General features: G+C 69.6%; 53 protein-coding genes and 3 tRNA genes (2 of these 56 only partly in view). 17 read left to right on the plus strand and 39 right to left on the minus strand.

Going from position 1 to position 56,874, the window contains the following annotated elements:
* The 7 genes from R0146_RS15840 to R0146_RS15870 all read right to left on the minus strand — a co-directional run.
* On the minus strand, positions 1-1,006 hold the 5' portion of the coding sequence (locus tag R0146_RS15840; RefSeq protein ID WP_317690761.1) for a M20/M25/M40 family metallo-hydrolase. 164 nt of this gene lie to the left of the window's left edge; only the first 1,006 of its 1,170 coding nucleotides appear in the window; the start codon lies at positions 1,004-1,006; the stop codon falls past the left edge of the window.
* Complete coding sequence (locus R0146_RS15845) at positions 1,003-1,557, minus strand: TenA family protein (protein ID WP_317690762.1); 555 nt, start codon at positions 1,555-1,557, stop codon at positions 1,003-1,005. The genes R0146_RS15840 and R0146_RS15845 overlap by 4 nt, the downstream gene beginning before the upstream one ends.
* A 95-nt stretch (positions 1,558-1,652) precedes the next feature.
* Complete coding sequence (locus R0146_RS15850) at positions 1,653-2,402, minus strand: glutamine amidotransferase (protein WP_317690763.1); 750 nt, start codon at positions 2,400-2,402, stop codon at positions 1,653-1,655.
* A 10-nt stretch (positions 2,403-2,412) separates the two neighbouring features.
* The gene (locus tag R0146_RS15855) at positions 2,413-3,465 is read right to left on the minus strand and encodes a phosphotriesterase family protein (protein ID WP_317690764.1); all 1,053 of its coding nucleotides are present in this window, start codon (positions 3,463-3,465) and stop codon (positions 2,413-2,415) included.
* Positions 3,462-4,472: an ABC transporter permease gene (locus tag R0146_RS15860; RefSeq protein ID WP_317690765.1), complete on the minus strand. Its 1,011-nt coding sequence runs from the start codon at positions 4,470-4,472 to the stop codon at positions 3,462-3,464. The genes R0146_RS15855 and R0146_RS15860 overlap by 4 nt, the downstream gene beginning before the upstream one ends.
* Positions 4,469-5,212 carry an ATP-binding cassette domain-containing protein gene (locus R0146_RS15865; protein WP_317690766.1) on the minus strand — a complete coding sequence of 248 codons (744 nt, stop codon included), beginning with the start codon at positions 5,210-5,212 and terminating at the stop codon, positions 4,469-4,471. The genes R0146_RS15860 and R0146_RS15865 overlap by 4 nt, the downstream gene beginning before the upstream one ends.
* Positions 5,213-5,214: 2 nt before the next feature.
* Positions 5,215-6,120: a substrate-binding domain-containing protein gene (locus R0146_RS15870; RefSeq protein WP_317690768.1), complete on the minus strand. Its 906-nt coding sequence runs from the start codon at positions 6,118-6,120 to the stop codon at positions 5,215-5,217.
* 348 nt (positions 6,121-6,468) lie between these two features.
* Between R0146_RS15870 and R0146_RS15875 the strand changes: the two genes are divergently transcribed.
* Positions 6,469-7,488 carry a LacI family DNA-binding transcriptional regulator gene (locus R0146_RS15875; protein ID WP_411567213.1) on the plus strand — a complete coding sequence of 340 codons (1,020 nt, stop codon included), beginning with the start codon at positions 6,469-6,471 and terminating at the stop codon, positions 7,486-7,488.
* Positions 7,485-8,447 (plus strand): ribokinase, encoded by a 963-nt coding sequence (locus R0146_RS15880; RefSeq protein WP_317690769.1) that lies wholly within the window; start codon positions 7,485-7,487, stop codon positions 8,445-8,447. The genes R0146_RS15875 and R0146_RS15880 overlap by 4 nt, the downstream gene beginning before the upstream one ends.
* A 509-nt stretch (positions 8,448-8,956) precedes the next feature.
* Here the strand turns inward: R0146_RS15880 and R0146_RS15885 are convergent.
* The 6 genes from R0146_RS15885 to R0146_RS15910 form a co-directional block, all read right to left on the minus strand.
* The gene (locus R0146_RS15885) at positions 8,957-10,621 is read right to left on the minus strand and encodes a serine hydrolase (protein WP_317690770.1); all 1,665 of its coding nucleotides are present in this window, start codon (positions 10,619-10,621) and stop codon (positions 8,957-8,959) included.
* A gap of 103 nt (positions 10,622-10,724) precedes the next feature.
* Complete coding sequence (locus tag R0146_RS15890) at positions 10,725-13,421, minus strand: hypothetical protein (protein ID WP_317690771.1); 2,697 nt, start codon at positions 13,419-13,421, stop codon at positions 10,725-10,727.
* 138 nt (positions 13,422-13,559) lie between these two features.
* Complete coding sequence (locus R0146_RS15895; protein ID WP_317690772.1) at positions 13,560-14,210, minus strand: response regulator; 651 nt, start codon at positions 14,208-14,210, stop codon at positions 13,560-13,562.
* The gene (locus tag R0146_RS15900; RefSeq protein ID WP_317690774.1) at positions 14,201-15,949 is read right to left on the minus strand and encodes a sensor histidine kinase; all 1,749 of its coding nucleotides are present in this window, start codon (positions 15,947-15,949) and stop codon (positions 14,201-14,203) included. The genes R0146_RS15895 and R0146_RS15900 overlap by 10 nt, the downstream gene beginning before the upstream one ends.
* Before the next feature lie 82 nt (positions 15,950-16,031).
* The gene (locus R0146_RS15905; protein ID WP_317690775.1) at positions 16,032-17,162 is read right to left on the minus strand and encodes a serine hydrolase domain-containing protein; all 1,131 of its coding nucleotides are present in this window, start codon (positions 17,160-17,162) and stop codon (positions 16,032-16,034) included.
* 366 nt (positions 17,163-17,528) lie between these two features.
* Positions 17,529-17,604, minus strand: a tRNA-Lys gene (locus R0146_RS15910).
* Between the two features lie 395 nt (positions 17,605-17,999).
* Here R0146_RS15910 and R0146_RS15915 point away from each other — a divergent pair.
* From R0146_RS15915 to R0146_RS15930, 4 genes are all read left to right on the plus strand, one after another.
* Complete coding sequence (locus tag R0146_RS15915) at positions 18,000-18,314, plus strand: hypothetical protein (protein WP_317690776.1); 315 nt, start codon at positions 18,000-18,002, stop codon at positions 18,312-18,314.
* 153 nt (positions 18,315-18,467) lie between these two features.
* On the plus strand, positions 18,468-19,244 hold the full coding sequence (locus tag R0146_RS15920) for a DsbA family protein (RefSeq protein WP_317690777.1): 777 nt from the start codon (positions 18,468-18,470) through the stop codon (positions 19,242-19,244).
* Positions 19,237-19,878 (plus strand): vitamin K epoxide reductase family protein, encoded by a 642-nt coding sequence (locus R0146_RS15925; RefSeq protein WP_317690779.1) that lies wholly within the window; start codon positions 19,237-19,239, stop codon positions 19,876-19,878. Before R0146_RS15920 ends, R0146_RS15925 begins: the two co-directional genes overlap by 8 nt.
* 59 nt (positions 19,879-19,937) lie before the next feature.
* The gene (locus tag R0146_RS15930; protein WP_317690780.1) at positions 19,938-20,141 is read left to right on the plus strand and encodes a hypothetical protein; all 204 of its coding nucleotides are present in this window, start codon (positions 19,938-19,940) and stop codon (positions 20,139-20,141) included.
* Here the strand turns inward: R0146_RS15930 and R0146_RS15935 are convergent.
* The 4 genes from R0146_RS15935 to R0146_RS15950 all read right to left on the minus strand — a co-directional run bounded on the left by R0146_RS15935 (position 20,120) and on the right by R0146_RS15950 (position 21,897).
* Positions 20,120-20,195: transfer RNA gene (locus tag R0146_RS15935), tRNA-Lys, on the minus strand. The genes R0146_RS15930 and R0146_RS15935 overlap by 22 nt on opposite strands.
* Before the next feature lie 69 nt (positions 20,196-20,264).
* Positions 20,265-20,609 (minus strand): GroES family chaperonin, encoded by a 345-nt coding sequence (locus R0146_RS15940; RefSeq protein WP_317692440.1) that lies wholly within the window; start codon positions 20,607-20,609, stop codon positions 20,265-20,267.
* A gap of 28 nt (positions 20,610-20,637) precedes the next feature.
* Positions 20,638-21,030: a DUF3618 domain-containing protein gene (locus R0146_RS15945; protein WP_317690781.1), complete on the minus strand. Its 393-nt coding sequence runs from the start codon at positions 21,028-21,030 to the stop codon at positions 20,638-20,640.
* A 225-nt stretch (positions 21,031-21,255) separates the two neighbouring features.
* The gene (locus tag R0146_RS15950; protein ID WP_317690782.1) at positions 21,256-21,897 is read right to left on the minus strand and encodes a TetR/AcrR family transcriptional regulator; all 642 of its coding nucleotides are present in this window, start codon (positions 21,895-21,897) and stop codon (positions 21,256-21,258) included.
* Positions 21,898-22,050: 153 nt separating this feature from the next.
* On the opposite strand from R0146_RS15950, the gene R0146_RS15955 reads away from it, so the two are divergent.
* From R0146_RS15955 to R0146_RS15965, 3 genes are read left to right on the plus strand one after another with little or no spacing between them, the layout of a single operon-like run.
* Positions 22,051-23,604, plus strand: coding sequence for an FAD-dependent monooxygenase (locus R0146_RS15955; protein ID WP_317690783.1), 1,554 nt, complete (start codon positions 22,051-22,053; stop codon positions 23,602-23,604).
* Between the two features lie 29 nt (positions 23,605-23,633).
* The gene (locus tag R0146_RS15960; RefSeq protein ID WP_317690784.1) at positions 23,634-24,575 is read left to right on the plus strand and encodes a VOC family protein; all 942 of its coding nucleotides are present in this window, start codon (positions 23,634-23,636) and stop codon (positions 24,573-24,575) included.
* On the plus strand, positions 24,575-25,417 hold the full coding sequence (locus tag R0146_RS15965) for an alpha/beta fold hydrolase (protein WP_317690785.1): 843 nt from the start codon (positions 24,575-24,577) through the stop codon (positions 25,415-25,417). The genes R0146_RS15960 and R0146_RS15965 overlap by 1 nt, the downstream gene beginning before the upstream one ends.
* A gap of 161 nt (positions 25,418-25,578) precedes the next feature.
* Here R0146_RS15965 and R0146_RS15970 read toward each other — a convergent pair whose 3' ends face one another.
* Positions 25,579-26,853 (minus strand): MFS transporter, encoded by a 1,275-nt coding sequence (locus tag R0146_RS15970; protein WP_317690787.1) that lies wholly within the window; start codon positions 26,851-26,853, stop codon positions 25,579-25,581.
* A 150-nt stretch (positions 26,854-27,003) separates the two neighbouring features.
* Here R0146_RS15970 and R0146_RS15975 point away from each other — a divergent pair, with 150 nt between their 5' ends.
* The gene (locus tag R0146_RS15975) at positions 27,004-27,486 is read left to right on the plus strand and encodes a peroxiredoxin (RefSeq protein ID WP_317690788.1); all 483 of its coding nucleotides are present in this window, start codon (positions 27,004-27,006) and stop codon (positions 27,484-27,486) included.
* A gap of 287 nt (positions 27,487-27,773) precedes the next feature.
* A tRNA-Leu gene (locus R0146_RS15980) sits at positions 27,774-27,855 on the plus strand.
* 559 nt (positions 27,856-28,414) lie between these two features.
* On the opposite strand, the gene aqpZ is transcribed toward R0146_RS15980, so the two are convergent.
* From aqpZ to R0146_RS16000, 4 genes are all read right to left on the minus strand, one after another.
* Positions 28,415-29,167 (minus strand): aquaporin Z, encoded by a 753-nt coding sequence (gene aqpZ / locus R0146_RS15985; RefSeq protein WP_317690789.1) that lies wholly within the window; start codon positions 29,165-29,167, stop codon positions 28,415-28,417.
* A 135-nt stretch (positions 29,168-29,302) separates the two neighbouring features.
* Complete coding sequence (locus tag R0146_RS15990) at positions 29,303-30,085, minus strand: PIG-L deacetylase family protein (RefSeq protein ID WP_317690790.1); 783 nt, start codon at positions 30,083-30,085, stop codon at positions 29,303-29,305.
* Positions 30,086-30,120: 35 nt separating this feature from the next.
* Positions 30,121-31,296, minus strand: coding sequence for an EamA family transporter (locus tag R0146_RS15995; protein ID WP_317690791.1), 1,176 nt, complete (start codon positions 31,294-31,296; stop codon positions 30,121-30,123).
* A gap of 209 nt (positions 31,297-31,505) precedes the next feature.
* On the minus strand, positions 31,506-33,059 hold the full coding sequence (locus R0146_RS16000; RefSeq protein ID WP_317690792.1) for a molybdopterin-dependent oxidoreductase: 1,554 nt from the start codon (positions 33,057-33,059) through the stop codon (positions 31,506-31,508).
* A 71-nt stretch (positions 33,060-33,130) separates the two neighbouring features.
* On the opposite strand from R0146_RS16000, the gene R0146_RS16005 reads away from it, so the two are divergent.
* Positions 33,131-34,132, plus strand: a complete 1,002-nt coding sequence (locus R0146_RS16005) for a patatin-like phospholipase family protein (RefSeq protein ID WP_317690793.1) — start codon at positions 33,131-33,133, stop codon at positions 34,130-34,132.
* 176 nt (positions 34,133-34,308) lie between these two features.
* Here the strand turns inward: R0146_RS16005 and R0146_RS16010 are convergent, their stop codons facing one another.
* Both R0146_RS16010 and R0146_RS16015 read right to left on the minus strand, forming a co-directional pair.
* The gene (locus tag R0146_RS16010) at positions 34,309-34,545 is read right to left on the minus strand and encodes a HypC/HybG/HupF family hydrogenase formation chaperone (RefSeq protein WP_317690794.1); all 237 of its coding nucleotides are present in this window, start codon (positions 34,543-34,545) and stop codon (positions 34,309-34,311) included.
* A gap of 7 nt (positions 34,546-34,552) precedes the next feature.
* Positions 34,553-36,040 carry a nickel-dependent hydrogenase large subunit gene (locus R0146_RS16015; protein WP_317690795.1) on the minus strand — a complete coding sequence of 496 codons (1,488 nt, stop codon included), beginning with the start codon at positions 36,038-36,040 and terminating at the stop codon, positions 34,553-34,555.
* A gap of 38 nt (positions 36,041-36,078) precedes the next feature.
* Here R0146_RS16015 and R0146_RS16020 point away from each other — a divergent pair, with 38 nt between their 5' ends.
* Positions 36,079-36,447, plus strand: coding sequence for a hydrogenase maturation nickel metallochaperone HypA/HybF (locus R0146_RS16020; protein ID WP_317690796.1), 369 nt, complete (start codon positions 36,079-36,081; stop codon positions 36,445-36,447).
* Positions 36,448-36,502: 55 nt separating this feature from the next.
* On the opposite strand, the gene R0146_RS16025 is transcribed toward R0146_RS16020, so the two are convergent.
* The 6 genes from R0146_RS16025 to R0146_RS16050 all read right to left on the minus strand — a co-directional run bounded on the left by R0146_RS16025 (position 36,503) and on the right by R0146_RS16050 (position 42,987).
* Positions 36,503-37,252, minus strand: coding sequence for a hydrogenase maturation protease (locus tag R0146_RS16025; protein WP_317690797.1), 750 nt, complete (start codon positions 37,250-37,252; stop codon positions 36,503-36,505).
* The gene (gene cybH / locus R0146_RS16030) at positions 37,249-38,481 is read right to left on the minus strand and encodes a Ni/Fe-hydrogenase, b-type cytochrome subunit (protein ID WP_317690798.1); all 1,233 of its coding nucleotides are present in this window, start codon (positions 38,479-38,481) and stop codon (positions 37,249-37,251) included. The genes R0146_RS16025 and cybH overlap by 4 nt, the downstream gene beginning before the upstream one ends.
* A complete protein-coding gene (locus tag R0146_RS16035; RefSeq protein ID WP_317690799.1) occupies positions 38,478-40,217 on the minus strand; it encodes a nickel-dependent hydrogenase large subunit in 1,740 nt (579 codons plus the stop codon). Before R0146_RS16035 ends, cybH begins: the two co-directional genes overlap by 4 nt.
* A 2-nt stretch (positions 40,218-40,219) precedes the next feature.
* The gene (locus R0146_RS16040) at positions 40,220-41,542 is read right to left on the minus strand and encodes a hydrogenase small subunit (RefSeq protein ID WP_317690800.1); all 1,323 of its coding nucleotides are present in this window, start codon (positions 41,540-41,542) and stop codon (positions 40,220-40,222) included.
* 127 nt (positions 41,543-41,669) lie between these two features.
* The gene (gene hypB / locus R0146_RS16045) at positions 41,670-42,590 is read right to left on the minus strand and encodes a hydrogenase nickel incorporation protein HypB (protein ID WP_317690801.1); all 921 of its coding nucleotides are present in this window, start codon (positions 42,588-42,590) and stop codon (positions 41,670-41,672) included.
* Positions 42,568-42,987 (minus strand): hydrogenase maturation nickel metallochaperone HypA/HybF, encoded by a 420-nt coding sequence (locus tag R0146_RS16050; protein WP_317690802.1) that lies wholly within the window; start codon positions 42,985-42,987, stop codon positions 42,568-42,570. The genes hypB and R0146_RS16050 overlap by 23 nt, the downstream gene beginning before the upstream one ends.
* 122 nt (positions 42,988-43,109) lie before the next feature.
* Here R0146_RS16050 and hypF point away from each other — a divergent pair, with 122 nt between their 5' ends.
* Positions 43,110-45,710 (plus strand): carbamoyltransferase HypF, encoded by a 2,601-nt coding sequence (hypF, locus tag R0146_RS16055; protein WP_317690803.1) that lies wholly within the window; start codon positions 43,110-43,112, stop codon positions 45,708-45,710.
* Positions 45,711-46,276: 566 nt separating this feature from the next.
* Here the strand turns inward: hypF and hypE are convergent.
* Entirely contained in the window at positions 46,277-47,389 is a 1,113-nt protein-coding gene (gene hypE / locus R0146_RS16060; RefSeq protein ID WP_317690804.1) for a hydrogenase expression/formation protein HypE, read from the minus strand.
* 111 nt (positions 47,390-47,500) lie between these two features.
* Here hypE and R0146_RS16065 point away from each other — a divergent pair, with 111 nt between their 5' ends.
* Positions 47,501-47,773 (plus strand): HypC/HybG/HupF family hydrogenase formation chaperone, encoded by a 273-nt coding sequence (locus R0146_RS16065; RefSeq protein WP_317690805.1) that lies wholly within the window; start codon positions 47,501-47,503, stop codon positions 47,771-47,773.
* Entirely contained in the window at positions 47,773-48,921 is a 1,149-nt protein-coding gene (hypD, locus tag R0146_RS16070; protein WP_317690806.1) for a hydrogenase formation protein HypD, read from the plus strand. The genes R0146_RS16065 and hypD overlap by 1 nt, the downstream gene beginning before the upstream one ends.
* 768 nt (positions 48,922-49,689) lie before the next feature.
* Here the strand turns inward: hypD and R0146_RS16075 are convergent.
* The 8 genes from R0146_RS16075 to clpS all read right to left on the minus strand — a co-directional run bounded on the left by R0146_RS16075 (position 49,690) and on the right by clpS (position 55,727).
* Positions 49,690-50,172, minus strand: coding sequence for a dihydrofolate reductase (locus tag R0146_RS16075; RefSeq protein ID WP_317690807.1), 483 nt, complete (start codon positions 50,170-50,172; stop codon positions 49,690-49,692).
* Positions 50,173-50,198: 26 nt separating this feature from the next.
* Positions 50,199-51,017, minus strand: coding sequence for a thymidylate synthase (locus tag R0146_RS16080; RefSeq protein ID WP_317690808.1), 819 nt, complete (start codon positions 51,015-51,017; stop codon positions 50,199-50,201).
* A gap of 19 nt (positions 51,018-51,036) precedes the next feature.
* Positions 51,037-51,732, minus strand: a complete 696-nt coding sequence (gene rdgB / locus R0146_RS16085; RefSeq protein ID WP_317690809.1) for an RdgB/HAM1 family non-canonical purine NTP pyrophosphatase — start codon at positions 51,730-51,732, stop codon at positions 51,037-51,039.
* Entirely contained in the window at positions 51,729-52,490 is a 762-nt protein-coding gene (gene rph / locus R0146_RS16090) for a ribonuclease PH (RefSeq protein ID WP_317690810.1), read from the minus strand. Before rph ends, rdgB begins: the two co-directional genes overlap by 4 nt.
* A gap of 317 nt (positions 52,491-52,807) precedes the next feature.
* Positions 52,808-53,740, minus strand: a complete 933-nt coding sequence (locus tag R0146_RS16095; protein ID WP_317692441.1) for an MBL fold metallo-hydrolase — start codon at positions 53,738-53,740, stop codon at positions 52,808-52,810.
* Positions 53,741-53,754: 14 nt separating this feature from the next.
* Positions 53,755-54,561: a glutamate racemase gene (gene murI, locus R0146_RS16100; RefSeq protein WP_317690811.1), complete on the minus strand. Its 807-nt coding sequence runs from the start codon at positions 54,559-54,561 to the stop codon at positions 53,755-53,757.
* A 151-nt stretch (positions 54,562-54,712) separates the two neighbouring features.
* The gene (locus tag R0146_RS16105) at positions 54,713-55,369 is read right to left on the minus strand and encodes a DUF2017 domain-containing protein (protein ID WP_411567161.1); all 657 of its coding nucleotides are present in this window, start codon (positions 55,367-55,369) and stop codon (positions 54,713-54,715) included.
* A gap of 46 nt (positions 55,370-55,415) precedes the next feature.
* Positions 55,416-55,727, minus strand: coding sequence for an ATP-dependent Clp protease adapter ClpS (gene clpS, locus R0146_RS16110; RefSeq protein WP_317690813.1), 312 nt, complete (start codon positions 55,725-55,727; stop codon positions 55,416-55,418).
* Between the two features lie 212 nt (positions 55,728-55,939).
* Here clpS and R0146_RS16115 point away from each other — a divergent pair, with 212 nt between their 5' ends.
* On the plus strand, positions 55,940-56,874 hold the 5' portion of the coding sequence (locus tag R0146_RS16115; RefSeq protein WP_317690814.1) for a hypothetical protein. 523 nt of this gene lie beyond the right edge of the window; the window shows 935 of its 1,458 coding nt (coding positions 1-935); it begins with the start codon at positions 55,940-55,942; the stop codon falls past the right edge of the window.

The raw sequence follows: 56,874 nt of genomic DNA on the forward strand, positions 1-56,874 counted from the left end.
CCCCTGCACGGTAGAACGAGGCGTCATCGGTGCCAGTAGTCGGTGGGAAGCGGTTGACGGTCTCAAGAGCTCTCCCGGTGTCACTTGCGTACTGTCCAACGGCGCAATGCAGCGCATGCCCGAACTCCTCCGGTGACGCGAAGGTCTCAAGGAAGGAGCCGCGACCGAGACCGTCAACGTTGAGGACGTAGTCGAGTTCGGCGAGCTCGCTATCGGTGGATGAGTCGACATAGTGCCGCGAGCCGCCAAGGTGCCACTCCTCGGCCGTGAACCACACCATCCTGACCGATCGACTCGGCGGCTTCGCCGCCCACTGCTCGGCGAGCCGGAGCAGCGCGACGGTGCCGCTGCCGTTGTCGTAGGCACCGACTGTGTTGTAGAAGGTGTCGTAGTGAGCGCAGACCAGGACCGTTCCTTCTCCGGTCCCCGGGATGTCGACAATGAGGTTGTCGGCGATCGCTGGGTCGCCGACGGGGCCGGAGTCGCCCTGCAGCATGACGGTCACGTCCTTGCCACTCGTCACCCATTCCCTCAGTTGCATGCCGTCGAGGCGGCCGACCACAAGGTGCGGCAGCGTGAGGTCCGATCCGTGGGGCAGTGGCTGCGGGGCGGCTGGGCCGATATCACGGGCGTGCACGTAGGCGAGGGATGCGCCATTCTCGTCCTCGACGATGAAGCGCTGCCAGGTGATCGAGTCACCCCAGATCCCCTGCGGACCGAGCGGCCGGAGGTGACCGGTGACGACACCGTCGGAGGAGCCGCTCCACAGCATCGGCCAGACGGGCATCTCACGATCGATCGGCGCAGTGACGCGGAGGGTGTTCGCGGAGCCCGGTTCCCACGCCGGTAGCGTCACCGCTTGTCGGCGAACATGGAGGCCTGCCGTCGACAGACGCGACTCGATCCAATCGGCGGCGTCGTGAATGCCGCGATCACCGTGAAACCGAGGCCCGAAGCGCGTGAGATCGACAAGGTCCTGGAGAGCCGCGCTGGTGCTGCCGTTCATGATGGGGTTCCTTCCGACGTCGTTGAATCGTGGAATCGGTCCTCGGCTGCCAGCATTCGGTTGAACCAGAAGTCCAGCTGTGTATCGTCGAGGACACCGGGATCGGTGGAGTCGAGGAGCGTGTGCAGAGCGCCGACGCTCCGCATGAACTCGGGCGTCGTGTGGAGATGGATCCACTCCGATGCAAGTCCGGGGACGTGCCCTCCGGCTTCCTGGACGGCGGCTCGGCACCAGTCGAGATAGAGCGTCTCTGCCGCCGCGAGACAGGTGATCACGGCCGGATAGCCGGTGCTGACGGCCTCGTGGACGACCACGTCGAGCGCATCGTGTCCGACCGGCAGTGCGACGGTCGGACCAACAACCCTCGCTATGAAGTAGTCGCTCTGCTCGCCCACGAGACCCTGGAGGGCCTGCGCATGCTCGACGACCACATCCCAGGTGGGCGCCTGCCACACGCAGTAGCCGAGGATCCGCGCCGCGGTCCGTACGAAGCGCTGCTCGACGGCGAGGTAGGTGTTGAACTGCGTCGCCGTGATGGTGCCGTTCGCCATGCGGCGCAGCAGCGGGCGGCGTCCTGCGCGATCCAGAGCTTCGCGATTCCGTCTGATCAGAGCAGCTGCACGCCCCGATCCAGGTGCACCAGCCGTCATCGTACGGTGAGCCAGTCGACCAAGCCGGTGAAGAGGCAGGCGTAGCCGGGCCACGCCTCACAGAAGGAAAGAGGCGCCCAGTGCGGCGAGCAGTCGCTGGTGAACACCGCGGTGCGCCCCCGCCCGGCCTCGCCCACGACGACCAGGGGGTCGGCATCGAGGGTGGCGAGGATACGTGTTCCGTCCTTTGCACGGACGCGGTTGTAGCCGAGGAGTGCCGGCCACTCGGTGCCAGCTCCGCCCAGTGCGGGGTGGCCCGGGTCGAGGACGTCGGCCACGACCCCTGCCGGTCGCTCGACCCGATCGTCGGTGGGAAGAAGTTCGACGGGCAGGACACGCGGCAGCACGGTCTCGGCATAAGCGCCACGTGCCTGGAATCCGGAGAAGGACAGATAGCCGCCGATCATGAGGAGGGCACCGCCGCTCTCCACCCAGGAGGCGAGGTTCTCGATGCGGTCTCCGCCCGGCTGTGCGCCTTCGAACACCGACGGGGCGAGCTGGAGCGAGTTCGCGCCGATGTCGGAGAGTATGACGAGGTCGTAGTGGGCGAGCGCCGCCTGTGTCTCCGGGAAATCAGTGGGCACGCGGTGCGCCGGCATATGGATAACGTCGTGGCCACCGGACTCGAGGGCTGCCTTGAGTTGTCCGACTCCTTCCGCATAGGAGTGGACGGTGAACTCGTCGACACCCTTGGCATGGGTGGTCGTGGTGATCCAGCTCTCGCCGGCGATAAGGATTCGCGACATGTCGTTGCTTTCAGACGGTGGTGAGGGCCGCGTGCTCGAAAAGTGCACGGACGTTGGCGGTGTTGAAGTTGCGGACGACGGTCTCGTCGAACCCGTCATCCATGAGTCGTTCGAGGAACGCACCTGGGACGTAGGACAGTCCGTTCCCACCGTTCTTGCGGAGCATCCCCTTCAGGAACAGGTCGTGGCTGACGAGGATCCGATCGCCATGGCCCGCCCGCACGAGCGCCCGAATTGCCTCCACGGTCTGCGCGACAGACGGTGAGTCTCCTTCGCCGGGCAAGGTGAAGCGGTACGGCATGCCGACCATGTCGAATTCGACCACGACGCCACGGTCCGCAAGGCTTCGCTGGTAGTCCGGGTCCTGGCCGGATGGGTCCATGTGGCAGAGCACGACCGCTTCCGCCCTGACTGCTTCCTCGTTGAGCACGATGTCCAGGACGCGCGTGCCGTGCCGAACGAAGCCGGGCAGGTGCACGTACAAGGGCAAGCCCGTCTCTCTCTGCAGCCGGCACGCGGCACGCAGCGAGCGCTCCTCGCGATCGGTGAACGCAGGGGAGATGCCGATCTCGCCGATGACGCCGGATGACGGCTCGGTCCGGTCGGGCCCCTGCGAGTAGTCCGCCAGAAGGTATTCGGTGAGCGCGTCGATCGAATCGCTCGATGTCATCGACGGGTGAAAGCGCTCGAGGTACCAGCCACCTCCGGCGATGATCTGGACCCCGGATGCTGCACTCAGGGCCGAGAGGCCTCGCCGGTCGCGCCCCTGGCCCTCGGAAGTCACTTCGATCACGGTGACGCCGCCGAGCGATGCGTACGCGGTCAGTTCCGCGAGGGCGTCCTCCGGATCGTCGAGAACGCAGTTGTCGCGTGACGCGAAGGGACGGTCGCGCAGGATCCAGGCGATGTCGGCTGTGACAGGCCGGTCGAATAGTTCTGGATGTCGAGGGTCCGGCTCGATTCCGCCGGCCTCGATGCTGTTGAGTAGGTGCTCGTGCGGCAGCGTGAACCCGAGTGCATCGCTCGAGATCTCGCCGGCCACCGTACGGACCATGACCGTCATGATGCGATCCTCCTGCGCAGGAAGTCCGTCAGCGATCCGCCGCGGAGGTTGATCCAGATCACGATGACGAGCAGACTCCCCGTGACGATCGGCACGATGAAGGGGCTGAGCCCGAGCAGGGTAAGACCGTTGGTGATGACTCCGGTCAGGATCGCGCCGACCGCCGTCCCGAAGATGCTTCCCTTCCCGCCGAGGAGGTTCGTGCCTCCGATGACGACTGCGGTCACCACGGACAGCGCGAGGTCGGTGGCGGTGTTCGCATCCCCGGATCCGAGCCGGCCAGCGGTGATGATGCCCGCCAAGCCCGCGGCAAGCCCTGACAGTGTCAGAGTGCCCATCTTGATGAAGTTGGTGTTCACGCCCGCCCGGCGCACCGACTCCTCGTTCGATCCCACGCCGGTGGTGTACTGCCCAAAACGGGTTCGCGTGAGTCCGAGCAGACCGAGCACCACGACGGCCAGGGAGATCCACGCAGGGTAGCCAACGCCGAGGAGGTCACCCTGTCCGACTTGGGCAAAGATGAGGTTCGACGGAATTGCGATGCTGTAACCGAGAGTGATGAGCAGCGCGATGCCTCGCACGATCGACATCGTCGCCAGGGTGACGATGAAGGAGGGCATCTTCTGATAGCTGGAGAACCACCCATTGACAAGGCCGCAAAGAGCTCCAACGGCTAGACAGATCAGTATGACAAGCACCGACTGCATGCCTGTTCTCAGAAGTGTGGCTCCGGTCACGGCGACGAGTGCAAGGATCGAGCCGACCGAAAGATCGATCATCCCGGTGGTGATGACGAACGTCATCGCCACCCCGATGATCACTGTCGGTGAAACCTGAACGGCAACGTTCTCGAGATTGTGTACGGTGAGGAAGGTCGGCGCGCTGACCGAGAAAGCGATGAACACCAGCAGCGTGACCACGAGCATGACGATGGTCGACTTGTTCAGTCGCTGGGCCAGTGGACGCTGTGCGGTGGTGGGTTTCGATGCGATGGCAGCGGCACTCATGCTGCCTCCTTGTTGTCTCGAGTGATCATGGCAACGAGCGATTCGATATTGAGGGTGTCGATCGGGGCGTCGTCGACGGTTCGCCCCTCGTACATGACGGTGACGCGGTCGCAGACTCTGAACAGGTCCTGCAGTCGGTGGGTGATGAGGATGACGCCGACGCCGCGGGCCGCCACTTCCTTGATCAGACGAAGCACCGACTCGACCTCGGCCACGGCAAGGGCAGCGGTGGGCTCATCGAGGATCAGCACCTCGGGATCGAAGGAGACGGCTCGAGCGATCGCCACCGATTGACGCTGACCGCCGGAAAGCTCGGAGATGAGCTGGTGTGTCGACGTGACCCGCACGCCGAACTCGCGAAGGACGTTGGTCGCCTCTTCATGCATGTGGCCCAAGCGCATGAACGGGCCGGTGTGCGGTTCGCGCCCCAGAAAGAGGTTCGCCGCCACATTGAGGCTGTCGCACAGGGCGAGGTCTTGGTAGACGATCCCGATCTTCTCGGCTTGTGCATCGCTGGGGTTCGAGAACCGCACAGGCCTCCCTTTGATGCGGATTGTTCCTGCGTCGTGCTGCACGCTGCCGGCGAGGATCTTCATCATGGTGGACTTGCCGGCTCCGTTGTCGCCGACCAGCCCGAGGACTTCACCCGGGTCGAGCGTCAGGTCGACGCCGCGGAGGACGTCGACAGCGCCGTACGACTTGGTGATGCCGCGAGCTTCGACAAGAGGCGTCTTACTCATGTCTAGCCCTTCAGGTAGTACTGGTAGTCGGACAGGTTCGACTTGTCCACGATGGTGACCGGAACACTGATAGTCGCGGGCACCTTCTCGCCACCGCACTTGAGATTGATCGCCGCGCTCGCCGCCGCGTAGCCGAATCCGTAGGTGTTCTGTTGAAGGACTGCCTTCACGAAGCCCTCCTGGAGGCCGGCTGCGGAGGTCGAGTCGAGGTCCCAGCCGACGATCGACAAAGTGCCAGTGGCGCCCTGCGATCGGGCGGCCGCGATCGCACCGTGCAGCGCGGGCGAGCCGGTGGCGTACACGTACTTCAGGCCAGGATTCCCGGTGAGAAGGTTTTCTGCGGCCGCCTGCGCCTTCTCGTTGATGTTCTGACCGTCGACGACTGTCCCGATGGTCATCCCCCCTTGCTTGACGGCATCCTGGAACCCGTTCTGACGCTGGATCTGGATGGCGCTGTTGAGCGCGGTGACGACAGCGACCGTCCCCTTCCCGTTCGTCTCCTTCAAGAGGGCCTGTGCCAGTTCCTTTCCACCCTCTTCGTTCGGGGTGCCGACCTGAGTGTCGATCGCTGAGGGATCGGCGACGGTGCCGTCGGCGGCGACCACGGCGATCCCTGCCTTCTTCGCGGCCTTCAGTGCAGGGATGAGTGCCTGCGAGTCGTACGGGTCGACGATGATCGCATCCACACCCGAAGCTGTCAGATTCTCAACTGCGGACACTTGGGTTGCCGCGTCATCGTGTCCGCTGACGATCTGCACTTCGGCCCCGGCGTCTTTGGCGAGGGTTGTGATGCCGTCGTTCAACTGCGTGAAGAAGGCGGTCTGCTCGTCGATGTCGACGACGCCGATCTTGAACGCACCGCCGCTCTTCGACGGGCATGCCCGAGGCACATTGGTGGGGGCAGGCACCGTGGCAGCGGCACCCGCACTACTGGACGGGGAGGGCGAAGTGGTCCTGGCATCGCAGGCGCTGACGAGAGTTGCTGCAGCCAGCCCGAGAGCGGTTGCTGCGACGACCCGGCGTGTGTGCTTCATGGCGTTCCTCCGGTCTGAAGTGGGCGTTCTGGCAATCGATTGCTGACCACTATCGCAGAACGCGCGCAGGTTCTGGAAGGGTCTGAATATGACGAACATGTAAGAGGTGCGTGTCGGTTGGCAATCGGTTGCCGATGAGTCCAGCGCTGCGTACGATGAACGCGTGGGACGAGACGCGTCGCCCACCGAGGAGGACGAGTGGCACTGGTAACACTTGCTGATGTGGCGTTGCGGGCTGGCGTCTCCGAGTCGACCGCGTCTCGCGTGATGTCGGCTTCACGACCAGTGGGACGCGAGACCGCGGCCCGGGTGCGGCGAGCCGCCAACGAACTTGGCTACACGGGCAACAGCATCGCTCGAGCGTTACGCAAGAGTCGCACCGACACTGTGGGCATGGTCGTTCCGAGCATCCTGAATCCGTTCTTCACCGGGCTCGTGGACAGCATGGAGCGCGCCCTGCACGCCGAGGGGAAGCAGTTGTTTCTCTGCGACTCGCGACAGGATCCCGAGATCGAGGCCGAACAGTTGCAGTCCCTGCTCCAGCGTCAGGTCGATGGCATCGTGATCAGCGCCTGTGATCAGACCAGAAGCCTTCCCGCACTGCGAGCCGCAGCCGACTTGACCCCACTCGTACAACTGGACAGGAGGGTCGATTTTCCGGGGGCTGACTGGATCGGCGTTGACGACGACGAAGCCATGCGCCTGGTCTTGGAGTTCCTGCATAGGTCAGGTGTCAGGTCGGCTGCTTTCGTCAGCAGCGCGATGACCAATTCCTCGACGAGCGAGCGTCTTGCCGGGTTTCGGCGGCATACCGAGCGCCTGGGCATGGAAGTGCGAGAGGGCTGGATCGTCCTCAGGGACTACTCGATTGAGAGTGGAGAGCTCGCCGGACAGTCGCTGCTCGACGGCAGAGGCCCGCGTCCACAATCCGTCGTCTGCGCCGACGACCTCATCGCGATCGGCGTCCTGCGTGCATGTCGCCGGCTGGGCGTCCGCGTCCCCGACCAACTCCAGGTGACAGGCTTCGACGACATCACCTTCGCTGACTACGTCGTCCCGTCGCTGACAAGTGTGGCGCAACCGACGGACAGGATGGCGAGCGAGGCACTCCATCTGCTGCAGGTGGCGTCGTCGCGACAGCCCGAAGACGCCGGCACCCGCATCTCGCTCGCGCCGCGGCTCGTGCTGCGCGAGACCACCGCGGCTGCGGCGCGACGGGACCACGGAGAGGAGCGACGATGAGCAGTGCCGATCAGGAGGGCCGAACGGGAGTCGTCATCGTCGGATCACTCAACGCGGACATCACCGTGTCAACGAGCCGGTTGCCACGCCCGGGCGAGACTGTCCGCGGAAGCAATGCAGCAATCCTGCCCGGTGGAAAGGGGGCGAACCAAGCGGTGGCGGCGGCACGCCTGGGCGCCCGGGTCTCGCTGATCGGTGCGGTCGGTGACGACAGCAATGGGGCGATGCTCATCGCCGCGGCTCGCGACGCCGGGGTCGCGACGGATCGCATCCGGACGGTCGCAGGAGTCGCCACCGGGCTCGCCTTTGTCACCGTCGACGACCGCGGCGAGAACACGATCGTGATCTCGCCCGGCGCCAACGCAAAGATTGATCGGTCGGACGTGCAAGCCAACATCGGCGCGCTCCGAAGCGGCACCGTCCTCGGCCTCTCCTTGGAGGTTGACATCGATGTCGTGACAGAGGCTGCCCGAATCGCCCACACCGCAGGGACGACCGTGCTCACCAATCTCTCCCCGTTCGCGGATGAGGTCGGGTCACTACTGGAAGTCACCGATGTATTGCTCGTCAACGAACACGAGGCGGCGCAACTCGTCGGGAAGCCGGACATCACGGACCAGAGCGTCGCTGCGGCACTGCTGGCACGGGGGATCTCACGGGCGATCGTCACGCTTGGTAGCGACGGTTGCATGGTGATCGATGGAGCCACTCCCGTCGCGCACGTCCCGGCAGTGCCGGTCCGGGTCGTTGATACGACGGGCTGCGGGGATGCCTTCATGGGCGCGGTGTGTGCCCAGCTCAGTGACGGGGCCTCCCTGCTCGACGCAGCACGCTTCGGCGCGAGCGTCGCGGGATATGCGGCCCAGGCACGCGGGGCGCAGCCTTCCTACCCGAATCGACGCGACCTCGAGAACGAGGCGCTCCGGCGTCGCGCTGAATGCGGGTCTGTCAAGGTGTAACTGGGCTGTTGTTTGGGGTCCGTCAGCGGCGGCCCCGTAGACACCGTAATTGTCAGCGTGCACCCGCCGGATCTGGACCAGCAGGTACTCATCAGGGCTGCGCTCGGCATCTGGGCCGCGGCCTGGGCGCTGGAGCGTCTCGTACGGCAGGCCGTGGTTCTGCCCCGCCCCCCATCGGCGAGGCAGAACGCCGGACCCCCACCCGTACGTTGCGCCGAGGACAGCGCGGCCGCAGCGCAGGCCGCGCACACGTCCTCAGCGAGGAACCCGCATGTGTCACAGTGGTTCCGCTCACACGTTAAGGGCCCGGCCCGGCGATCGGGAAGGGACCTAGGTCGCCAATCCCCTCCCTGCCGGAGCACCGCACAGGCGACCGGGAGGCCACGAGGCGCCAACGACGGCGTGCCGGGCACGCCCACTACGCGAACCACCGGCTCCGGCAGCGCCGCGGCTGCTCACGCAGTGCCGGTGGCTCACGCAGTGCCGGCGGCTCACGCAGTGCCGGCGGCTCACGCAGTGCCGCCTGCGCCCCGGATGAACGTCCCCAGACCCGTCCGGTCATAGAAGTCCAGCCTGACGCTCGCCGCCGGCCCGTTCCCGTCCACGGCGAAGATCGCCCCCGCGAGCCCGTTGGCGTTCTCGCCGACCGAGCGGAACGAAAAGGTGTCCCCGGTGTAATGGGTCAGCCGAAGGGTGGTGGGTGCCCCGGCGGGCCCCAGCCGTGCCACGAGTGCTCCGCCGTCCTCGGCGACCGTCAGCGGGCCGTAGTAGGAGTTGGTGTAGCTGCCGACGTACGCACTGTTCGCCCGAGCCGGAGCGACCTGGGCCGGCGGCCGGGAGTAGTCGACTGCGGGCTTCTCGGACTCCGCCATCCCGGCGTAGAGCCCGGCGAAGAATCCGAGCCAATCGACCGTGACGTTCCCGTTCTGGGCGATGTCGAAGAAGCCGCTGCTGATCGCATCGGGGATGCCCTCGGGGTGTCCGTTCGTCAGGACCACGATGCCCAGGTGTTCGCCGGGCAACAGGGCGACCGAGGTCGCTGCACCGAGGTAGAACGCCCCCGCGTGGCTGAGCTGGAGGTGGGCCTTGTCGTCGTAGGAGACGTTCCAGCCCATGCCGTAGAAGTGGGTCCGGCCGCCCGGCGCCGCCGGCTGGCCGGTGACGTTCTGCGGGACATGGGTCGCCTGGAGGGCCGCGGCGTCCACGATCGGCGTGCCGGCGTACGTACCGCCGCCGAGCTGTAGCCGGATCCACGCGGCCAGGTCACGTACGGTCGAGCTGGCCCCGCCGGCCGGTGCCTCGGCATCGGCGTCGCGGGTGTAGCGGGCCACCCAGGTGCGGTCGTCGGCCCGGACGTGCAGGCGCGCTTTGTCGGCAGCGGCCTCGTAGGCGGAATGGCGGTAACTGGTCGACGTCATGCCCAACGGGGTGAACAGGACCCGGTCGGCCAGGTCCTCCCAGGACGTCCCCATCGCCACGGCGCCGGCCACACCGGCCTCGGTGTAGCCGAAGTTGCTGTAGTTGTAGCTGGACCGGAAGGTGTCCAGCGGCTCCTGGTCCAGGTGGCCGAGGATGTAGTCGCGGTCGTAACCGAGATCCTCCAGGAGGTCGCCGGAGCCGGTGTGCAGTCCGCTGCGGTGCGACAACAGGTCGGCGAAGGTGGCGTGGGCGGTCACGAACGGGTCGTGGAGGGCGAACGCCGGGTTGTGCTCGACCACCGGGTCGGTCCAGGCGATCTTCCCCTGCCCCGCCACCGCGGCCAGCACGGTGGAGGCCAGCGGCTTGGAGACCGAGGCGAGCTGGAACACGGTGTCCGGGCCGACCTGCTCCGGCTTGCCCGCCTCCCGTACGCCGAAGCCCTTCAGATAGACGACCTTGTCCTGGTGGACGACGGCCGCGGCGATCCCGGGCACGCCGGTGCGGGTCATGGCGTCCAGGATGAGCCCGTCCAACCGGGCGAGCGCGTGGCTGACGTGCGTGCTGTCCAGGAGCGGTGGGACCTGCTGCGCGGGGGCCGCCAGCAGGGACGGCGAGCCGCCGGGTGCCCCGTCGCCGCCGCAGGCGGACAGCGTCGGCAGGGCGGCCAGCCCGAGCGCACCGGTGCCCAGTGCCTTCAGCACCGAGCGCCGCCCCGGGGCGTTCCGACGTGGGGTGTTGTCGAGATCCTGGACCATCTGACACCTTCTCTGAGAACGGCGACCTGACCGAGGAGCTGCTCGATCGCCAGGGATGCTGGGAGCGGGCCGCACCCGGGGAGGAGCCCCGGGTGCGGTCCGGTCAGTTGTGGTAATAGCCGGTGTACCAATGGCAGCCGTGCAGCGGATTGTGCGGCAACGTCGGGAGGTACTTGTCGGCCCGGATGCCCAGACCGCCCGCCGAGGGGGTGAGATCGGACGTCGAAACGGGGTCGAACATCCGGTGGTAGATGCTCGCAGGCACCGGCTGGGGATAGTTCGTCTTCCCCCACGGGGAGCTGTATTTGATCTTCCCCATCACATAGATCTGGTATTCGGGTCGGGCCATCCACGGGTTGTATTCCGGCGCCAGCCCGCCGTCGTTCTGCTGGAGCCGTGCCACCGTCTCCTCGGGCCACGGGCCTCCGTTGACCGTGAAGATGCCGGCATTGGTGAAGTTCGGTCCGCAGTTGATGTCGCCACCGCCCGAGTAGCCGTAGTACGTGAGGTCGGTGATGGTGCTGATGTCGAGTTGGTAGACACCGAATTCGAGCGGGGCGAGCCCGGTCCAGGACACCCGTTCGGCGGAGCGGAGCGCCGCGGAGTAGGTCGGCGTACCGTACGACGGGTCGTCCGTCGCGTGGCACCAGGCCCAGGTCCCCTGGGGAGCGGCCGGGTCGTCGGCGGTCGTGCAGTTCCAGCTGGTCACGGCCTGGAACTTCGCATAGTCCGCGAGGATCATGTCGGCCTCGCGAGAATAGCCTGCCCGCGTCTCGTCCATCGCCGCCTGGATCTGCTCACCCAATTGGTTGGCCTTGATCGAGATCTGTTCGTACGTGGGGACGTTCGTGTCCTTGCCGTACTGCCCCATCGCGCTGGCTGCCGAGATCGCCCGCGATGCTCCGGCGACCGTTGCGGCGACCATCTTCGTGCTCGAATCCGCCAGCTTCGTCGCATTTCCGAAGCCCATCAGCGATCCGAGGACGCCGACGAACTGATCACCGAACTTCATCCAACTCCACTGGACGTTCGAGTTCTTGTCCACGGCAATCTGGCCGGCCACCCGGTTCGCCGTCGTCTGTGCCTCGGCGGCAGCCCGGGCGTACGGCTTCCCCAAGGCCGCGGCCCTGGCTCTGATCAGTGCGACCTTGGAGAACTCGTCGATCAGTTCCGTCTTGGTCCGGTCGAAGTCGTCCTTCGTGTACGCCGAGGTCGGCTGATAGTCGAACCTGGCCAGGGTGTTGGCGTCACTCGTCCAGTTCTCGTCGACGGATCGCCAGTACGCCTGCCGGATGTCCGGGTCACTCAGTTGGAGTCTCCGCGCGATGTCGGTCATCGCGACCGTGTTGACCTGCGGCCAGGGCTGGGAGGACTGGGGGCCGTACGCCACGTCGCGAAGTCCGTCGACGGGCAGCGGGATCGGCGAGCTGACCGAGGGGCGGAACAGCGACTCGGTGTCGAGCGACATCTCCGTCGACAGGCGAGAGTCGGTCCCGATGTTCTCGGCTCCGGTTCCCTCGCGCGGAGCGGTCGAGGTGCCCGGTCCGACCCAGCCGACGAGGTTGTAGTCGGCACTCGGCGTGGCCGCTGCCCGGTTGAACTGGTCACGGGTGCCACCGATCGCCGCGATCTGCTGGGCGAGGGCGGACATCGTGTCGTAGTGCACGGCGGGCGCGACGGTGATGTTGTGGGCCGAGTCGCCGGGATTGCGGATGGACGACACGACCACGACGTCGCCCGGGTCGGTCGTGCTCAGGCCGGCGAGGTACGTCGTCATCGACACCACGTTGGCGGCCGCGTCGGGGCCGTTGGTGGCGAAGACGGTGTCGTTCTTCTTGCTCAGGGTGAGTTTGTCGTAGACCGCCACGAGGTAGCCGGCACCGCCGTTGAGGGACCGGACGACGTCGTTGGCTGGGTCACCGACCCGGATCCGGAGCGCGCAGTTGGTCGCTGGCTGGTCACAACCGAAGCTGGACCGCGTGTCGATGGTGACGAACTGGTTGGACAGGTAGGTGTAGTTGCCCCACCGGTTCAGCACCATCGGGGCCTGGATCCTCCCACCCTCGTACGTGTCGCTCCACTTGGACTGGACGTTCTTCTGCACCGGCTGGTCACCCGACCCGGTGACGCTGACGATCATCGAGAAGTCGCCCTGGGCGAGGCTGCCGGTCGGGAACCGGGCGGCGTCCGGGTAGGTGTATCCCAGCGGCCCGAGGGTGCCCTGCAACCCCTCACCGGCCACCCAACCGGCGGCCGGATGGTTGGTGACGATCACCCGGTAGTTCAGGTCCGCGCTCCCGTCGACCAGCACCTGGAAATCCTTCGGGAGATCGGCCGCCGTCGCCGTGGAGTACGTACGGCTCAGCTTGACGGTGAGGTCCTGGGTGTTGAGGACCAGCAGCTGCCACTCGGCCTTGGCACCGTGTCCGTCGGTGTACGACGTGCCGGACAGGAAGGGCGCCGGATGAAACGCCGTGCCGACCCGGACGCCGGGACGCCCCGCACCGTCCACCGCCATCGTGTCGAGGGCGACACTCGGGCCCGTCCGGCCCTGGGCCGCGGTGAGGGTCGTGCGCGGCGGCGTGACCGTCCCCAGCGGGACGGTCGGACCGTTGTTCCCACCGTTGTCATTGTTCCCGTGGTTGTTCTTGCCGTTGTTCACCGCGGCGTTGTTCTTGGCCGTGGCCGGCATCCCGTCCTTGGGCGCGGCTGCAGCGGACGTACCGATCATCGCCTGCCCGCCCAGCGCAAGAACGACCATGACGGCGGCCAACGACCGCCGCACTCCTCTGCTCCGCATGGAGACCCCTCCCGTTCGTGTCACGGGCCAGCCGGCGCATGGTGGCCCGCGCAGCACGCTACGGAGGCGACCGCGGACGGGGAATGGACCTGGGTCGCCAGTCTCCTCATGGTGCGGGTCTTCGCTCGACGCGAGGCGTCAGCTCCCGCTGAGGTAGCGCATCACCGCAAGCACTCGTCGGTGCGAATCGGAGTCGACCGGCAGATTCAGCGCGTCGTAGATCCGCGACGTGTGCTGGACAACGGCCTTCTCGGTGAGGAACAGCTCGGCGGCGATCCGGGCGTTGCTGCGCCCTTCCGCCATCAGCGCGAGCACCTGTTGCTGCCGCGGGGTCAGCGAGCGTACGGCCCGGTCAGAAAGCCTGGCGCGCGCGACCATCACGGCGACGACGTCCGGATCGAGCGCCGTTCCGCCGGCCACCACCTGACGGAGATCACCGAGGAACGTGTCCACGTCCGCGATCCGCTGCTTGAGCAGATAGCCCACCTTGCCGTGGGGCGAAGCGAGCAACTCGTTCGCATAGCGGCGCTGGACGTGCTGGGACAGCACCACCACGGCGATCTCGGCGTGCTTCCTGCGGATCCGCAGCGCCGCCTGCAGCCCCTCGTCGGTGTGGGTCGGCGGCATCCGGATGTCGGTGATGACCAGGTCCGGACGGCACCGGTCGACAGCCTCCTCCAGCGTGGTGGCGTCGGGTGTCACAGCGACGACCTGCAGTCCGCCCTCTTCCAGCAGCAGGTGCAGTCCGCGGCGGAGCAGCGTCTCGTCCTCGGCAATGATCACCCGCACGGCAATGCCACCTCGATCCGTGTTCCCTGTCCCGGCTCGCTGGCGATGGTCAACCGTCCGCCGAGGACGTCGATCCGGTCCGTCATGCCTCGCAGACCGCGGCCTCGACCGGGGTTCGCGCCGCCCACCCCGTCGTCCGACACCTCGATCCGCAGCCAGCCGTCGTCCGAGATCAGGCGGACCGAGGCGCGCGATGCCTGCGCGTGCTTCACGGTGTTCGTCAACGCCTCGGCGGTGACGAAGTAGGCGGTGCTCTCCAGCGCCGACGACGGCGAGATCTCCCCGATGCTCAGGACGAGCGTGGTCGGGATGGGCATCCGGTCGGCGAGGTCCTCGACAGCGGCGCCGAGGCCGTGCTCGACCAATGCCGCCGGCATCACGGCCGCCACCAGCTGACGCAGATCGGCCGCCGCTGCGTCGATCCGTTGGCGCAGCTGGGTCGCGCGTCCTCCGGACGCCGTGTCGGTCCCGGCGGCGTTCGCCAGTTGCTGAGCCTCCAGCGCCAGCAGCACCAGCTGCACCTGCAACCCGTCGTGGAGGTCCTGGGCGATCCGCCGTCGTTCGCGGTCACCGGCATCCACCAGCCGCTCCCGGGAGAACTGCAGGGCACGCTGGCTCTCCCGCAGCTCGGCCGTCAGCCGTTCCCTGTCCACGGCGATGGCGATCACCTGTCCCGCGGTCCGCACCAGCTCCGGGTCCGCGATGAGTTGGGAGTCATAGTGGACAGCACCGACGGTCCGGCCGTCCAGTTCGATCGGGACGAAGCCCCGCGCAGGCCCCGTGTCCGGAACGATCGGGACGCCACGATCGTCGACGAAGATGCGTTGCCGCGCGACCCAGAACGACAGGGCCAGGGACGGATCGCCCAGGGCCCGTGACAGGGCGCGGGTCAGCGCCGGCCGGCTCCCGTCCGAGGCGCTCAGCCAGGCGCCGAGTTCCTCCAGTTCGCCGGTCCTGGCGAAGCCTCCGCGCAGCATGCCGAACACGAACACGAACGGAACGCCGCCGAGGACCAGCAGCTGCCACGCCGCCCGGCCTTCGGCACTCAGCCCGAACACCGGTGTCAGCACCAGCGAGCTCACGGGGATGAAGAGAGCCGCGCCGACCCCGTAGGTGAAGAGCGGGGCGAGAACGCGGCGACCGGCGGCATCCGTTCGCACCAGCCGTCCGATCAGGACAGCCGCGGTCGACACCATGACCCCGGCGCCGACGAGCTGCTGGAATCCCATGCCGAGCGCCCGGGCAGTGGGGTCGTCCGCCAGGAAGAGGACCTGCGCGCGGACGGTCGGATCGAAGACGTACTTGGGCGCCTGGAGGACGAGCGAGGTGACGTACGCCGCCGCCACCGTCGCCACCGGCACCGGGCCGATCAGTCGCCCGGACGGGAAGGCGAGCAGCAGGTGCACCAGGACGGCGAGGATGAGGGTCGCACCGACCGTGCCGACGGCGACCAGTCCCGGCACCCCGGTGGCCTGCAGGCTGCCGATCCAGACGGCCAGTCCACCGAACAGGATCACCGCACCGAGTCGATTGCTCGGGCGCCGGTACCAGGCGCGGAGCCCGGCGCCGAGGTAGGCGAGGCACACCGCAGGGAACAACAGCAGGACGCCGCCCCCGGCGTCGCGCCACGGCAGGAGGGCCGTCTGCACGCCAACCAGTCCCAGACCGGAGCACAGGATCACCAGCAGCGCCCGATCGAGCGAACGGGCAAGATTGGGCCGTACGACGACGGGGCGCATGAACGGCAATCTAGCCTCACCCCACGCGTGGAGCGCCACCGTCGGCCCGGTGAGCGCTCGGGTCGTCGCCGGGGCCGCCACGTCAGGACTTGGGATTGGGCGTGAAGGCGTGCCCGGTGGCGGCGGAGACCGCGGTGAAGATCCGCACCGCCGGATCCATGCAGGGCAGCCCCTTGGGAGTGTCCGGCAGGGTCTTCGACGCGGTGCATCCACCGGAGGGGATGTCGCTGTTGGCCAGCACGACCACCGTGGTGTCGTTGGTCGTGTCGTAGAACAGTGTCGTGTTGTAGCCCGGCAGCTCCCCGGTGTGGCCCACCCACCCGTCGATGCAGCCGACAGCCAGGCCGTAACCGGCCGTGCCCGGGAAGGAGGACAGCCGGTCCACCTGTGCCGTGGTGTCGAGGAGCCCCTGGCCGGTGCCGAGGGCCCGCCCGTACACCAACAGGTCGTCGACCGACGAGACCATCTGGCCGGCGGTCCAGGCCCAGGTCGGGTTCCAGTCGGTCGTGTTGATCGGGGTCGTCGACCCGTCGGGGGTGCCCTGCAGAGTGAATCCGCTGGCGTGCGGCGCGGGCAGCGAGTCCGAGGCGCTCGGCATCGACGTCGTCGACAGCCCCAGCGGAAGGAGCACCTGCTCCGTGAGGACGTCGGCGTACGGCTTGCCGGTGACCTTCTCGATGACCTTGCCGAGCAGGATGGTGTTGGTGTTGGAGTAGTCGAACTTCGCCCCCGGGGCGAACTGCGGCGGCAGGGCGAGGCCGACGGCCAGCAGCTCGTCCGGCGTCCAGGTCCGCTGCGGGTCAGCGAACAGCTTGTCCGTGAAGGCCTGGTCCAGCGTGTAGCTGGCGATCCCGCTGGTCATGGTCAACAGCATCCGCAGGGTGACGTCCTTGCCGTTCGGAACGCCCGGAACGTACGTGCTGATGGGGTCGTCCAGCGTCAGCTTGCCCTGCTGGGCGAGCTGGAGGACGAGCGTGCCGGTGAAGGTCTTGGTGACCGATCCGATCCGCTGGTGGACATCGGTCGTCATCGGGGCCTTCGTGGTCGGATCAGCCACCCCGTACGCCTTCGTCCACGTCCCCTGCGGACTCCGGACCGCCACGACGGCACCCGACGTGGCGGCCGCCGTGAGGCCCTCGGCGGCCGCGGCATCCAGCGCCGCTGCGGTCTCCGCGGGCATCACCGCCGTGGCCCGGGCCGAGGGCGTACGCACCGCGACGGCTTGTGGATCGGCGACGCAGCCGGTAGGGGCGGACGTGGTCGCCGTTGACGGCCGGCCCGCAGCATTCTCCGACCGAGCGGACGGAACCGCAGCGCACGCCGCCAGGAGGATGACGAGCACACCAGCCGAGACTGCGCGGACGAGGAAGCTCCGGCGGATCACAGGGGGTCTCCGTTCGATCGGTCGAGGTGCCGCCACGGCACATCGACCCCATCGTGTCCGGTGGGCGGTCCGCCGTCGATAGACCTGAGTCCCCAGTGGCCACCGTGCGCACCGAAGACCCAGGCACCCGGAACGACGATCGGCCCCGATTCCTGAGGGAGTCGAGGCCGATCGTTCCGCGTCGTTACGCGGATCTGGTACACCGCCAGGGACTTGAACCCTGAACCCGCTGATTAAGAGTCAGCTGCTCTGCCAGTTGAGCTAGCGGTGCGCGCGAAAAGAAACACTAGCAGCCACCTCGACCGTCACCCAAATCGAACGACAGCCGGCGGCTCCGTCCGGGAACGTATCCCGATCCACACCGGCATGAACAGCTGCCTCCTCCGCGACGATGCCAGCCGCTTGCGGAGACCACGACCTTTGTTGAAGACGAAACCTTCGGTAGCATCACACAGGCAGACGTAGGGACGGGAATCGATGGGTCATCGCGACAAGCACTCCGTGGCGCGTGCCACGTCGCCGATTCCGCTGGTGATGGCCATGACCGTGCTGGCGGGGCTGAGCGGGCCCGGGACGTGGGGTCCCGCGCCTTGTCGCTCCCTGCTGTCAGGACTCTGGTCCTTCGGGCGCGGAGTCCGGGTCAGCATCACGTATCCGGTCTGCGGGGTGAGTCTGCATGACCTCGGGTCGGCGGTCATCCGGTCGGGCCCTCTCGCATGGACCATCTGTCTGGGAACCCTGGTGGTCGGGTTCATCACCCTGCTCAACGTCACCGGTCTGGGTCTGGCTGTCCTGCGGTTGCGGCGCCGGGTCCGCGGCTGGTTCGCGAAGCGGCTGGGTCTGCGCCTGCCGGAACCGACGCTGCCGCTCGTATCCTCCCCGCCCCAGCCCTTCAGCTTCGTGGCGGCCGACTCGCGGTCGACCATCGCCGGGCGAACCCCGCATCGCCGGGGTCCTCCCGCACTCCTCGTGAACGCGTGAGCCCGCGCCACCTCGTCCCCCCGTTCGAGTGGCGCGGCTGATCATCATCCCCTGTCGTCGACGCCGCACCCTGGCGTCACCCCGGGAGGGCGCGGCCTTGCCTGCCACCGCCCTGATTCCCATCTCGCAGCCTTACGAAGGACCGCATCAACCATGCCCACGAACACCCCATCGAACCGCGCCTCCTCGGCCCCTCCCACCGGGAACCGCCGCCAGCAACTGGCCGCACAGGCCGCGCAGGCCGAGCGTGACCGGACCATCCGCCGAAGGGTCGGACTCGCCCTCCTGGTCGCCGTCCTCGCGGCAGCGATCTTCGCGGGAGTCTGGCTCGGCGGCTCGGCCATCTCGTCGCGCTCGACCGCAGCGACAGCCTCCTCCGGGGCCCAGGACAACGGCGTCATCACGGTCGGCTCCGCCACCGCACCGGTCCGTGTCGAGGTCTACCAGGACTTCATGTGCCCCTACTGCGGCCGCTTCGAACGAGCCAACGGCGATGACGTCGCCCACCTCGTCGCGGACGGCACCGTACGCCTGGAGCTCCACCCGCTGTCATTCCTCGATCCCTCGTCGCAGGGTTCGCAATACTCCACCAGATCGGCCAACGCCTTCGTCACGGCGGCCAAGGCCGACCCCCAGCACATCCTCGCCTTCAACAGCGCCCTCTACGCCAACCAGCCGGCCGAAGGCACGCCGGGGCTGACCGACCAACAGCTCGCCCAGCTCGCGGTCGGTGCCGGCATCGACCCGGCAGTGGCAGGGAGCTTCACCGCAATGACCTACCGCGGATGGGTCCAGGACGGCACCACGAAGGCTTTCGCCGACGGGATCAACGCCACCCCGACGATCAGGATCAACGGCACCACATGGACCGGAGATCCGTACACCCCCGGCACGATCAAGGCGGCGATCCAGGCGGCCCCGCATGAGTGAGACGCGGACCGACGAGCCGATATCCCGTGCGGAGATCCGCCGGGCGGAGCCGGGCAGGCAGGTGCTGTTCGTCACGATGCTGGTCTCGGCTGCACTGAGCCTTCTCGCATCGTTCGTGCTGTCGGCCGACGCAGTCAGGCTGGCCGCCGATCCGCACGTCGCATTGTCGTGCAACATCAACGCGACCATCAGCTGCGGCACCGTCGGGACGTCGTGGCAAGCCAGCCTCTTCGGCTTCCCGAACGCGTTCCTGGGCCTGATCGCCGAGCCCGTGGTGATCACCCTCGCCGTGGCCGGCCTCGCCGGCGTACGGTTCCCGCGCGGCTTCATGCTCGCGGCCCAGGTCGTGTACCTGCTCGGCTTCCTCTTCGCCTACTGGCTGTTCTTCGAAGCGGTCTTCGACATCGGGGCACTGTGCCCATGGTGTCTGCTGGTCACCCTCTCGACGACGGGGGTGTTCGCCTCGATGACGAGACTCAACATTCTGGACAACAGCCTCTACCTGCCGACCCGCGTCCAGGCAAGGCTCCTCCGCGGGCTGCGCTGGGGTCTGGACCGGCTCATCGTCGGGCTGTGGCTCGTCGCCCTGGTGATCGTCATCGTCGTCCACTACGGGGCCGCACTCGTCGCGTAATACCCGGACCAGCATCGTGGGCGGCGTCGGGAACGGCGCCGCCCACCCGCGAACCGGTCATGCCGGACACCGAGACCGAGGTGCCGGGCACCGAGGCTGAGGTGCCGGGCACTGAGACCGAGGTGCCGGAGGCCGACGCTGCGGTGCCGGACACCGATGTTGCCGTGCCGGACACCGAACGGACATCGGCCTCGACTCCCGAGGGAGTCGAGGCCGATCGTTCCGCGTCGTTGCGCGGATCTGGTACACCGCCAGGGACTTGAACCCTGAACCCGCTGATTAAGAGTCAGCTGCTCTGCCAGTTGAGCTAGCGGTGCAGGCGACTGGAAACTCTAGCAGCCCACCCGGCCCACACCAAATCGCCGGTCAGAGGTCCACATCGCCGGTCAGAGGTACAGACCGGTGGCGGCCACATCGCCCTCCTCGGCGCTCACCGCGTGCAAGTCGCGCTCCCGGAGCAGGATGTAGTCGCGACCCTTGAGCTCGACCTCGGCACGGTCCTCGGGATCGTAGAGCACCCGGTCACCGACCTTGACGGAGCGTACGTTCGGGCCCGAGGCGACGACCGCCGCCCAGCTGAGCCGCTTGCCGATCGCGACGGTCGCCGGGATGACGATGCCACCGCCGGAGCGCCGCTCCCCCGCCTCACCCTCGGTGGACACCAGCACCCGGTCGTGCAGCATCCGGATCGGCAGGCCGCGCTCGACGGCTCCACCGACCGCCCCGGACATGGTCTCGGACGTGTTGTCGGGCAACGTGTCAGGCCTTCTTCACGGTGGTCGCGGCGGGTCCGGCGGTGAGCGCGGCAGCCTGCTTGCGGGCGACCCGCAGCGCCTTGCGCTTCTGGCCGCCGCGGACGATGCCGCGCAGCGTGGCGACGGTGACCAGGACACCCACCGCCGCACCGGCGATCATGGTCACCCGGTCGATGCGTACGCCGTTGTCGTCGACGAACTGACCCTTGACAGCCTTGACCTGGGCATCGGCGAAGGCCTTCGCCTGGTCGATCGTCTGGTTCTTGATGGTCGTCGGGTGCACTTCCTTGGCCAGCTGCTCGATGGAGGCCTCCAACCGGGCGCGGGCCTCGGCGATCTCCGCCTTGATCTGCGACTCGGTGCGGGGGTACAGGCGCTCGCGGGTCTCGGTGGCCACTGTGACACTCCTCAGTCGGTGATGGGTGCGTACGCGCATCAGAAGCCCGCGAGGGCGCCCCGGCACCGCGTACGGCCGAACGGGGACAGCCTATTGCAGCCCGGGTGCCACCACTACCACTGCAGACGATCCCGGGCACCACCGGGCGCGGGTCCGCCGTACGGCACCCCTGCCGACGCTCTCCCGCCGATCCGCGCCACACGGACCCCACGGCGCCGTCGACGATCAGCCGCGGATCCGGGCGACCACCGCCTCCCCGAGCGCGGCCAGCGCGTCGGCCAGCCGACTCATCTGGGAGGTGACCGACCGATCCGACTCGGCCTGGGAGGCGATGAACGCGCCGTCGAAGCCGGCGATGCCGAAGTAGTCCAGCTCATCAGCCACGGCCCGGGCGACGGTGGGCCCCTCCGCGGCGAAGGCGGAGCGGATCATCTCGTTCATGTACGCCCGGCCCTCGGCCCGGACGTCATGAATGATGTCGGCCACCTCAGCCTCGACCGCCTCACTGCTGAGGATCAGCAGCATGTGCAGCCGCAGGAAGTCCGGGTTGGCGGCGAAGACCTCTCCGGTGCGCTGCAGGTACCAGGCCAGCCGGTCCCGCGGCTCGCCCCCCTCGGGGGGCTCCGCGTGGGCCGTACGCATCCCGTCGAAGAAGCCCTGGGCGCCACGGGCCATCACTGCCGAGAGCAGGCCGCCCTTCGAGTGGAAGTGGTGGTAGATGGCGCTTTTCGGCACACCCGCCTCCGCGACCAGCGCGGAGATCGACGCACCGGCGTAGCCGCGTGCCGCCATCACCCGCGAGGCCGCGTCGAGGATCTCCTCCCGCGAGCGTTCACCGCGCCGATTCCCGGCGTGTCCGTTGTTCACCGGGCGAGCATAGGCCTTCCCGGTGCCCCACGGGCGTGCGTCACACCGTCGAACACAGGGGTTGACGAGACGGTCGCCACATGTGACCTTAGTCACTATTGAACGGAACGTTCGGTCCAAAACTGGTCCGGACATCACCTCGATGGGGAGCACATGACACAGCGGTACGACAACGACGTCGCCGTCATCGGCTACGGGCCGACCGGCCTCGTCGGCGCGCTCACGGCGGCCACCAAGGGCGCCGGCGTCGTCGCGTTCGAGCGCGACAAGGACATCTACAGCCGGGCCCGGGCCGTCACGGTCAACGACTGGACGATGCGGATCTTCCAGGATCTCGGCATCGACGAACGGATCGAGAAGGTCATCGAGCCGCAGCGCGCACTGCGCTGGGTGACGTACGACGGCCAGGAGGTCATGCGGGTGCAGCACCCGCCGTCGGCCCTCGGCACGCGGAACGCCAAGCCGCGGTTCTACAACATCTATCAGCCGACCATGGAGGCCGAGCTGCGCCGCTGCGGCGAGGCCCTCGACAACCTCGAGGTGCGCTACGGCACCGAGGTGATCGGCCTGGAGCAGGACGCCGACGGCGTCACCATCACCTCGCGCGACCGGGAGACCGGCGCCGCCAGCACCACCCGGGTGCGCTACGTCATCGCCGCCGACGGTGGCTCGTCGGCGGTGCGCAAGATGCTGGACATCCCGATGACGGGTGACACCGTCCCGACGCTGTGGATCGTCATCGACTGCAAGGCGCTGCGCTGGTGGCCCGACCGTGACTTCCTCACCTTCTGGACCGACAAGGATCGGCCGGTCGTCGACATCGCCCTGTCCGCGGGCAACCACCGCTGGGAGATCCCGCTGCAGCCCGACGAGACCGAGGCCGACTTCCCGACCAGCGCCGAGGTGTGGCCGCTGCTGGAGGCGATGGGCAAGACCCACCAGGACGTCCAGATCCTCCAGCACGCGTTCTACCGCCACCACGTACGGGCCGCCGAGACCTGGCGCAAGGGCCGGGTCTTCCTCGCCGGCGACGCCGGCCACCTGATGCCGCCGTGGGCGGGCGCGGGCATGCAGTCCGGCATGCGTGACGGCCACAACCTGGGCTGGAAGCTGGCCCGCGTGCTGCGTGGCGAGCTGGGTGAGGAGTGGCTCGACACGTACGAGGCCGAACGTCGCCCGAACGTGGCGTTCTTCACCGACCTCGCCGTCGGTCTGGGCCGGGTGATCAAGCAGGAGGCCGGCGCCGAGGAGATCGCGGCGATGAACACGGTGCCGGAGGGCACCGTCACCCCGTTCGAGCCGCCGCTGATCGCTCCCCCGGTGCTGGCCGGCGGGTGGCTGCGCGGCCCGCTCGGTGACGCGAGCATCATTGGCCGGATGCTGCCGCAGCCGACCGTCGGTGACACCGTGGGCCGGATGGGCCGCGCCGACGAGCTGCTCGGCGACGACTTCGTCCTGCTCGGCGCCGATGTCGACCCGGCGACGCTGCTCACCCCGGCCGAGAAGGCGGAGTGGGATGCCCTGGGCGCCCGCTACCTCGCCGTCCGTCCACGGGACGCCTACACCGAGGGGCCGGACGAGCTGGTCGACCTGCAGGGTGTGCTGCTGGCCTGGTTCGAGCGCTACGGCGTGCGCGCCGTCGCCGTACGGCCCGACAAGTTCGTCGCCGCGGCCGACACCAGCGGCCTCGCCGTCCCGGCCCTCTGATCGCCCGATCGGCTCGAAGGAGAGACATCATGACCGGAGTCAAGGAACTCGCGTACGTCGTCTACGAGGCCGGCGATCTGGCTGACTGGGAGCACTTCGGTGCCGACTTGCTCGGCATGCAGGTGGCCGACCGGGACGCCGACGAGCTGCGGCTGCGCACCGATGAGAAGGCCTACCGCTGGCTGGTCCAGCAGGGTCCCGCCGATGATCTGATCGCATCGGGCTATCAGGTCGAGAGCGACGCCGCCCTCGGCGACATCATCGACCGGGTGCGGGCCGCCGGGCTCGCCGTCACCGAAGGCGATGCCGCCCTGGCCGCTGCCCGCCAGGTCGAGCGGATCGCGATCACCGCCGATCCGATGGGCAACCGGGTCGAGCTGGTCACCGGCTTCGCCGATGCCGAGACGCCGTTCCGTTCCGACGTCCTGCTCGGCGGTTTCGTCACCGGCGCCGGCGGCGCGGGCCACCACGTGCTGTTGTCCAAGGGCGTCTCCCGCGCGGACTATCTGGCCTTCTACCAGGACCTGCTCGGCTTCACGATCAGCGACCGGATCGTTGAGGAGCTCGCTCCCGGCATCGTCGCCGACCTGATCTTCCTGCACTGCAACCCGCGCCACCACACCCTCGCGCTGGGTGACATGCCGCACCCGAAGAAGACCCACCACTTCATGCTGGAGGTCACCGACATCCGCGACGTCGGCCTCGCGTACGACCGGTGCCTGGACGCCCACCAGCCGTTCGAGATGACGCTCGGCATGCACCCCAACGACAACATGTTCAGCTTCTACGTCCGTACGCCGTCCGGTTTCGCCGTCGAGTACGGCTGGGGCGGCCTGTTGATCGACGACGACACCTGGCAGGTGCAGACCCTCGACCGGCTGCACTCCTGGGGCCACCGCCCCCCGGAGGTCGTCCAGGATCTGCTCAGCCGCACCCTCTCCCCCACCGAGCCCCAGGAAGTGAGCCAGTGATGACCCTGCTCGAATCCGACATCGCCAAGGACGTCCAGACCCCCCACTGGCGGATCCACTACAACGAGGCCGGCACCGGTCACCCTGTCGTGCTGCTGCACGGCGGCGGCCCCGGCGCCACCGGGTGGAGCAACTACTCGCCGAACATCGAGGCGCTGTCGCGGCACTTCCGGGTGATCGCCCCCGATCTGCCCGGCTGGGGTGACTCCGACGAGGTCGACTTCCTGGCGTACGACCCGATCGACGCGGTCTGTGAACTCCTCGATGCCCTCGGCATCGAGCAGGCCGCCTTCGTCGGCAACTCGATGGGCGGCCACACCTCACTACGGATGGCGATCGAACGACCGGAACGGGTCTCGCACCTGATCACCATGGGCGCGCCGATCCAGATGGGGCCGTTCCTCTTCGGCGCCGGCGGCGGACCGTCGGAGGGTCTGACGATCATGTACCAGGGCTACTCCGACGCCAGCCCCGAGGCGATGAAGCGGCTCGTCGAGATCATGGTGTACGACCGGGCGCGGTTCGCCACGCCGGAGCTGTGCGAACAGCGCTCGGCCGCCGCACTGGGCCATCCGCAGCACCTGGCCAACATCGCGCGGGTCGCGCCCAAGGCGCCGATCCCGATCTGGGCCGATCTCCGCACGCTGGCCTCGATCACGGCGCCGGCGCTGCTGATCCACGGTCGCGATGATCGGGTGGTCTCCTTCGAGTCGACCCTGTTCCTCGCGGCGAACATCCCGGACTCGCGGGCGCACATCATCAACCGTTGCGGTCACTGGGCCCAGCTGGAGCATGCCGCCGAGTTCAACCGCCAGGTGATCGAGTTCGTCACCCACCACTGAGCGGTCCTGGCCGGGTGCTTCCGTCGGCGCCCGGCCAGGGTCCGTCGGGCCTCGGCACGGTCGGGGTCCGGCCAGGGTCCGTCGGGCCTCGGCACGGTCGGGGTCCGGCCAGGGTCCGTCGGGCCTCGGCACGGTCGGGGTCCGGTCGGACGCCGGCCCGGTCAGGTTCCCTCGGGTTCCTGCTCGGCGCGTTCGATCCGGGCTGCCTCGCGGCGGCGATGTTCGCGCGCCATCGCCGCCGTCGCGTACGGCGAATAGCGGGGCACCCAGCGGGCCATCGCTCCGGCCGCGCCGAGTCCGATCAGGCCGGTCGCCGAGATGCCGATCCCGAGGGTGGCGACCGCCACGCCGGCAGCGGGCAGCAGCGGTCCCACGGCGTTGCCGGTGTCGCTGATCAACCGCCAGATGGACAGGAAGGTCGTCCGGTTGTCCGGCGGCGCGACATCGGCGCCGAGCGTCATGATGATCCCCGACCCGATGCCGTTGCCGAGACTCATCACCACTGCGGCGATGCCCAGGGTGACCACGTGGTGGGTCAGTGGGAGGACCATCATGCCCGCTCCGAGCAGGATCATCGACGGGATGCCCACCCACAGCCGACCGAGTCGGTCCATCACGTGGCCCGACGGGTAGAAGAGCGACATGTCCACCGCGTTGGCCACCCCGAAGATCAGGCTCGTCGCCGTGGCCGACAGGCCGATGTGATCGGCCCACAGCGGCAGCACGGTCTGTCGTGCGGCCCGCACCGCGCCGACGGCGAACGCCGCCAGGCCCAGCGTGAGGAACAGTCGGCGGTGCTGCCCGAACATCGCCAGGGTCGTCGATCCCCCACGATGGGCCGGCGGGCGGTCGTTGGCCTTGTCTTCGTCCGGCACCACCGCGAGCAGAATGCCGGTGACGAGGGTCGCCCCGATCGCGACTCCGAACGCGGCACGCAGCCCCCAGATCGCGATGGCCGCGGCCCCGATGAACGGGCCGATGAAGAGCCCCACGCGGTGGGACCCGGCGAGGGTGGACAGGGCGCGGGCGCGCAGGTGGACGGCGACCACCTCGGAAACGTACGTCTGCCGGGCGAGGTAGAAGACCGCGCTGCCGAGACCGATGAGCAGCTGGCCGGCGGCGAGGGCCCACAGTGACGGCACCGACCAGGAGAGCACCAGCGCGACGGCCGTCGCGGCCGTGGCGATCAGCATCGCCCGTCGGTCGCCGACCCGGTTGGCCAGCCACGCCGCCGGCACGTCACCGACGATGCGGCCGATGCCGAGGGCCGACAGAATGACACCGGCCATGCTCGCGGACGCACCCTGGTCCAGGGCCACCAGCGCCAGGACCGGGGCGAGCGCGCCGTTGCCGATCTCGTACACCAGCGCTGGAATCAGGGCGGAGGGGGCGATTCGACGGAGCACCGCTCCACTGGTTTCAAGTGTGCCGCTCATCGCGGGTCATGTTACCGCCTGCCGCGCAGGACGATGTGATGCGCGTCTCATTTCGGGTGGTGTCGGGCACACCGCTCGCTACCTACCCGCATCGTGGTGTACCTGCACACGCCGTACCCGCATCCTGGTGACCCCATTAGGGTGGTCGTCATGGACAACAAGCTGGAGACCGGCGCCACCGCCCCGGCGTTCACTCTGCTCGACGCTGACGGTGTCGAGGTGTCACTCAGTGACTTCGCCGGCCGGCGGGTCATCGTCTACTTCTACCCGGCCGCGATGACCCCGGGCTGTACGACCGAGGCCTGCGACTTCACCGCCCTCCGCCCCGATCTGGAGACCGCCGGCGTCGCCGCCGTGCTGGGCATCTCGCCGGACAAGCCGGAGCGGCTGGCGAAGTTCCGCGACAAGGAGTCGCTCACGGTCACCCTGCTCTCCGACCCGGACCGCACAACCGCGGCGGCGTACGCAGCGTACGGCGAGAAGATCAACTACGGCCGGGCGCTGATGGGCATCATCCGCTCCACCTTCACCGTCGATGTCGACGACGACGGGGTGGGCACCATTGCGGATGCCAAATACAACGTACGGGCCAAGGGGCATGTCGAGCGGCTGCTGAAGGACCTCACCGTCTGATCGCAGCGGTCCCGACGGGCCGGACGATCCCAGCGGCCCCGACGGACCGGACGATCCCAGCGGCCCCGACGGACCGGACGATCCCAGCGGCCCCGACGGACCGGACGATCCCAGCGGCCCCGACGGACCGGACGATCCCAGCGGCCCCGACGGACCGGACGATCCCGACAAGCCGCGGATCCCGACAAGCCTCGCGGTGAACCGGCCGGACGGCGGATCCGGCCGGTTCACCGCTGGCGCGCGGGCGAGGGCAGACGCCGAGCTCAGGCACAATGGTCAGTGCTCCGGCCGGAGTGGTGGAACTGGCAGACACGCAGGATTTAGGTTCCTGTGCCGCAAGGCGTGAGGGTTCGAGTCCCTTCTCCGGCACTCGCCGGCCGTCTACTCGGCGTGAAACACCGACCATTCTCAGGCTCCCCGACCACTCTCAGGCTCGCCGACGCTCCGCGGCAACACCGACCGAATACGGGGGAATACGGTCGGGGGAACCGACCAACGTCGGGCTCCGCGAGAATCGTCGGCCTCCGCGAGAATCGTCGACCTCCGCGAGAATCGTCGACCTCCGAAGAGCCATCGACCTCCGGGGAACCATCAACCTCCGGTTAATCACCGGCCCCCCAAGAACCATCGGCCCCGCAAGAACCATCGGCCCCACGAAAACCATCGGCCCCACGAAAACCATCAGCCCCACGAAAACCATCAGCCCCACGAAAACCATCAGCCCCACGAAAACCATCGGGGACCTCGAACGGCGCCGAGGCGGCTCCGGGCGCCTGACCCGATGACCCGACCGACGCGGGCGTACGGCCTCCCGCCGACCATCGGCTCCCCCGCGAGGCCGCAGGTCGTCCGGGCCACCCGGCGGGGGCGCCCCTGCGCGCCGACCCTGGCCAACTTCGCGGTCCAGCCGGAGCTGGGCGCGGCCGGGTCAGCCCTGCGCGCCGACCCTGGCCTCCTCCTCGGCGGACGTCTCGCCCTTGTCACCCGTCAGGGCACCGTACGTGAGACCGGCGATCGCCGCGCCGACCAGCGGGGCGACGATGAACAGCCACACCTGGGACAGCGGGCCGGCACCCCCGAACCAGGCCACGCCCAGCGAGCGGGCGGGGTTGACCGACGTGTTGGTGACCGGGATCGAGATCAGGTGGATCAGCGTCAGCGTCAGGCCGATCGCCAGCGGGGCGAATCCTTTGGGAGCCTTCGCGGACGTGACGCCGAGGATCACCCACAAGAACACCGCGGTCAGCACGACCTCGGTGACAGCAGCCGCGGCCAAACCGTACCCGTTCGGCGACAGCGCACCGTAGCCGTTGGTGGCGAAGCCCGACTGGACCGCGTCGAATCCGTCCCGGCCCGAGGCGATGACGAAGAGGACGCCGCCGGCCACGGTGGCACCCACCAGCTGGGCCAGCCAGTACGGCACGACCGCGGCCCACTCGACCCGCCGGGCGAGAGCGCAGCCGAGGGTGACGGCCGGGTTGAAGTGACCGCCGGAGATGTGCCCCAGGGCGTACGCCCCGGTGAGCACCGTGAGGCCGAACGCCAGGGCGACGCCGACGAAGCCGATGCCCATGTTGACGCCTTCCGGCGCGAGCACCTTGGCAGCGAGCACGGCCGACCCGCAGCCACCGAGGACCAGCCAGAACGTGCCCAGGAATTCCGCCCACAGGCGCTTGCTCATCGTTGGGTTGTGCATGGTGATTCTCCCTTCTGCCGCGCCGGGAAGGCGGGCTTGGCCTCACCCTAGGGAGCGGAAGGTTCGCGATCCGGGCTCGTCAGCGCCACGGCCGACGAGAATCGGCGTTGTCACAGCGAATCAGCAGCCGTCGAAGATGTCGCACAGCATCACGCCAGGGACGGGCGGCGGCCAGACCACGGTGGCCCATTCGTGGGCGACGATCGGTCGCAACTGACCGATGTCGGCGGGCGATCCGGCCAACACGTGGAGCTGGCTGTGGTGTTGCTCGATCCCGGCCATCACCCGGTCGACCACCGTCCGACAGTCGACCGTCAGGCCGATCTCGTCGTCGGGCACGCCGCGCCAGTGGTAGAGACTCGTCGGGTCGAACGGCGGCAGGTCCAGGGCACGCCGGCGCTGCTGCCAGCGGTCGAACTCGCTCTGCGGCAGGACATGGTGCAGGAGACGTCGAAGACCCGGGCAGCCGTCGGCCCGGAGACGGGCGAAGGCGGCGTCGACAGCGGCCCCGACCGCGATGTGGTCCGGATGACCGGTGACGCCGTCCGGTCCGAAGGTCGCGACCACCTCGGGCGTCTCGGACGCGAGGACAGCGGCGACCCGGTCGACGAGGTCGGCGTGAGGGATCTCGGCCAGTCGGCCGTCCGGAAGGCCGAGCCATTCGAGACGATCCGGCGGACGACCGACGGCGCGCCACGCGGCGACGCACTCGTGCCGCCGGATCACGCCCAGTGACTCCCGGGTCGCCGGGAAATCGTCCCGGATGTGGCCCGCTTCGCCGTCGGTGGCCTGGACGAGGACGAAACGGAAGCCGTCTTCTCGGGCGTGTTTCGCCACGGTGCCCGCCCAGGTCAGGGCGTCATCATCGGGATGGGCCACCACGACCGCGAACGTGCCGGTCATGGCACCAGGATGCCACCGCCACCCCGAAAAGTGACCTACCTCACACCGGGATGGGTCTCGGCGGCTCCGGACGTCACCGCCTCGGGGCAGGCCGACTCGGCGCGAGTCGCCTCGGCACGGATCGACTCGGCACGTGTCACCTCAGCAGGGATCGCCGCACCGCGAGTCGCAACAGCCCGTGTCGCCCCAGCGCGAGTCGCAACAGCGCGAGTCGCCCCAGCCTGTGTCGCCCGAGCACGTGTCGCCCCAGCAGGTGTCGCCCCAACACGTGTCGACGCAGCGCCTGGCGTCGGCGCAGGACGGTCTGTCGACCGAAGGCCCTTGGCCGGCAACTGGGAGACGATGATCCCGGCGAGCATCAGCGCCGCCCCGAGGTAACCGGTCGGTGCCATCCGCTCGCCCAGGAAGAGCGCGCCGCCGAGCGCACCGAACACCGTCTCCAGGCTCATGATCAGCGCCGCGTGCGACGGCAGCGCGTCGCGTTGCCCGACCACCTGCAGGGTGTAGGCGACACCCACCGAGACCAGTCCTGCGTACGCGATCGGCCCGATCACCGTGGGCAGCCCGGCGAACGGGGCGTCCTCGACGAGCATCGCGGCCACGGCGGCGTACAGGCTGTTGGCGACGAACTGCGCGACCGACAGCCGCAACGGATCCAGCCGCCGGGAGAACCGACTCACCGCGAGGATGTGTCCGGTCCAGAAGACCGTGCTGATCAGGCACAGCAGGTCGCCGGTGTTGATGGCACCCGGTCCACCGATCATCGTCAGCAGGTAGAGACCGACCACCGCGAGGCCCGCGCCAGCCCAGATGCTGCCGCGGATCCGGTGTCCGAGCACCAGGCCGGCCAACGGCACGGTCACCACGTACAGCCCGGTGACGAACGCCGCGCTACCGGCCGTGGTGTACTGCAGCGCGATCTGCTGCAGGGACGAGCCGACGAAGAGCAGCACCCCGATCAACAGACCCGGTCGTACGACGGCTCTCCAGCGACGTCGCCGCTCGGCCCGCGTGAGAGCGTGGTGATGATCGAGCCAGGCGATCACCGGCAACAACGACAGGGCGCCGAGCAGGAACCGTGAGGAGTTGAAGGTGAAAGCGCCGACCTGGGCACCCGCCACCTGCGCCACGAACGCGAATCCCCAGATGGCCGCGGCCAGCAGCAGAAGAAGATTGGCTCGGGTACGACGGGAACCGGCGAGGACGCTCACCGACCGATCCTTTCACGTCTCACACAGCGGGCAGGCCGCCGCCACCGAAGCGGGGCGGTGTCTCGGCCGGCCGCCGACACCCGAGCGGATCACGCCCGCCGGTCGCGTCGTACGACCAGTCCGAACTCGCCGAGCAGATCGGGCAGCAGCAGGGGCTGAGGCCCGGGCGTCCGGCCAGGAGACTCCCCTGGGCGGCCGACTCCCGAAGCTCACCCGCGGACGGTCACCTCGACCACCGGATAGCCGGTGGCACCATCGGGCAGGACGTCCGCCACGTCGGCGGTCTGCACCTGACCGGCCGCGTCGTACGCTCGGGCCCTCAGGGTGTGCCGGCCGGGCGCGGCCTGCCAGGTCAGGTGCCACTGGCGCCAGTAATCCAGCCCGACATCCGGGCCGAGCATGGCGGGCTGCCAGGGACCGTCGTCGACCTGCACCTCGATCCGCCCGATCCCCCGATGGGTGGCCCAGGCGACGCCGGCGATCGGCACCGGCCCGGCGGGGACGGTGCCGGTCGGGGTGTCGATCCGGGCGGCGGTCTTCACCGGAGCCTGCGGAGCCCAGCCGCGGGCCGTCCAGTAGGCGGTGTCTGCGGCGAACGTCGTCACCCTGAGGTCGGAGAGCCACTTGGTCGCCCCGACGTAGCCGTAGAGGCCGGGGGTGAGCAGCCGGGCGGGTGCGCCGTGGGTGGCGGTGAGGGGGCGGCCGTCCATGCCGAGGGCGATCATCGCGTCCCGGCCGTCCAGCAGCACCGCCAGCGGCGTCGACGCGGTGAAGCCGTCGACCGACCGGCTCAGCACCATGTCGGCGCCGGGCTCCGGGTCGGCGCGCCGGAGCAGGTCGGCGACCAGGACGCCGGTCCACCGGGTACTGCCGCAGTAGGGGCCACCGACCGGATTGGAGACGCAGGTCAGGGTGATGTCCCGCTCGACCAGTGGCATCGCGAGCAGGTCCGCCAAAGTGAGGGTGTACGGGTGAGCGACCCGGCCGCCGATGGTCAGTCGCCAGGTCGCCGGGTCGGGCCGCGGGATCGACAGCGCGGTGTCCACCCGGTAGAAATCGCCGACGGCGGTCACCAGCGGGGTCACCCCGGGCACGGTGGTCTCCAGACCGGCCGGCACGGCCGGCGGCGGCGAAGCCACCGGCGGCAGCGTCGCCGCCGGGAGCGGCCCGCCGGCGCCGCGCCCCGCGGCGAGCCGGGACCCTGCCCAGCCCAGCGCCCCGGCGGCCGCCACCACGCCGGCCGATTCGAGGAACAAGGTGCGGCGGTCGATGGTCAGCGGGCGCGGCGTGCTGCGCTCCGGGCCCGTTGCGGCGACGCGGACCGCCGGTGTTGACCGCCGCGGACCGTACGCCCACCGCAGTTGCACCACGAGGGCCACTCCGCCGACCAGCGCGGTCACCAGGCCGGGGATCGCGAAGGAAGGCTGGGCGCCGGGCCGGGTCACTGCGGCGAGGATCAGCACCGCCCCCAGCGCGCCGACCAGGGCGAGCGCCGGTCCGAGGGAGCGCCGCCCGAGCACCCCCGCCGCCCCCGTCAGGGCCGCGGCGACCAGCGCGATCACCACGGTGAGCATCACCTTGTCGGCCGAACCGAACGTACGGATCGCGAATTCCCGCGCCGCCGTCGGGGTGAGATCGATGACCGCGCCACCGAGGGCGACCAGCGGGGAGGCCGCGGGGGACGTCAGCGCCGCGACCAGATGGCCCGCGGCGATGCCGAGTCCGGCGGAGGTCACGCCGACGAGCGCGGCGACCCGATCCATGCCCACAGGATACTTTCGTGTGATTTGCGCCACAATAAGAAGCGTACGGTGGTGCGTCTGAGGGGGATGAGATGCCCGAGGCAGATCTGGTCATGCAGGGCGGCGGTGTCAAGGGCATCGCCCTGATCGGCGCCGTGGAAGTGCTGGAGGAACGCGGCTACACCTTCCATCGGGTGGCCGGCACCTCGGCCGGGGCGATCGCCGCCTCGCTGGTCGCGGCGGGCATCCCGGCGACGACCATGGTGGACATCCTCAAGGCCGCCGACTACCTCCGGTTCCAGGACGGCCAGTGGTGGGACAACACCCTCCTCGGCAAGGTCATCGACCTCGTCACCCGCAACGGGATCTACCGCGGGGACTACCTGCGCCGGTGGCTCACCGACCAGCTCACCACCTACGGCAGGTACGGCCGGACCGGCACCTTCGCCGACCTCGCCTACCAGGACCCGGATCCGGAGCACCATCCGCTGCCCCCCGAACGGCAGTTCCGGCTGATCGTCGCCACCTCCGACATCAGCGCCGGTCGGCTGCGCTATCTCCCGTGGGACTATCCCGACTTCGGCCGGGTGCCGTCCGGGGAGTCGATCGCCGACGCCGTACGGACCTCGATGTCGATCCCGTTCTTCTACCGCCCGGTGCGGTGGACGGCCCCGGGCGGGCGCCGGACCTGGTTCGTGGATGGTGGGATGCTGTCGAACTTCCCGGTCGACGTGTTCGACGCACCGCCGGGGGTCGCCCCGCGGTGGCCGACGATCGGGATCATGCTCGGTTCCCGGCCCGACGCCGCCCAGGGCGACGTCAACCCGGTCAAGGGGACACTCAGCTTCGGCCTGGCGCTGCTGCGAACGATGATGGGGTTCTACGACCGGATGCACATCGACGCGGACGGCATCATCGACCGGACGATCTTCATCGACACCGGCAAGGTCCGGACCACCCAGTTCGACCTGTCCGAGGCGGACCGGGACATGCTCTACCGGAACGGCCGGGCGGCGGCCGAGCAGTTCCTCGACGGCACGTCCGATCATCCGGGCTGGGACTTCGCGGCGTACGTCGCGAAGCACCGCAGCTGACCGAGGGGCACCGCAGCTGACCGAGGGGCACCGCAGCTGACCGAGGGGCACCGCAGCTGACCGAGGGGCACCGCAGCTGACCGAGGCCGGCACCGGACCCGGCGGACCCTGCCGGGCGCGGGCGGCTTCGGCCAGACCCGCGTACGGCTCCGGCCAGACCGTGTCAGGGGTTCCGGCTAGACCGTGTCAGGATCGTCAATCACCCCGAGTTCGGCGAAAGCCGCCAACGACTGGGCGGCCGACTCGGGGTCGAGCAGGTCGATGGCGAAGCCGTTCTGCACCAGCACGAAATCGCCCACCTGTGCCTCCGGGACGTACGCCAGGCAACAGGTGATCTCCCGGTCGGCGACCCGGACGTCGGCCATCGGCAGCACGCCCGGCGTGATCCGGATGATCCTGGACGGTACGGACACGCACACGTTACTGCCCTCCTGAGGGGTCGGATACTTGACCGGCCGGGGCGGAAGGCCGGTCGGGGCCGGTGGGGACCGCCGAGGGGTCGCCCGACCGCGGGGACACCGCCGAGGGTGCGCCCGGTGCTCCGGACGCCCTCTCTTCGACGACCAGTCCCATCGCGCCGGCCGGGGCGGACGAGCACGGCAGGCAGGGGTCGGCCTCGCGGATGGCGTCCTCCAGGTCGACCAGCCGTCGCGCCGCCATCGGGGGGCCGTACGGCCCGGCCGGGTCGCCGTGTCCCTGCTCGCCGGGCCCCGTGTCCCCGCGGTCCGCGGCGTGTCCCGGCACGTCGTCGGGTCCCGGCGCGTCGCGGTCCGCGGCGACCGCCCGGCGCAGCAGCAACGCCAGCCAGTACTCGTTCTGCGCCGTGGGGGTCAGCACGGTCGCGGCGCCGACCCGACCGTCGTCGACCGTCCGGTAGCGGTGCACCAGCAGGCCGCGAGGACCGTCCACCCAGCCGATGCCGACGCCCGCGCCGGCGCCGCTGTGGGCCGCAGGCTCGACCAGGATCCGGCCGTCGAGCAGTTCGGGGCGGTCCAGGATCGCGGCGATGACCTCCACCGAATGCACCGTGATGACCGTACGGGCGCCGGCCGCGTGTCCGCCGCGACGCGACCACTCGTCCTGCAGCGCCGCCGCCCGCGGAGTGGTCAGGCGGCCGATGCGCAGCTGGGCGACCGGACCGACGCGATACTGGCCGTGTTCGGGCCCCACGGCGATCAGGTAGGGACGCGGCGCAGAGTCCCCGGGCATCGACTCGGCGACCAGCCCGTCCCACTCCCCCACCGGGGCGGCGTCGATGATCACCCGGCCGTCGGCGGCGACCGCACGCAGCCGGCTGCCGAGCAGGTCGGGCCGGCCGTCCTCGTCGGCCAGTGCGACGTCGGCACCGGGGAAGTCGTCGACCGGGCCGGCGAGAGGCAGCGTACGGTCCGCGATCCTGGTCGCCGCCGCCAGCGCGTCGGGCACCAAGGCGCGGCAGCGGTCGCGCGCCTCGGCGTCGATCGGTGTGGCCACGCCACCCGGCACCGCGGTGGCCGGGAAGTGACCGGGCGACCCGACGGCGGTCATCACCTGCTTGGCGAGGCGGCGCAGGGTCATCGCGTCGTCCCGGTTCGTCGTGACCGCCCGGACGGCATGGGTGGAGATCGCCGAGGCATGGTGCAGCAGCTGGCGGGAGAGAACGGCGGCCACGGGCAGCTCCACCCCGCCGGCCAGCGACTCGAGCGCCCTGATCCCGGCCAGGTGGTGGGCCGCCGGGCAGACCCCGCACAGCCGTTCGACCAAGGACGGCACCTCGGCCGCCAGGTGACCGGTGAGCAGCGGGTCGACGCGCGGCAGCCCGGCGAGGTCGAACCTCGCCTCCCGCACCGTCCCGTCGGGGGCGCGGTCCACCACGACCTTCGCCCCGAAGGGATCGACGATCTCGTCGAGCACCCAGCGCTGGGTCATCGCCGATGTTCCTTCCTGATCGGTGCAACGATGGGGCGGTGCACGAACTGGGACTTCTCCGCTCCGTCACCGATGCGGTGACCGTCGCCGCCGAGCGTGCCGGGGCGACCGGCGTACAGGCCGTGGGGCTGCGGGTGGGCACACTGAGCGGCGCGATCCCGGAGGCACTGTACGGCGCCTGGCCGATCGCCGTGGCCGACACCCTCATGGAGGGCGCCCGGCTCGAGGTGGAGGTGGTGCCCGCGACCGTGTGGTGCCCCAGCTGCGCCGGCGACCAGCCGATCGACGAGTACTTCGCGTTGACCTGCCCGGTCTGCGGCACGCCGACCGGCACGCTCTCCCACGGCCGCGAGTTCGAGGTGACCTGGGCGGATCTCGACACCGGCGAGGAGAGTGCCGGCCGGTAGAGCCGCGGCGCGACCCTCCGCGGCTCGGCGACGGACCGGTGGGCGGATCATCCGGTCAGGCACCGGGGCAGGCCCTGGACGGGGTCGACAGCCACTGGTCCAGGATCCCGGCCGCCAGCCCGGCGGCCTCCGGAACCGCCTCCGCCACTGCGGCACTGAGGCCCAGCCGCAGGTCGACCAGCTCCGGGACGATGCCGATCACCTCGACCATCGCCGGCTCCGTCCCGAGCATCCGCGCTGCTGCGAAGACATCGAGCAGGCCCACCTGGTGGGGCGACAGCTTGGTGGACAGCATCCGCGGCACCTGGTCACCGGTGAGGTGCACCACCGTGCCCGGGACGGGCCCTGCCACGGCGTCGAGCACCAGCAGCAGGTCGGATTCCTGCACCACAGGCAGCAGTTCCATCCCACCGGTGCCACCATCGATGAAGTCGACCTGACCGTCGGTGTCGTCCTGGAGTCGGCCGCCGAGCCATTCCTCGCGCGACACACCGAGACGTCGACCGTCGACCCGCCCGTACGGGTCGTCCGGGTCGTCCGATCGGCCGCCGCCACGTACGTCATCTTCGCGGACATCACCGCCACGTACGTCATCTTCGCGGACGTCACCGCCACGTACGTCACCTTCGCGGGCCTGTCGTACGGCGTCGAGGAGGGCGAGGCCCACCCCGTCGTCGCCCATGATCGGATTGCCGACACCGAGCACCGTGATCCGTGCCCCGAGGGGGGACGCGGCCGCGACCGGGGCCGCGGGGGTGACCTCAGCCCCCGCGTCCCCGGTCCGGTGCCGACTGCTCCCGGTCACTCGATCTCCGGCGCGTCGACCGGCTTGGCACCGCGGCGCAGCCACACGCCGCCGTTGATCATCGCGGAAACGCCACCGTGGCGTTCCAGCGAGTCAGCGCGGACAGCCAGGTAGACGTGGATGATCACGAACACCCACAGCAGGAACATCACGGCCGTGTGGAACAGCCGCACCCCGGGGATGCCGAACCAGTGCACCGGCATCGACGCCAGCCGCCACAGCGGGTTGCTCTGGTGGTAGAGCCCGAAGAGCGTCAGACCGGTCGCCATCTGCACCGCGCAGGCGATATAGACCGCCGTGTAGGTGAGCTGCTGCAGCGGGTTGTGGCCCAGGTAGAGCGGCGACTCCTCCTTGATCAGTGCGTAGTGCTGGACGACGCGCCCCAGGTTGTGGACGTCTTCCTTGCGCTTGAGCGGCCAGAACGCCGACCAGCGCAGGTACGGATCACGGGAGGTGGAGGCCAGCACCACACGGGTCGCGCCGACCACCAGCCAGATGAACGCCGCGGTGAAGTGGATGAAGCGGATCCACCCCATCAGGAACCCGGTCGGCTCCCCGGCGTCCGCCGTCGGGCCGAAGAACGGGTCCATGATCAGGTAGCCGGTGCAGCTCAGGATGAACACCATCGCGACGTTGATCCAGTGCTGCATCCGCAAGGTGCCGGTCCACAGGTTCACCCGCACCCAGCTGCCGGGCTGGGCGGCCATGTCGCCACTGCCCGAGCCGTCCGCGTCGGGGCGTACGGTGACGAACCCTTCGAGACGGTACGCCCCGACGGTCCCGTCCGGCGCCACCGGCGCGATCGCCACGGCGAGGGCCCGGCAGCCACGCCGTCGTGCCATCGCCGCATTGCGCCGCGCCACGGACTTGTCCTCGAAGCCGTTGCCGACCTGCTCCAACACGTCGGGGAGCCGGCCACGCATCACCATCAGGTCGGCGGTGCGATCGGCGCTGATCGGGAACTCCCGCACCCGGGTGAGGCTGAACCGCCGGTCGGTGCGCGCCGGATCGACGTCGGCCGGGTCCGGCACGGGCAGTGTGATGCCGGGGTGTTCCGAGCGCATCGACCGGCGGAGTGCCCGTTCCACCGGGTCGGTGCTGCCGGCCGGGGACAATGCGGCCAGGGCCTGTACCCGGGCCTCACTGAGATGGCCCAGGCTGAACGCCGACCCCACCCAGATCCGCGGGGCGCCCGCAGCCGGCGCCGAGGAGGACTCGGTGATGCTCATGACGCCACCACGGCCAGGTCGGATCCGTCGGGATCCAGCACGTGCACGGCGCAGGACATGCACGGGTCGAAGGAGTGGATGGTGCGCAGCGGCTCCAACGGCTGGGCGGGATCGACCAGCGGGTGCTTGCCGTTGCCTGCCAGCGACTCCTCGTACGGTCCCTGCTTGCCGTCGGCGTCGCGCCCGCCGCCGAGCCAGGTGGTCGGCACCACGGCCTGGTAGCGCGCCACCTTGCCCTTCTCGATGGTCACCCAGTGGCTGAGGAACCCGCGCGGCACCTCGACCAAGGAGAAGCCCGAGGACTGGCCCGGCCAGGACGAGGGTTCCCAACGGGAGGCGTCGAAGACGTCGATGTCGCCGCCGACGATGTTCTTCACGAACGTCGGGAAGGTGTTCTGCGACAGGATGTCGGCGATCAGCGCGCACTCCAGGGCACGGGCGAGGGTACGTCCGGCGGTCGAGTTGAGTTGTGCGACACGGATCCCCAGCTTCTTGCAGGCGTCGTCGACAAGCTTCTTCGTGGCCGGGTGACCCTGCGCGTACCCCAGGATCACGCGTGCCACCGGCCCGACCTGGACCACCCGGCCGTCGTAGCGCGGGGCCTTGCTCCAGGTGTACTCCTTGCCGTCGGCCAGCCACTCGTACGGCGGCTTGGGGCCGGTGTAGTGCGGTGAGGTCTCGCCCTTGTCCGGGGTGAGACCGATGTCGCCCTCCTCGTACGTGTACCAGGCCGAACTCACCCACTCGGCGATCTTCGTCGGGTCGAACGGGTGGACGGTGCCGAGATCGCCGTCATAGATCGCGCCCGGCTTGACCTCGTTGTACGGCGAGGTGAGACGCGAGGAGGCGGGGTCACCGGCGTACGTGGCTCCGGCCATGCCCACGGCGAGGTAGTTGGGCTGGGCGGCACCGATGTCGAAGTAGTCCTTGTAGACGCCCATGATGGCCATCGCGTCGGGGACGTAACAGGCCGACACAAACTCGCTGGACTCGGCGATCCACTGCTTGATCTGGTCCAGCTGCACCTCGTTGATCGACTCCGAGTGGCTCGGATCGATCGTGCAGGCCATGCCGCCGACGAGGAAGTTCGGGTGCGGGTTCTTGCCGCCGAAGACGGTGGCGATGCGGATCATCGACCGCTGGAACTCCAGGGCGTCCAGGTAGTGCGCCACCGCCATCAGGTTGGCTTCCGGTGGCAGCCGGTAATCGGGGTGGTCCCAGTAGCCGCCGGTGAAGATGCTCAGCTGACCGGAGGCGAGGATGCCCTTGACCGTGTCACGCACCTCGGTCATCCGGGCGAGGGTGTTGCCCTTCCAGGTGGACCCGATCGCCTTGGCGAAGTCGACCGCCTTCTGCGGATCGGCGGTCGCGGCGGAGGGGACGTTGACCCAGTCGAGGGCGTGCAGGTGGTAGAAGTGGATGACGTGGTCCTGGATGTTCTGCGAGGCCATCACCATGTCACGGATCAGCCGCGCCTGCTCCGGAGGGTTCGACCCGATCGCATTCTCCACGGCGACGATCGAGGCGACGGCGTGCACCGAGGTGCACACCCCGCAGATGCGCTGGGCGAAAGCCCAAGCATCCCGCGGGTCACGGCCGGCGATGATGGTTTCGATGCCCCGGAACTGGGTGGTCTCGCTCCACGCCTTCTCGATCTTCTTGCTGCCGGTCTCCAACTCGATCCGCAGGTGCCCCTCGATCCGAGTGAGGGGATCGATCACGACTCGCTGTGCCATCGCTACTCCGCCTTTCCTTCCCCGTCACCCGAGGTCATCGCGTCCGGTGGTGCCACCGGTGGTGTGCTGTCCGTGCCGGACGTCGGGGCTGCGCCCGGCAGCGTCCCGGTCGATGTGGTCGCCGCGGGGGCGGAGTCACCGTCGGTCGCGTCCGGCGACTGGGGCTTCCACTCCCGCTCACTGTCGCCGAAGGCCTGCAACGGTCCGGCCGCCGCGGCCGATCCGCGCGAACCGGCCTGGCGTACGGCGGTGAGGCCGGCATGCAGACCGACTCCGGCGACTGTCGCGCCGACCAGACCCCAGCCGACCTTCTCGGCGGTCGACTCGATGCCGAGACCGGTGACGTCGGGCAGCGTGCGGTAGAACGGGGTGAAGCGGTCGAAGAAGTGCTTCTCGGTGCATCCGATGCACGGGTGTCCGGCACCGATCGGCCAGCTGGTGTGCAGGTTCCACTGGAAGATCGGGCACGGGCTGAACGTGCTCGGACCCTTGCAGCCCACCTCGTAGAGGCACCATCCGGAACGCGCCCCGGTGTCGTCGAACGTACGGACGTACTGGCCGGCGTCGAAGTGGGGACGGCGCGGGCAGGAGTCGTGGATCCGCTGGTCGTACGCGAACAGCGGCCGGCCCTCGGCGTCGGTCTGCGGCAGGGCACCGTTGTGGCCGAGGACGTACGCCACGGTCGCGGTGATCACCTCACCGATCGGGGGGCAGCCGGAGACGTTGATGACCGGCTTGTCCTTGATGATCTGGTCGACGCCGACGGCGCCGGTCGGGTTCGGGTTGGACGCCTGGACCGATCCCCACACGGCGCAGGCGCCGACCGCCAGGATCGCAACGGCGTTTTCGGCCGACTCGCGCAGCACCTGCTCGGCGGACTTGCCGCCGATGACGCAGTAGGCGCCGTTCTCCTTCACCGGCACCGACCCGTTGACCACCAGCAGGTGCTCCTGCGCGTTCAGGTCGTCGAGTGCCTTGTTGGCCGCGTCACCCGCTGCGGCCATCACCAGCTCGTTGTAGTTGACCGACAGCAGGCTGAGCACGATCTCCTCGACCGTGGTGCCACCGGAGCGCAGGGTGCTCTCCATGCAGCCGGTGCACTCCTGGAGCTGGAGCCACACCACGTTCGGCTTGGTCACCGCCCCCAGCTTGTCGGCGATCTCCTCCGCGCTGGCCGGAGGCGCGCCTGCGGCCGCCGTCCCCCCCATTGCGAAGACGGCCGCCAGGCTTCCGCAGAAGGCCAGGAAATCCCGGCGCTTCACGCCCGCGCGCGCGAGATTCGCGGCGAGCGTCGGTTCCTGCCAGCCCTCAGGTTGGTATGTCATGCCACTGCCCTCTCCTCCCGCGCCCCCCGGCGCTCGCTCGGCAGCAGGCTGCGTCACGCGGCTGAACGCGGCGAGTCTGCACTGATCTCCGTCAGGCTAGACCTCTACGGCACGTGTAGTGGTCCGCTCAGCGCACGATGTTCCCACCAACGGAACGACGGCATCCGGCGGTCACCCAGGCCACCCAGGCGTCGACCCCTGCGCCGGTCCGTGCCGAAGTCTCGATGACCGTCGCGGTGGGGTTCACCGCCCGCAGATTGCGCAGGAAGAGGTCCTTGTCGAAGTCGAGGTAGGGGGCCAGATCCATTTTGTTGAGCACCACCACCTCGACCGAACGGAACATCACCGGATACTTGAGGGGCTTGTCCTCGCCCTCTGTGATGGAGAACACCATCGCCTTGTGGTGCTCGCCGACGTCGAACTCCGCCGGGCAGACCAGGTTGCCGACGTTCTCGATGATCACCAGGTCGAGGGAGTCCAGGTCGAGACCCTGCAACGCGGTCGCCACCATCGGGGCGTCCAGGTGGCACTCGCCGCCGAACCCGTCGCCGGTGTTGAGCAGCGAGATGCAGGCACCGAACCCGTCGAGCCGTTCCGCGTCCAGCGGCGTCTCGATGTCGCCCTCGATGACGCCGACCCGGACGACGTCCTGCAGGGCGGCGAGCGTACGGGCCAGCAGCGTGGTCTTGCCCGCGCCCGGCGAGCTCATCAGGTTCACCGCCCGGACACCGGCGGCGTCGAGGGCCGTACGGTTCGCGGCGGCCAACCGGTCGTTCTCGGCGTAGATGTCCTCGAGGATCTCGATCCGTTCCCGACCGGTGCCGTAGCCGGAGTGGTCACCGATCAGCTGGTCCAGGTCGTCCGATCCGGTGTGCGGCCGGCCGTCGTCCGGGTGGCCGTGGGCGTCGACCCCGTGATGCTGGTGGTCATGATGCTCGTGGTCATGATGCTCGTGGTCGTGGGCCCCCTCGGACCCGTGGGAGTGGCCGTGACCGTCATGCTCGTGGTCGTGGACCGTCCCGTCGTCATGCCGATGGAAGCGCCCCATCGCGATCTCCTTTCCCCAGGTGAGCCTCGCTCCGGTCGGCGCGGTCGCCGGTCGGGATCGAGGTCCGTACGTCGACAGCGGTGAGCACGAACTGCTCCCCGCTGGTCAGTGAGGTGTCGGTCGACCCGCAGACCCGGCAGTCGAAGCCGAGCTCGGGGCCGAGCCGTGTGCTGGTGCCGCAGGCCCGGCAGGCGAGCACGGCCGGCAGCTGGCGCAGGTCCAGCCGGGCCCCCGCCAGCAGGGTGTCCTTGACCACGAAGGTCCAGGCGAATCGCATCGCCTCGGGCACCACCTGGCGCAACTCGCCGACGTCGACGTGGACGACCTCGACCTCACGGTCGCCGGTCGCCCGGGTGACGGCCGCCGCCAACTGCCGGCACAGGGACACCTCATGCATGCCGACCAGTCTCGCACCCGCCACGGACGGCGTCCGGCCGTGCTCTCGTGGCAGCGGTCCCGGCGGTCCCGCCGACCACGGCCACCGCAGTAGGGTGACTGCGCGCCGTCGAGGAGGGTGAGATGTCCACGGTCCGTCGGGAGTACCTGCTGCGCGGGGTGGTGCAGGGCGTGGGGTTCCGGCCGCACGTGGCCGTGGTGGCGGCCCGCCACCGGATCACCGGGCTGTGCGGCAACGACGACCTCCAGGTGTTCATCGAGGCACAGGCCGCGCCCGACGCCCTGGACGCGTTCCTCGCCGATCTGCTCGCCACCCTGCCGCCGCTGGCGCGCGTGATCGATCTCACCCGGCGCGATCTCACCCCGCAGCACGGCGAGGAGGGGTTCCGGATCGTCGCGAGTCGGCACCTGCCGGGCGTACGTACGCTGATCCCGCCGGACGTCGCCACCTGTCCGGACTGTCTGGCCGAGATGGCCGACCCGACGGACCGGCGCCACCGCTACGCGTTCACCACCTGCACGAACTGCGGTCCGCGGCTGACGATCATCGAGGACCTGCCGTACGACCGGGCGGCCACCACGATGCGCCGGTTCCCGATGTGCCCGGACTGCGCCGCGGAGTACACCGATCCCACCGACCGTCGCTTCCACGCCCAGCCGATCAGCTGCTACGCCTGCGGGCCGCGGCTGTGGCTGGCCAGGCCTGGGGACGACGCCGCCGAGCGTCCGGTGGCCGCGCCGGCGACCCCGGCCGAACAGGACGCGGTGATCGCCGAGGCCCGCCGGCGGCTGCTGGCCGGAGAAATCGTCGCCGTCAAGGGGCTGGGCGGCTTCCACCTGATGTGCGACGCCCGCGATGCCGAGGCGGTGGATCGGCTGCGGAGCCGCAAGCGCCGGGCCGGCAAGCCGTTCGCAGTGATGGTGCGCGACGCGGGCGCCGCCGCCGGGCTGGCCGTGCTCAGCGCACCGCAGCAGGCGCAGCTGGGCTCACCGGCCCGGCCGATCCTGATCGCCCCCAAGACGGCCGGCTACGACCTGGCCGATGCGGTGGCGCCGGACTCCGACGACGTCGGGCTGATGCTGCCGTACGCCCCGCTGCACACCCTGCTGCTCGACCCCGCCGACGGTGCCGGGGAGCTGGCCCTGGTCGCGACGTCGGGGAACCTGTCGGAGGAGCCGCTGTGCCACACCAACGCCGATGCCCTCGACCGGCTGTCTGCGATCGCCGACAGCTTCTTGCTGCACGATCGTGACATCGCGGTGCCGGTGGAGGACTCGGTGCTGCTGGCGCTGCCCGAGGCCGACGCAGTGCCGCTGCGGCGGTCCCGCGGCTATGCCCCACTGCCTCTGGCGCTGCCCCGGCGCGCGGAACGACCTGCGGACGGCGCGGCCACCGACGCCGAGCCGGTCGTGTTGGCAGTCGGCGGCGAGCTGAAGAACACCTTCGCGCTGGTCACCGGCGACCTGGCGTTCGCCTCCGCCCATGTCGGCGACATGGGTTCGCTCGCCTCGCAGCGCGCGTTCGAGGCGTCCGTACGGCAGCTGACGACCATGCAGCGCCGTGAGCCCGAGGTGGTGGTCTGCGACCTGCATCCGGGCTATGCCACGACCGGTTGGGCGGAGCGCTACGTCGAGGCCCGTCCCGGGGTGGACCTGTTGCGCGTCCAGCACCACCACGCGCATGCCCTCGCTCTGCTCGCCGAGCACGGCATCGCCGATGGGCCGGTCGTCGTGGCCGCGCTCGACGGCACCGGCTACGGGGACGACGCCGGGCACCCAGGCCCCAGCGACCCGCCCTCTGCCGGTCCCGCGGTGTGGGGCGGTGAGATCCTCGTGCTGGGTTCCCACGAGGATCCGTCGCCGTGGTCGTGGCGGAGGGCCTGGCACGTGCCCTACTTCCCACTCGTCGGCGGTGACCGGGCCGTACGCCAGCCCTGGCGGATCGCCCAGGGGCTGGCCGCCGCCTGGCATCTCGATATCGGCGACACCGCCGCGGCGACGGTGCCCGCGGCAGCAGAACGCCGGCTGGTCGCGTCACAACTGGACTCCGGCCGCGGGACCGTGCCGACCAGTTCGACCGGGCGGCTGTTCGACGCGGCCGCGGCGATGCTGGGGCTCTGCCTGGAGGTGACGTACGAGGCACAGGCCGCGATGGTGCTGGAACGCGCGGCGGCACGCTGGGCGGCCGATCGCCTCCGCCCGTCGTCCGGACCAGAGCCGGACGAGCACGGATCGTACGGACCAGAGCCGGACCAACACAGATCGTACGGACCAGAGCCGGACCAACACAGATCGTACGGACCGGAGCACGAGCCGTACGGAGCCCCGGCGCACGGATCCGAGGCGTACCGCGTTCCGTCGCCCGCACCGTTCAACGGCACCGACGACTCCGGTGGTCTGCGGGCGGTCTTCGTCGACCTGCTGGATCGCCGCGGGGCCACCGTCGAGGAGCGGGCCTGGCGTTTCCATCGGGGTCTGGCCGAGGTGGTCGCCGACCGGCTCGTGGCGACGGCCGCGGCGGCCGGCACCGCGACCGTGGGCCTGACTGGCGGAGTCGCCGTGAACCGCCTCTTCAGCGCCAGCCTGGTCGCGTTGCTCCGGGCACGCGGACTGCGGGTGCTCACCCACCGGGTGGTCCCGCCGAACGACGGCGGACTCTGCCTGGGACAGGCCTGGGCCGGACGGCTGGCCTGGGGTCGCCATGCCGGATCCGGGGGGTGTTGACCGTTCGTGCCGTCTCAGTCTGCCTCTGCAGCCTGACCGCCTGACGAACCCCGACGATTCTCACCAACCGCGACGTTCCGCGGGAACGCCGACCGTATTCGGTCGGGGATCCTGACGTGGGTCGGCGTTCTTGAGAATCATCGGGGTTGGTGAGGATCGTCGGGGATCAAGCCGCCGTCGGGGATCAAGCCGCCGTCGGCATCAAGCCGCCGTCAACGGCATCGGACCGCAGCCCAGCGGCGCTGACCCAGGTGCAGGACGAAGTGTGTCGCCGGCCAGACCGTACAGCTCGTATGCATTCCCGCGTGGGCGACCGGTGGGGAATACACGCGACGGGTACGGTCTGGCGGGCGGGGACAATCCCAGCGGAACTACGCTCCGACAGGGAGACGACCCAAGCGAAACGTACGCTCCGGCGAGCGGAGACGACCCCAGCGGAACGCACGCTCCGACAGGCGGAGACGACCCCAGCGAAACGTACGCTCCCGCAGGCGGGCCGGTCACCGTCCCAACCCCTGGGTCGCCCGTCCGGCGCGATGACCACCGGACCGGGACCCGGACCGGCGTCAGCAGATCCGCGGCAGCGGGTCGCCGACCAGCATGTCGACCATCCGGGTGCCGCCGAAGCCGGTGACCAGCACCACGGCCGATGCCGGTTCGGCCACGATCCGGCCGATCAGCGCCGCTTCCTCGCCGCCCGGCAGGCCACGGACGGCGGCCAGCGCTGCGTCCGCCTCGTCGGCCGGCACGACGGCGACGAAGGTGCCCTCGTTGGCGACGTAGAGCGGATCGAGCCCGAGCAGGTCACAGGCTGCGCGGGTCATCTCGCGGACCGGCACGGCCTCGTCCTCGACGACCACCCCGAGCTCGGCGGCCCGGGCGAGTTCGTTGAGCACGGTGGCCAGTCCGCCACGGGTCGCATCGCGCATCCATCGGGTGTGCGGTGCGGCCTCGAGCAGCGCCGCGACCAGGCCGTTGATCGCCCGGGTGTCGGACTGGATCGGGGCGTCGATGGCGAGGTCGCCGCGGGCCAGCATCACCGCCATGCCGTGGTCGGCGATCGGGCCCGAGACCAGCAGCCGGTCACCGCGCTGCACCTGAGCGGCACCGAGCGCCCGCCCGTCGGGGACCAGTCCGACCCCGGCGGTGGTGATGTAGAGCCGGTCCGCCGCGCCCCGCGGCACCACTTTGGTGTCGCCGGTGACGATCCGTACGCCAGCCGCCGCGGCGGCCGCGTGCATGTCAGCGACGATCCGGCGCAGGGTGGCGATCTCCAGGCCCTCCTCCAGCACGAACGCCGCCGAGACGACCGCCGGCTGCGCACCGCTCACGGCGAGGTCGTTGACCGTGCCGTTGACTGCGAGCTCGCCGATACTCCCACCGGGGAACTCGATCGGGTTGACCACGTACGAGTCGGTAGACATGGCCAGCGCGGACCCTCCGCCGACCTGCCCCAACGCGGCCAGCTCCACGACACCGGCATCCCCCAGCTCGGCCAGCACGTCGTTGCCGTACCCGTCGAGGAAGATCGCGTCGACCAGCGCGGCGGACGCCTTCCCGCCTGCTCCGTGGGCCAGCGTCACGTACTCCTCGGTGAACCGCGGCCGTCTGGCCCGGACCTTGCTGATCCGCTCGTTGACGTCGCGTTCGTCGTCGTTGAGGCGATTCTTGGGATCCATCGATGTACTCCGCTCTTCGCGACGGGTGATGACCACGGTGGCAACGGGGTCGCGTCCTGGAGGATGATAGTCCCGCGCCGGCGCCTGGCCGGGCGGAAAGGGGACGGGCGGATGTGCCTGGGAGTGCCGGCGGAGGTCATCGCGATCCCCGACAAGGGCGAGCCGAGGGCCCGGGTGGCCATCAGCGGAGTGGAACGTACGGTCGCCACCGACCTGCTCCTGGACGAGGACCTCACACCCGGTGACTGGGTGCTGGTCCACGTCGGCTTCGCGCTGAGCAAGATCGACGCCGAGGAGGCCGCGATCACCCTGGAGCAGATCAAACGTCTGGGCGGCTCGACCTTCGACGATGAGCTGGCCAACTTCCGCAAGTCGGCGATCTGATGAAGTACGTCGACGAGTTCCGCGATCCCGAGGCCGCCCGCGCGCTGCTGCACCGCATCGAGGACCTGGCCGGCCGACTCGACCGGCCGCTGCGGGTGATGGAGATCTGCGGCAGCCACACCCACACCATCTACCGGCACGGGCTTGAGCACCTGCTGCCACAGCAGATCGAGTTCATCCACGGCCCCGGCTGCCCGGTGTGCGTCATCCCGATGGGCCGGGTGGACGACGCGATCTGGCTGGCACGTCAGCCCGGCGTGATTCTGACCACCTTCGGCGACATGATGCGGGTGCCCGGCTCGAAGGAGTCGCTGCTGCAGGTGCGGGCCACCGGCGCCGACGTACGCTTCGTCTACTCCCCGCTCGACGCCCTGCCGATCGCCCGCGAGAACCCGGACAAGCAGGTGGTCTTCTTCGCCATCGGCTTCGAGACGACCGTGCCGTCGACCGCCGTCACCCTGGAGCGGGCGCGGACCGAAGGCCTGGACAACTTCTCGGTGTTCAGCAACCACGTGACCACTGAGCAGCCGCTGCGCGCCATCGTCGATGGGGGCGAGACCGAGATCGACGCCTTCATCGGCCCCGGCCACGTGGGCACGGTGGTCGGCACCAAGGCGTTCGAGTTCCTGGCCGAGGAGTTCAACCGACCGGTGATCGTCACCGGCTTCGAACCGCTCGACGTGCTGCAGGCGGTCGCCATGCTGCTGGAGCAGTTCGTCTCCGGAGAGGTCGCCGCGGGCCGGGCGACGGTGCAGAACCAGTACGCCCGGGTCGTCCGCCCCGAGGGCAACACCGTCGCCCAGAAGCTGATGGAGCGGGTGTTCCGCACCCGCGACACCTTCGAGTGGCGCGGCTTGGGCTGGATCGACGACTCCGGTCTGGCGATCGCCCCCGAGTACGCCGCCTGGGACGCCGAGGTGAAGTTCACGGTGCCGGGCGTACGGGTCGCCGATCCGCCGGCCTGCGAGTGCGGGTCCGTGCTGACCGGCCGGATCAAGCCGTGGCAGTGCCGGGTCTTCGGCACGGCCTGCACCCCCGCGACGCCGATCGGCACCTGCATGGTGTCCCCCGAGGGCGCGTGCGCGGCCTACTACAACTTCGGTCGGCTGGACCGCGAGACGGCGAACGCGGTCACCATCCTCGACTGACGGTCGCACGACGCTCGCGCGCCGCCTGACGGGCGGGTGGTCGGGCGGTCGGCGGCCGGGCGGCATCTGCGCCGTTGATGCGGCTGAGACGTCTCCGATGCCCGGCGACCTGAGCATCGTGAGAACACGGAAGGGGCGGAGCACCCGGTGCCCTCGCGACGCCCGGGCCTCCGGCCCCTTCAGCCCCCCACTCAGATGGCCACACGGATCGGGACCTCCAGCAACGAGGCCTGGTCCGACAGCGGTGCGTCGGGCAGGCCTCGCCGAAGACGGCTTCTTCAGGCCGCGCCCGCCACACACAGCTATATATGAGCCAGGTCACATCATATGACTCAGGTCACATCTCGGCCATAGGGACTCCTGCTCGTCCCACAGCATCCGATGCCGTGATGGCGGCGCGATTCCGACAGTCCTCACCACCGCCGATGGTCCTCACCAACGCCGACGATTCTCAGGATCACCGATGGACGCCAGGATCCCCGACCGAATACGGTCGGCCTACCTGCGGAGCATCGCGGTTGGTGAGAATCGTCGGGGTTCCTCGGGATCCCTTGGGGTGCCCCACCCACTGCCACCGCCACAACGACCGCGATGGCGGTGGCGGGGTCGCCACACATCGCCCGGAGTCGGATCAGGCACCGATGGCCCGGAGCCGCGGACACGGACACCCGCGAGCCGGGACGCCGCCGCAAAGGGGCCGCCGCCAACGAGCTCCCGCAAGGGGGCCGCACAGACGGGCCGCCCAGCAGACCCCGCCGCAACCGCCGATCAGCGACGTACGTACGTGACGAAGTCGAAGCCGTCGTGGGTCTCCCGCGCGGTCTCGGCCCACTCCGCGGGATCGACCGCCGGGAAGGTCGTGTCGCCCTGCGGAGCGCGGTGCACCTCGGTGAGCTCCAACCGACCCATCCGGTGCCAGGCGAGGCGATAGATCTCACCGCCGCCGAAGACCCACACGATCCGCCCCGGCGCGGCCTCGGCGGCCAGGGCCAGGGCGGCGTCGAGATCATGGGCGACCAGCACGCCGTCGGCGCACCAGTCCGGATCACGGGTGAGCACGACGGTCGTCCGGCCCGGCAGCGGACGGCCAAGTGAGTCATACGTCCGGCGGCCCATCAGCAGGACGTGGCCCATGGTGAGTCGCTTGAGCCGCGGCAGGTCGCCCTCCAGCCGCCACGGGATCCCGCCGTCGGCCCCGATCACGCCGTTGTCGGCCACGGCGGCGATGGCCACCAGCTCGGGCTCGTGCACCGCCTCCATGCTCCGGTCGCTCCCGCTCACACCGCCACCGGGGCCTTGATCACCGGGTAGGGGTCGTAGCCGACCACCTCGATGTCCTCCAGCGTGAAGCCGTCGATGTCGCGGACCTCGGGATTGAGCCGAAGCATCGGCAGGGCCCGGGGCGTACGGCTCAGCTGCTCGTGCACCTGGTCGAGGTGGTTGCGGTAGATGTGTGCGTCACCGAAGGTGTGCACGAAGTCGCCGACCTCCAGGTCGCAGACCTGGGCGACCATGTGGGTCAGCAGCGCGTACGAGGCGATGTTGAACGGCACCCCGAGGAACATGTCGGCGGAGCGCTGGTAGAGCTGCAGCGACAATCGGCCGCGGCTCTCCCCCACCGCCGGCGGCGCCACGTAGAACTGGAAGAACGCGTGGCACGGCGGCAGCGCCATCTGCGGGATGTCGGCCACGTTCCAGGCCGAGACGATGTGCCGGCGGGAGTCCGGATTGTGCTTGATCGCCTCGATCACCGCGGCGAGCTGGTCGATCGAGCCGCCGTGCGCCGGGTCGGGCCAGGAGCGCCACTGATGGCCGTAGATCGGGCCGAGCTCACCGTCGGCGTCGGCCCACTCGTCCCAGATCGAGATCCGATGGTCGTGCAGCCAGCCGACATTGGTCGAGCCCTGGATGAACCACAGCAGCTCGCCGAACACCGAGCGGGTGTGCACCTTCTTGGTGGTCAGCAACGGGAACCCGGCGCGCAGATCGAACCGCAACTGGGCTCCGAAGACGCTGATCGTCCCGGTGCCGGTGCGGTCGTCCTTGTGCACCCCGGTGTCGAGGATGTGCTGGAGCAGGTCCAGATACTGCTGCATGAGGGCCCCTTTCAGGCGGTCACGACGCGACGGGCGACCCGAGCGGCAGCACCGGGTGCTCCCGCAGGCCCTTGATGAACGAGGCCATCGCCCGCACCGCGCGGCCGCGGTGGCTGATCGCGTCCTTCTCCGCGGGCGACATCTCGGCCGTCGTCCGCTGCTCGCCGAGGGGCTGGAAGATCGGGTCGTAGCCGAAGCCGTTCTCCCCGCGCGGGGCGCGGACGATCCGACCCTCCACCTCGCCGCGCTGGAGGAATGCCTGCCCCGGCGTCCGGCCGGTGGGGTCCATCACGAGGTCCGGCAGCACCAATGCCATCGAACAGACGAACCGCCCGGTCCGCTCGGCGTCCGCCACGTCGTCGATCTGGTCGAGCACCAGTCGCAGGTTCGCTGCATCGTCACCGGCCGGGCCTGCCCAGCGGGAGGATCGTACGCCCGGCATCCGGTTGAGCACGTCCACCTCGAGGCCAGAGTCGTCAGCGAGGGCCGGCAGCCCGGTGTGCAGCACCGCGGCGCGGGCCTTGATCAGCGCGTTGTCGTCGAAAGTCCGCCCGTCCTCGACCGGCTCAGGGTAGGTCTCGAAGTCCCCCAGGCCGAGCACCTCCAGCTCCAGGCCGGTCTCGGCGAGCACCCGACGCAGCTCAGCCAGCTTCTTGGCGTTGTTCGTCGCGAGCACGACCCGGTCGAGCGGATGTCCCTCCACCGGCGGGGTCACTTCGCGACCCCGACCGGCGCGGCCAGCCCGAGCGCGGCCAGCTGCAGGTCACGCAGCTCCGCATTGCCCCGGGCGGCGAGGTCGAGCAGCGAGTTGAGCAGGTCGCGGTCGAAGGGCTCCCCCTCCGCGGTGCCCTGCACCTCGATGAACCGGCCGTCGCCCGACATCACCACGTTCATGTCGGTGTCCGCGGTCGAGTCCTCGTCGTACTTCAGGTCCAGCATCGGCACCCCGTTGACGACGCCGACGGAGATCGCCGAGACGGAGTCGACGAGCGGCTCACCGGCCAGCAGCTTGCGCTCACGCAGCCAGGACACGGCGTCGTGGAGGGCGACGTACGCTCCGGTGATCGAGGCGGTGCGGGTGCCGCCGTCGGCCTGCAACACGTCGCAGTCGATCATGATCGTGTTCTCCCCGAGGGCCTTGTAGTCGATCACTGCCCGCAGGCTGCGGCCGATCAGCCGGGAGATCTCGTGGGTACGCCCGCCGACGCGACCCTTGATCGCCTCGCGCTGGGTGCGCTCGTTGGTGGCGCGCGGCAGCATCGCATACTCGGCGGTCACCCACCCCAGGCCGGACCCCTTGCGCCACCGCGGCACGCCCTCCTCCACGCTCGCCGCCACCAGCACCCGGGTGCGGCCCGCCTCGATAAGCACGGAACCCTCGGCGTGGTCGAGCCACTGGCGGGTGATCCGTACGTCGCGGAGCTGGTCGAGGGCCCGGCCGTCAGTGCGGGCAGGAGCAGTGGAGGTGGTCATGGCGGTCAGATTACCCGGCCCCGCTGACAGCACCCGCCACCCCGATGGCTCGCTCCGCCCTGACGCCGGTCGACTGCGCCGATCCATCGTGTGGCGTCGATCCATCGTGTGGCGCCGCCCGCTGGCGGCGGGCCACATCCGCGGCGGGGCACATCCGCGGCGGGGCACATCCGCGGCGGGGCACATCCGCGGCGGGGCACATCCGCGGCGGGCCACATCTGCCCGCCGGGGCTATGGTGTCCTCTGAACATTCATAGGGCAAACCTATGAATGTTCAGAGGACACCCATCTCTCAGGCCGTCCCGGCCACCTCGCACTCAGAAGCCGATCACCGCCCCTGGCGTCGCCGCCACGATCCGCCCGCCGAAGACGCCGCGCGCCTCGGCCACTCGCTGCGCCGGGTCCTCCCAGGCCGGCACGTGGGTGACCACCAAGGTCTCGACCCCGGCTGCGGCGGCCGCCTCCCCCGCCTGGCGGCCGGACAGGTGCAGGTCGGCCGGCAGCCCTGCCCGGTCGGGGAAGGAGGCCTCCGCCAGCAGCACCCGCGCACCCCGCGCGAGCTCGTCCAATGCGGTGGTGGGCCCGGTGTCGCCGGAGTAGACCACGGCGCCGGTCGGTCCGTCGAGCCGTACGGCGTACGCCTCGACCGGATGGGCGACCCGGGCCACGGTGAGGCTGAAGCAGCCGATCCGCTCGGCGCGGCCCGCCGGCAGCGGCCGGAAGTCGAACGCCCGCTCCAGCGTCGCCTCCCCCGGATCGTCCGCCTCGGTGATCCGGGCGATCCGGTCGCGGGCACCCACCGGGGCGTACGTCGCCACCGGCCGCCACGGCGCCGTCGGCGAATGGGCAGCAGCGACCTCCCAGGCGGCCAGGTCGACGCAGTGATCGGCGTGCAGGTGGCTGAGCACGATCGCGTCGATCCGGAGCGGATCGACGTGGCGCAACAGCGGGCCGAACGCCCCGGCACCCAGGTCGAGCAGGACGGTGGTGGTCACCCCGCCGACCGTCGCCCGGACCAGGTAGGCCGACGCGGCCGAGTCGGGCCCCGGTCCCGAACCGCTGCACCCGACGACCACCAGCTCGGTGCCACGGACCGTGCCCTCACCCATCCCGACCTCGGTCGCGGCGCTCCCCAGCTGGGTCGTCCCGGGCTGGGTCATCCCCGGCTGGGTCGTCCCGGGCTGGGTCATCCCCGGCTGGGTCATCCCCGGCTGGATCGTCCCCGGCTGCGCCGCCGGCGGCGGCATCATCACCGGCTGGCCCGTCACAGGAACTGCCCGACCGACTCGATGAACCCGCGTCCCATCAGCCGCTCCCCGATGCTGCGGAAGTGCTCGGGCTGGCCGGTGGTGAGGAACCGGCGACAGCCGTCCTCGGATTGCTCGTTCACCAGGCCGAGGTCGGTGAGCTGGCGGTAGACGGCGCGGGCGCAGGCGTCCGAACTGGAGACCAGGGTCACCCCGTCACCCATCACGTACGAGATGACGCCGACCAGCAACGGATAGTGGGTGCAACCGAGGATGAGGGTATCGATCCGGGCCTCCAGCAGCGGCCGCAGGTAGCCGCGGGCGACCCGCTCGATTTCCGGCCCGGACGTGATCCCGCGCTCCACGTAGTCGACGAACTGCGGGCAGGCCCGGGTCCGCAGCTGGATGTCCGGCACCGCCGCCAGCGCATCGGCGTACGCCCCGGACCGGGCAGTCGAGGTGGTGCAGATGACTCCGAGGTGTCCGCCGCGGGAGACCCGCGCCGCGGTGCTCGCCGCCGGGGTGATCACTTCGACCACCGGGACGTCGTAACGCTCCCGCGCGTCGTGCAGCACCGCCGACGAGGCGGTGTTGCACGCGATGACGAGCATCTTCACACCGCGCTCGTAGAGGTGGTCGAGGCACTCGAGCGCGAACTCGCGCACCGAGGCCAACGACTGGGTGCCGTACGGCGCGCGGGCGGTATCACCCAGATAGACGATGTCCTCGTGGGGCAGCTGGTCGACCACTGCACGCATCACCGTCAACCCACCGAATCCTGAGTCGAAGATCCCGATCGGCGCGTTCCTGTCGCGAGTGGTCACCCGATGACGATAGCGCGTGGGCTCCCGGCCCGCGGCGCACCATGACGGGGTCCGCGGCGCACCACGACGGGGCACCGGCCCACCACGACGGCGCACCACCGCGCCATGACGGCGCACCGACCCACCCCACCACCGCGGGCGTCCGTACGCGTCACAACGCGCCGAGCAGCGTCTCCTGGACATAGGCCAACCAGTCGTACACCTCGAGCATGAAGTCACGGGCAGCGGGCAGTGCGGCATCCGGATCCCCCTGCGGATGGTCGTCGCTGATGCCGAGTCGTTCGGCGACCACCAGCCGCAGCGTGGTGAGCGTACGCAGCCACGGGTCGACCTGCTCGACCGGCACCCGGACCGGGCGCTCGCCCTGCTCGCTGGCGTCCAACCCCGCCATGACGACCAAGGCGTCCTCGACCTTGCGCTGGCGCTGGTCGGACTCGGTGTAGCGGCGGAACTCCGCCGACGCCTTCTCGTCGCCCCGATAGGCGTCCGGGAACAGCCGCAGCAGCACCGGGTCGGTGGGGCGCTCGATGTCGGGCCGGTGCGGGTCGAGCTCCTGCTCCCACAGGGCGAACGAATCCGTCCCGTGCTCGTCCTCAGCACCGGAGAACGCACCGTTCCCCGGTGCGCCCGGCCGGCCCAGATCGACCGGGTCGCCGAACAACTCGTCCAGGTCCTGGCCGACACCAGGCCCCTCATCGTCCGGTTCCTCGGCGTCCTCCCCCGGTTCTGGCCCGGCCGCCTCCGGACTGAGCAGGTCGATGAGCTGGCCGCACAGCGACGTCAACAGACCGACTTCGAACTCCTCCATCGCGGCCTGGTAGACCCGGCCGCGTTTCCGGAACCGTTTCACCCCTTCACTCCGCCCGTCCGAGCGTGGCCCACAAGCCGAATTGGTGCATCGCGTTCACGTCGCGTTCCATCTCCTCGCGGGTCCCGCTCGCCACGACCGCCTTGCCCTCGTGGTGCACCTGCAGCATCAGTCGCTGGGCCTTGTCGCGGGAGTAGTGGAAGTAGGTGACGAAGACGTGGGTGACGTACGACATCAGGTTCACCGGATCGTCCCAGACCACCGTGGTCCACGGCAGCTCGGTGACCGCCTCCTCGGCGGGACGCTCGATGACCGCGGTCCCGCCGGCGGGAGACCTCGGGTCCTCATCAGCAGTCATACCGGACAGTCTCTCACCCGATGACCGAGCCCGGCACCACCCGGGAGATCTGCGTACGGGCCCCGTACGGGTCACCGCCACGACGTGACCCCGGATGGTCACCGTACGTTCATGCCGAAGTGATCTCAGATTTCTCTCAGCACACACTTGCTAACGGAAAGCTCCCAGACACCCTGAGACCAGGATCACAACTGTCGGGAAGGATCCCCCTCGTGTCGAACCCCAAGCGCTGGCTGGCCGTCGCCGCTGTCGCCGCCACCCTGCCTGTCGTCGTCACCACCCCGGCCCACGCCGCCCCCTCGAAGACCGTCACCGGTCCGTCGTCGTCCCAGTCCCCTTACCTGCTGCCGATCGCCCCCGGCGTCACCACCACGTCGGTCCTCACCGTCGGCGACAAGGCCCTCAACGGCTACCCGATGGTCGGCATCCCTGACGGCCTCGGCGCGTACGACAACGGCGACGGCACCATCACCCTGCTGATGAACCACGAGCTCGGCGGCACCCTCGGTGTCGTCCGCGACCACGGCGCCAAGGGTGCCTTCGTCTCCCAGTGGGTCATCGACAAGAAGACCCTCGAGGTGACGTCCGGCGACGACCTGATCAAGAAGCTGGTCCTCACCGATCCGAAGCTCGGCCAGGCCATCAGCCGCCTCTGCTCCGCGGACCTGCCGAAGCAGTCGGCCTTCCACAACGCGGCGACCGGCAAGGGCTACGACGGCCGCATCTTCATGAGCGGCGAAGAGGACGGCTCCACCGGCCGCGCCTTCGCCCACGTCGCCACCGGCGCCGAGGCCGGCACCTCCTACGAGGTCGCCGCCATGGGCAACTCCTCCTGGGAGAACGTGGTGGCCAACCCGGCCACCGGCGACAAGACCGTCGTGATGGGCACCGACGACTCCACCCCGGGTCAGGTCTACGTCTACGTCGGCGACAAGAAGACCTCCGGCACCGCCATCGACCGGGCCGGCCTGACCGGCGGCACCCTTTTCGGCATCAAGGCCGCGGGCGGACTGGACGAGTATGCCGGCGGCACCGGGAACCCGGCCTTCCCGATGACGGGCGACTTCACCCTCGCCAGCCTGGGCGACGCCTCGGGCCTCGACTACAAGGGCACCCAGGCCCTGTCCGATCAGCTGGATGTCACCCA

It is taken from the genome of Raineyella sp. LH-20 (assembly GCF_033110965.1).
Classification (GTDB): Bacteria; Actinomycetota; Actinomycetes; order Propionibacteriales; family Propionibacteriaceae; genus Raineyella.

Coding starts and splice junctions, on each gene's coding strand:
- R0146_RS15885 (WP_317690770.1), bottom strand. CDS start 10,621: ATGGTCCAGGATCTCGACAACACCCCACGTCGGAACGCCCCGGGGCGG.
- R0146_RS16040 (WP_317690800.1), bottom strand. CDS start 41,542: ATGACATACCAACCTGAGGGCTGGCAGGAACCGACGCTCGCCGCGAAT.
- R0146_RS16065 (WP_317690805.1), top strand. CDS start 47,501: ATGTGCCTGGGAGTGCCGGCGGAGGTCATCGCGATCCCCGACAAGGGC.
- clpS (WP_317690813.1), bottom strand. CDS start 55,727: ATGACTGCTGATGAGGACCCGAGGTCTCCCGCCGGCGGGACCGCGGTC.
- cybH (WP_317690798.1), bottom strand. CDS start 38,481: ATGAGCATCACCGAGTCCTCCTCGGCGCCGGCTGCGGGCGCCCCGCGG.
- R0146_RS15965 (WP_317690785.1), top strand. CDS start 24,575: ATGACCCTGCTCGAATCCGACATCGCCAAGGACGTCCAGACCCCCCAC.
- R0146_RS15860 (WP_317690765.1), bottom strand. CDS start 4,472: ATGAGTGCCGCTGCCATCGCATCGAAACCCACCACCGCACAGCGTCCA.
- R0146_RS15955 (WP_317690783.1), top strand. CDS start 22,051: ATGACACAGCGGTACGACAACGACGTCGCCGTCATCGGCTACGGGCCG.
- R0146_RS15975 (WP_317690788.1), top strand. CDS start 27,004: ATGGACAACAAGCTGGAGACCGGCGCCACCGCCCCGGCGTTCACTCTG.
- R0146_RS15925 (WP_317690779.1), top strand. CDS start 19,237: ATGAGTGAGACGCGGACCGACGAGCCGATATCCCGTGCGGAGATCCGC.
- R0146_RS15865 (WP_317690766.1), bottom strand. CDS start 5,212: ATGAGTAAGACGCCTCTTGTCGAAGCTCGCGGCATCACCAAGTCGTAC.
- R0146_RS15900 (WP_317690774.1), bottom strand. CDS start 15,949: ATGCGCCCCGTCGTCGTACGGCCCAATCTTGCCCGTTCGCTCGATCGG.
- R0146_RS16050 (WP_317690802.1), bottom strand. CDS start 42,987: ATGCATGAGGTGTCCCTGTGCCGGCAGTTGGCGGCGGCCGTCACCCGG.
- R0146_RS16015 (WP_317690795.1), bottom strand. CDS start 36,040: ATGACCCAGCGCTGGGTGCTCGACGAGATCGTCGATCCCTTCGGGGCG.
- aqpZ (WP_317690789.1), bottom strand. CDS start 29,167: ATGAGCAAGCGCCTGTGGGCGGAATTCCTGGGCACGTTCTGGCTGGTC.
- R0146_RS16105 (WP_411567161.1), bottom strand. CDS start 55,369: ATGGAGGAGTTCGAAGTCGGTCTGTTGACGTCGCTGTGCGGCCAGCTC.
- R0146_RS15920 (WP_317690777.1), top strand. CDS start 18,468: ATGCCCACGAACACCCCATCGAACCGCGCCTCCTCGGCCCCTCCCACC.
- R0146_RS15850 (WP_317690763.1), bottom strand. CDS start 2,402: ATGTCGCGAATCCTTATCGCCGGCGAGAGCTGGATCACCACGACCACC.
- R0146_RS15940 (WP_317692440.1), bottom strand. CDS start 20,609: ATGTCCGGGGCGGTCGGTGGAGCCGTCGAGCGCGGCCTGCCGATCCGG.
- R0146_RS15890 (WP_317690771.1), bottom strand. CDS start 13,421: ATGCGGAGCAGAGGAGTGCGGCGGTCGTTGGCCGCCGTCATGGTCGTT.
- R0146_RS16095 (WP_317692441.1), bottom strand. CDS start 53,740: ATGATGCCGCCGCCGGCGGCGCAGCCGGGGACGATCCAGCCGGGGATG.
- R0146_RS16080 (WP_317690808.1), bottom strand. CDS start 51,017: ATGCAGCAGTATCTGGACCTGCTCCAGCACATCCTCGACACCGGGGTG.
- R0146_RS15845 (WP_317690762.1), bottom strand. CDS start 1,557: ATGGCGAACGGCACCATCACGGCGACGCAGTTCAACACCTACCTCGCC.
- hypB (WP_317690801.1), bottom strand. CDS start 42,590: ATGGGGCGCTTCCATCGGCATGACGACGGGACGGTCCACGACCACGAG.
- R0146_RS15990 (WP_317690790.1), bottom strand. CDS start 30,085: ATGACCGGCACGTTCGCGGTCGTGGTGGCCCATCCCGATGATGACGCC.
- hypD (WP_317690806.1), top strand. CDS start 47,773: ATGAAGTACGTCGACGAGTTCCGCGATCCCGAGGCCGCCCGCGCGCTG.
- R0146_RS16035 (WP_317690799.1), bottom strand. CDS start 40,217: ATGGCACAGCGAGTCGTGATCGATCCCCTCACTCGGATCGAGGGGCAC.
- R0146_RS15880 (WP_317690769.1), top strand. CDS start 7,485: ATGAGCAGTGCCGATCAGGAGGGCCGAACGGGAGTCGTCATCGTCGGA.
- hypE (WP_317690804.1), bottom strand. CDS start 47,389: ATGGATCCCAAGAATCGCCTCAACGACGACGAACGCGACGTCAACGAG.
- R0146_RS15970 (WP_317690787.1), bottom strand. CDS start 26,853: ATGAGCGGCACACTTGAAACCAGTGGAGCGGTGCTCCGTCGAATCGCC.
- R0146_RS16005 (WP_317690793.1), top strand. CDS start 33,131: ATGCCCGAGGCAGATCTGGTCATGCAGGGCGGCGGTGTCAAGGGCATC.
- rph (WP_317690810.1), bottom strand. CDS start 52,490: ATGACCACCTCCACTGCTCCTGCCCGCACTGACGGCCGGGCCCTCGAC.
- R0146_RS15930 (WP_317690780.1), top strand. CDS start 19,938: ATGCCGGACACCGAGACCGAGGTGCCGGGCACCGAGGCTGAGGTGCCG.
- R0146_RS16000 (WP_317690792.1), bottom strand. CDS start 33,059: ATGGATCGGGTCGCCGCGCTCGTCGGCGTGACCTCCGCCGGACTCGGC.
- R0146_RS15960 (WP_317690784.1), top strand. CDS start 23,634: ATGACCGGAGTCAAGGAACTCGCGTACGTCGTCTACGAGGCCGGCGAT.
- hypF (WP_317690803.1), top strand. CDS start 43,110: ATGTCCACGGTCCGTCGGGAGTACCTGCTGCGCGGGGTGGTGCAGGGC.
- R0146_RS15855 (WP_317690764.1), bottom strand. CDS start 3,465: ATGACGGTCATGGTCCGTACGGTGGCCGGCGAGATCTCGAGCGATGCA.